The sequence below is a fragment of the Kingella oralis genome (assembly GCF_014054985.1).
GTDB classification, from domain to species: Bacteria; Pseudomonadota; Gammaproteobacteria; order Burkholderiales; family Neisseriaceae; genus Kingella_B; species Kingella_B oralis.
In genome coordinates this window covers 1,171,331-1,225,463 of the sequence record NZ_CP059569.1, presented here as the reverse complement: position 1 = coordinate 1,225,463, position 54,133 = coordinate 1,171,331, and the positions used below count along the sequence as shown (strand labels likewise).

General features: G+C 54.7%; 61 protein-coding genes, 1 tRNA gene and 3 pseudogenes (2 of these 65 cut by a window edge). 35 read left to right on the top strand and 30 right to left on the bottom strand.

Annotated features, from left to right (window positions below; all coding sequences use genetic code 11):
- The 7 genes from cdiI to H3L93_RS06520 form a co-directional block, all read right to left on the bottom strand.
- A protein-coding gene (cdiI, locus tag H3L93_RS06550; RefSeq protein WP_155803038.1) for a ribonuclease toxin immunity protein CdiI crosses the window boundary here: on the bottom strand, positions 1-442 show its 5' portion. It extends 23 nt beyond the left edge of the window; 442 of the gene's 465 nt are visible here — the first part of the coding sequence; its start codon is at positions 440-442; the stop codon falls past the left edge of the window.
- Positions 426-587: a hypothetical protein gene (locus H3L93_RS06545; protein ID WP_003795084.1), complete on the bottom strand. Its 162-nt coding sequence runs from the start codon at positions 585-587 to the stop codon at positions 426-428. The genes cdiI and H3L93_RS06545 overlap by 17 nt, the downstream gene beginning before the upstream one ends.
- A 119-nt stretch (positions 588-706) precedes the next feature.
- On the bottom strand, positions 707-2,251 hold the full coding sequence (locus tag H3L93_RS06540; protein ID WP_003795086.1) for a phospholipase D family protein: 1,545 nt from the start codon (positions 2,249-2,251) through the stop codon (positions 707-709).
- A gap of 139 nt (positions 2,252-2,390) precedes the next feature.
- Positions 2,391-2,852 (bottom strand): hypothetical protein, encoded by a 462-nt coding sequence (locus H3L93_RS06535; protein WP_003795088.1) that lies wholly within the window; start codon positions 2,850-2,852, stop codon positions 2,391-2,393.
- Positions 2,853-2,970: 118 nt separating this feature from the next.
- The gene (locus H3L93_RS06530; RefSeq protein WP_155803041.1) at positions 2,971-3,276 is read right to left on the bottom strand and encodes a hypothetical protein; all 306 of its coding nucleotides are present in this window, start codon (positions 3,274-3,276) and stop codon (positions 2,971-2,973) included.
- Positions 3,277-3,582: 306 nt separating this feature from the next.
- The gene (locus H3L93_RS06525; protein WP_003795093.1) at positions 3,583-4,011 is read right to left on the bottom strand and encodes a hypothetical protein; all 429 of its coding nucleotides are present in this window, start codon (positions 4,009-4,011) and stop codon (positions 3,583-3,585) included.
- 64 nt (positions 4,012-4,075) lie between these two features.
- Positions 4,076-4,858 (bottom strand): class I SAM-dependent methyltransferase, encoded by a 783-nt coding sequence (locus tag H3L93_RS06520; RefSeq protein ID WP_003795095.1) that lies wholly within the window; start codon positions 4,856-4,858, stop codon positions 4,076-4,078.
- A gap of 142 nt (positions 4,859-5,000) precedes the next feature.
- Between H3L93_RS06520 and H3L93_RS06515 the strand changes: the two genes are divergently transcribed.
- The 15 genes and pseudogenes from H3L93_RS06515 to H3L93_RS06450 all read left to right on the top strand — a co-directional run bounded on the left by H3L93_RS06515 (position 5,001) and on the right by H3L93_RS06450 (position 21,660).
- Positions 5,001-5,273, top strand: coding sequence for an ACT domain-containing protein (locus tag H3L93_RS06515; RefSeq protein ID WP_003795097.1), 273 nt, complete (start codon positions 5,001-5,003; stop codon positions 5,271-5,273).
- An 80-nt stretch (positions 5,274-5,353) separates the two neighbouring features.
- Positions 5,354-6,052: a tetratricopeptide repeat protein gene (locus H3L93_RS06510; RefSeq protein ID WP_003795099.1), complete on the top strand. Its 699-nt coding sequence runs from the start codon at positions 5,354-5,356 to the stop codon at positions 6,050-6,052.
- A gap of 131 nt (positions 6,053-6,183) precedes the next feature.
- Complete coding sequence (locus H3L93_RS06505) at positions 6,184-7,542, top strand: PFL family protein (RefSeq protein WP_003795101.1); 1,359 nt, start codon at positions 6,184-6,186, stop codon at positions 7,540-7,542.
- Positions 7,543-7,620: 78 nt separating this feature from the next.
- Complete coding sequence (locus H3L93_RS06500; protein WP_003795103.1) at positions 7,621-8,172, top strand: hypothetical protein; 552 nt, start codon at positions 7,621-7,623, stop codon at positions 8,170-8,172.
- A 368-nt stretch (positions 8,173-8,540) separates the two neighbouring features.
- Positions 8,541-10,760, top strand: coding sequence for a TonB-dependent siderophore receptor (locus H3L93_RS06495; protein ID WP_003795107.1), 2,220 nt, complete (start codon positions 8,541-8,543; stop codon positions 10,758-10,760).
- Positions 10,761-10,894: 134 nt separating this feature from the next.
- Positions 10,895-11,884 (top strand): annotated as a pseudogene (locus H3L93_RS13530) (ABC transporter ATP-binding protein/permease); the annotation flags it as partial.
- A 453-nt stretch (positions 11,885-12,337) separates the two neighbouring features.
- Positions 12,338-12,757 (top strand): annotated as a pseudogene (locus H3L93_RS13525) (ATP-binding cassette domain-containing protein); the annotation flags it as partial.
- Positions 12,758-13,077: 320 nt separating this feature from the next.
- The gene (ppsR, locus tag H3L93_RS06485; RefSeq protein WP_003795112.1) at positions 13,078-13,893 is read left to right on the top strand and encodes a posphoenolpyruvate synthetase regulatory kinase/phosphorylase PpsR; all 816 of its coding nucleotides are present in this window, start codon (positions 13,078-13,080) and stop codon (positions 13,891-13,893) included.
- 388 nt (positions 13,894-14,281) lie between these two features.
- Positions 14,282-14,830: a dihydroneopterin triphosphate diphosphatase gene (gene nudB, locus H3L93_RS06480; RefSeq protein WP_003795118.1), complete on the top strand. Its 549-nt coding sequence runs from the start codon at positions 14,282-14,284 to the stop codon at positions 14,828-14,830.
- A gap of 318 nt (positions 14,831-15,148) precedes the next feature.
- Positions 15,149-16,567 (top strand): UDP-N-acetylmuramate--L-alanine ligase, encoded by a 1,419-nt coding sequence (murC, locus tag H3L93_RS06475; RefSeq protein ID WP_003795122.1) that lies wholly within the window; start codon positions 15,149-15,151, stop codon positions 16,565-16,567.
- A 223-nt stretch (positions 16,568-16,790) separates the two neighbouring features.
- Entirely contained in the window at positions 16,791-17,720 is a 930-nt protein-coding gene (locus H3L93_RS06470; RefSeq protein ID WP_003795124.1) for a D-alanine--D-alanine ligase, read from the top strand.
- Between the two features lie 9 nt (positions 17,721-17,729).
- A complete protein-coding gene (locus tag H3L93_RS06465) occupies positions 17,730-18,569 on the top strand; it encodes a cell division protein FtsQ/DivIB (protein ID WP_003795125.1) in 840 nt (279 codons plus the stop codon).
- Positions 18,570-18,583: 14 nt separating this feature from the next.
- Positions 18,584-19,936: a cell division protein FtsA gene (gene ftsA, locus H3L93_RS06460; RefSeq protein WP_003795127.1), complete on the top strand. Its 1,353-nt coding sequence runs from the start codon at positions 18,584-18,586 to the stop codon at positions 19,934-19,936.
- A 97-nt stretch (positions 19,937-20,033) separates the two neighbouring features.
- The gene (gene ftsZ / locus H3L93_RS06455; RefSeq protein ID WP_003795129.1) at positions 20,034-21,215 is read left to right on the top strand and encodes a cell division protein FtsZ; all 1,182 of its coding nucleotides are present in this window, start codon (positions 20,034-20,036) and stop codon (positions 21,213-21,215) included.
- A 256-nt stretch (positions 21,216-21,471) separates the two neighbouring features.
- Positions 21,472-21,660: a hypothetical protein gene (locus H3L93_RS06450; protein WP_003795133.1), complete on the top strand. Its 189-nt coding sequence runs from the start codon at positions 21,472-21,474 to the stop codon at positions 21,658-21,660.
- Positions 21,661-21,838: 178 nt separating this feature from the next.
- Here H3L93_RS06450 and H3L93_RS06445 read toward each other — a convergent pair whose 3' ends face one another.
- The 8 genes from H3L93_RS06445 to H3L93_RS06410 all read right to left on the bottom strand — a co-directional run bounded on the left by H3L93_RS06445 (position 21,839) and on the right by H3L93_RS06410 (position 28,420).
- Complete coding sequence (locus H3L93_RS06445) at positions 21,839-23,743, bottom strand: ATP-binding cassette domain-containing protein (protein ID WP_003795134.1); 1,905 nt, start codon at positions 23,741-23,743, stop codon at positions 21,839-21,841.
- Positions 23,744-23,771: 28 nt separating this feature from the next.
- A complete protein-coding gene (locus H3L93_RS06440) occupies positions 23,772-24,008 on the bottom strand; it encodes an RNA-binding S4 domain-containing protein (protein WP_003795136.1) in 237 nt (78 codons plus the stop codon).
- A gap of 48 nt (positions 24,009-24,056) precedes the next feature.
- Positions 24,057-24,242 carry a hypothetical protein gene (locus H3L93_RS06435; RefSeq protein WP_182077716.1) on the bottom strand — a complete coding sequence of 62 codons (186 nt, stop codon included), beginning with the start codon at positions 24,240-24,242 and terminating at the stop codon, positions 24,057-24,059.
- Positions 24,239-25,027, bottom strand: a complete 789-nt coding sequence (gene panB, locus H3L93_RS06430; RefSeq protein ID WP_003795138.1) for a 3-methyl-2-oxobutanoate hydroxymethyltransferase — start codon at positions 25,025-25,027, stop codon at positions 24,239-24,241. The genes H3L93_RS06435 and panB overlap by 4 nt, the downstream gene beginning before the upstream one ends.
- A gap of 42 nt (positions 25,028-25,069) precedes the next feature.
- Positions 25,070-25,360: a hypothetical protein gene (locus H3L93_RS06425; protein ID WP_003795140.1), complete on the bottom strand. Its 291-nt coding sequence runs from the start codon at positions 25,358-25,360 to the stop codon at positions 25,070-25,072.
- A 10-nt stretch (positions 25,361-25,370) separates the two neighbouring features.
- The gene (locus H3L93_RS06420; protein WP_003795142.1) at positions 25,371-26,156 is read right to left on the bottom strand and encodes a polyamine aminopropyltransferase; all 786 of its coding nucleotides are present in this window, start codon (positions 26,154-26,156) and stop codon (positions 25,371-25,373) included.
- 101 nt (positions 26,157-26,257) lie between these two features.
- Complete coding sequence (rfbA, locus tag H3L93_RS06415; protein WP_003795146.1) at positions 26,258-27,133, bottom strand: glucose-1-phosphate thymidylyltransferase RfbA; 876 nt, start codon at positions 27,131-27,133, stop codon at positions 26,258-26,260.
- A gap of 438 nt (positions 27,134-27,571) precedes the next feature.
- On the bottom strand, positions 27,572-28,420 hold the full coding sequence (locus H3L93_RS06410; RefSeq protein ID WP_003795153.1) for a class II glutamine amidotransferase: 849 nt from the start codon (positions 28,418-28,420) through the stop codon (positions 27,572-27,574).
- Positions 28,421-28,604: 184 nt separating this feature from the next.
- Here H3L93_RS06410 and H3L93_RS06405 point away from each other — a divergent pair, with 184 nt between their 5' ends.
- Complete coding sequence (locus H3L93_RS06405; RefSeq protein ID WP_040558178.1) at positions 28,605-29,165, top strand: adenine phosphoribosyltransferase; 561 nt, start codon at positions 28,605-28,607, stop codon at positions 29,163-29,165.
- 102 nt (positions 29,166-29,267) lie between these two features.
- Here H3L93_RS06405 and yhbY read toward each other — a convergent pair whose 3' ends face one another.
- Entirely contained in the window at positions 29,268-29,558 is a 291-nt protein-coding gene (yhbY, locus tag H3L93_RS06400) for a ribosome assembly RNA-binding protein YhbY (protein WP_003795156.1), read from the bottom strand.
- A 167-nt stretch (positions 29,559-29,725) separates the two neighbouring features.
- Here yhbY and rpsF point away from each other — a divergent pair, with 167 nt between their 5' ends.
- From rpsF to rplI, 4 genes are read left to right on the top strand one after another with little or no spacing between them, the layout of a single operon-like run.
- On the top strand, positions 29,726-30,100 hold the full coding sequence (rpsF, locus tag H3L93_RS06395; protein ID WP_003795159.1) for a 30S ribosomal protein S6: 375 nt from the start codon (positions 29,726-29,728) through the stop codon (positions 30,098-30,100).
- Entirely contained in the window at positions 30,101-30,397 is a 297-nt protein-coding gene (priB, locus tag H3L93_RS06390; RefSeq protein ID WP_003795161.1) for a primosomal replication protein N, read from the top strand.
- A 5-nt stretch (positions 30,398-30,402) separates the two neighbouring features.
- Complete coding sequence (gene rpsR / locus H3L93_RS06385) at positions 30,403-30,633, top strand: 30S ribosomal protein S18 (protein WP_002641495.1); 231 nt, start codon at positions 30,403-30,405, stop codon at positions 30,631-30,633.
- 15 nt (positions 30,634-30,648) lie between these two features.
- Positions 30,649-31,101, top strand: a complete 453-nt coding sequence (rplI, locus tag H3L93_RS06380) for a 50S ribosomal protein L9 (protein WP_003795163.1) — start codon at positions 30,649-30,651, stop codon at positions 31,099-31,101.
- A gap of 169 nt (positions 31,102-31,270) precedes the next feature.
- On the opposite strand, the gene H3L93_RS06375 is transcribed toward rplI, so the two are convergent.
- The 3 genes from H3L93_RS06375 to H3L93_RS06365 all read right to left on the bottom strand — a co-directional run bounded on the left by H3L93_RS06375 (position 31,271) and on the right by H3L93_RS06365 (position 33,509).
- Positions 31,271-31,702 carry a hypothetical protein gene (locus H3L93_RS06375; protein WP_003795164.1) on the bottom strand — a complete coding sequence of 144 codons (432 nt, stop codon included), beginning with the start codon at positions 31,700-31,702 and terminating at the stop codon, positions 31,271-31,273.
- A 33-nt stretch (positions 31,703-31,735) separates the two neighbouring features.
- Positions 31,736-32,926 carry a RidA family protein gene (locus tag H3L93_RS06370; RefSeq protein WP_003795167.1) on the bottom strand — a complete coding sequence of 397 codons (1,191 nt, stop codon included), beginning with the start codon at positions 32,924-32,926 and terminating at the stop codon, positions 31,736-31,738.
- Positions 32,927-33,023: 97 nt separating this feature from the next.
- Positions 33,024-33,509: a hypothetical protein gene (locus H3L93_RS06365; protein WP_003795168.1), complete on the bottom strand. Its 486-nt coding sequence runs from the start codon at positions 33,507-33,509 to the stop codon at positions 33,024-33,026.
- Positions 33,510-33,763: 254 nt separating this feature from the next.
- On the opposite strand from H3L93_RS06365, the gene H3L93_RS06360 reads away from it, so the two are divergent.
- The 13 genes and pseudogenes from H3L93_RS06360 (at position 33,764) to H3L93_RS06300 (ending at position 44,501) form a co-directional block, all read left to right on the top strand.
- Positions 33,764-35,464, top strand: coding sequence for a hypothetical protein (locus H3L93_RS06360; RefSeq protein ID WP_040558180.1), 1,701 nt, complete (start codon positions 33,764-33,766; stop codon positions 35,462-35,464).
- Positions 35,465-35,898: 434 nt separating this feature from the next.
- Entirely contained in the window at positions 35,899-36,234 is a 336-nt protein-coding gene (locus H3L93_RS06355; protein ID WP_003795175.1) for a YbaB/EbfC family nucleoid-associated protein, read from the top strand.
- A 45-nt stretch (positions 36,235-36,279) separates the two neighbouring features.
- Positions 36,280-36,774 carry a 5-(carboxyamino)imidazole ribonucleotide mutase gene (purE, locus tag H3L93_RS06350; protein ID WP_003795177.1) on the top strand — a complete coding sequence of 165 codons (495 nt, stop codon included), beginning with the start codon at positions 36,280-36,282 and terminating at the stop codon, positions 36,772-36,774.
- Between the two features lie 96 nt (positions 36,775-36,870).
- On the top strand, positions 36,871-37,551 hold the full coding sequence (locus H3L93_RS06345; RefSeq protein WP_040558416.1) for a suppressor of fused domain protein: 681 nt from the start codon (positions 36,871-36,873) through the stop codon (positions 37,549-37,551).
- 92 nt (positions 37,552-37,643) lie between these two features.
- Positions 37,644-38,663 carry a ferrochelatase gene (gene hemH / locus H3L93_RS06340; RefSeq protein ID WP_003795181.1) on the top strand — a complete coding sequence of 340 codons (1,020 nt, stop codon included), beginning with the start codon at positions 37,644-37,646 and terminating at the stop codon, positions 38,661-38,663.
- A gap of 84 nt (positions 38,664-38,747) precedes the next feature.
- Positions 38,748-39,533: a hypothetical protein gene (locus H3L93_RS06335; RefSeq protein ID WP_003795183.1), complete on the top strand. Its 786-nt coding sequence runs from the start codon at positions 38,748-38,750 to the stop codon at positions 39,531-39,533.
- 114 nt (positions 39,534-39,647) lie between these two features.
- Positions 39,648-39,986, top strand: coding sequence for a P-II family nitrogen regulator (locus H3L93_RS06330; RefSeq protein WP_003795185.1), 339 nt, complete (start codon positions 39,648-39,650; stop codon positions 39,984-39,986).
- 58 nt (positions 39,987-40,044) lie between these two features.
- Positions 40,045-40,536 carry a DUF456 domain-containing protein gene (locus tag H3L93_RS06325; RefSeq protein WP_003795187.1) on the top strand — a complete coding sequence of 164 codons (492 nt, stop codon included), beginning with the start codon at positions 40,045-40,047 and terminating at the stop codon, positions 40,534-40,536.
- Positions 40,537-40,566: 30 nt separating this feature from the next.
- A complete protein-coding gene (locus tag H3L93_RS06320) occupies positions 40,567-40,821 on the top strand; it encodes a hypothetical protein (protein WP_003795190.1) in 255 nt (84 codons plus the stop codon).
- 203 nt (positions 40,822-41,024) lie between these two features.
- Positions 41,025-41,426 carry a hypothetical protein gene (locus H3L93_RS06315; protein ID WP_003795192.1) on the top strand — a complete coding sequence of 134 codons (402 nt, stop codon included), beginning with the start codon at positions 41,025-41,027 and terminating at the stop codon, positions 41,424-41,426.
- 97 nt (positions 41,427-41,523) lie between these two features.
- A complete protein-coding gene (gene ygfZ / locus H3L93_RS06310) occupies positions 41,524-42,381 on the top strand; it encodes a CAF17-like 4Fe-4S cluster assembly/insertion protein YgfZ (protein ID WP_003795195.1) in 858 nt (285 codons plus the stop codon).
- A gap of 2 nt (positions 42,382-42,383) precedes the next feature.
- Positions 42,384-42,866, top strand: a complete 483-nt coding sequence (locus H3L93_RS06305) for a DUF4442 domain-containing protein (protein ID WP_003795196.1) — start codon at positions 42,384-42,386, stop codon at positions 42,864-42,866.
- Between the two features lie 60 nt (positions 42,867-42,926).
- Positions 42,927-44,501, top strand: a pseudogene (locus H3L93_RS06300) (phosphoethanolamine transferase).
- 226 nt (positions 44,502-44,727) lie between these two features.
- Here H3L93_RS06300 and H3L93_RS06295 read toward each other — a convergent pair.
- On the bottom strand, positions 44,728-46,353 hold the full coding sequence (locus H3L93_RS06295) for a C69 family dipeptidase (RefSeq protein ID WP_003795202.1): 1,626 nt from the start codon (positions 46,351-46,353) through the stop codon (positions 44,728-44,730).
- 104 nt (positions 46,354-46,457) lie between these two features.
- On the opposite strand from H3L93_RS06295, the gene H3L93_RS06290 reads away from it, so the two are divergent.
- Entirely contained in the window at positions 46,458-46,667 is a 210-nt protein-coding gene (locus tag H3L93_RS06290) for a hypothetical protein (protein ID WP_040558183.1), read from the top strand.
- A 66-nt stretch (positions 46,668-46,733) separates the two neighbouring features.
- Here H3L93_RS06290 and H3L93_RS06285 read toward each other — a convergent pair whose 3' ends face one another.
- Positions 46,734-46,895: a hypothetical protein gene (locus H3L93_RS06285; RefSeq protein WP_003795205.1), complete on the bottom strand. Its 162-nt coding sequence runs from the start codon at positions 46,893-46,895 to the stop codon at positions 46,734-46,736.
- 11 nt (positions 46,896-46,906) lie between these two features.
- On the opposite strand from H3L93_RS06285, the gene H3L93_RS06280 reads away from it, so the two are divergent.
- Positions 46,907-48,256, top strand: coding sequence for a DEAD/DEAH box helicase (locus H3L93_RS06280; RefSeq protein WP_003795207.1), 1,350 nt, complete (start codon positions 46,907-46,909; stop codon positions 48,254-48,256).
- Between the two features lie 390 nt (positions 48,257-48,646).
- On the opposite strand, the gene mnmM is transcribed toward H3L93_RS06280, so the two are convergent.
- The 9 genes from mnmM to H3L93_RS06235 all read right to left on the bottom strand — a co-directional run.
- Complete coding sequence (gene mnmM / locus H3L93_RS06275; protein WP_003795213.1) at positions 48,647-49,222, bottom strand: tRNA 5-(aminomethyl)-2-thiouridylate-methyltransferase MnmM; 576 nt, start codon at positions 49,220-49,222, stop codon at positions 48,647-48,649.
- Between the two features lie 175 nt (positions 49,223-49,397).
- Positions 49,398-50,162 carry a ParA family protein gene (locus tag H3L93_RS06270; RefSeq protein WP_003795215.1) on the bottom strand — a complete coding sequence of 255 codons (765 nt, stop codon included), beginning with the start codon at positions 50,160-50,162 and terminating at the stop codon, positions 49,398-49,400.
- Positions 50,159-50,800, bottom strand: a complete 642-nt coding sequence (gene rsmG / locus H3L93_RS06265) for a 16S rRNA (guanine(527)-N(7))-methyltransferase RsmG (protein ID WP_003795217.1) — start codon at positions 50,798-50,800, stop codon at positions 50,159-50,161. Before rsmG ends, H3L93_RS06270 begins: the two co-directional genes overlap by 4 nt.
- A gap of 241 nt (positions 50,801-51,041) precedes the next feature.
- Entirely contained in the window at positions 51,042-51,386 is a 345-nt protein-coding gene (locus H3L93_RS06260; protein WP_050755551.1) for a hypothetical protein, read from the bottom strand.
- An 86-nt stretch (positions 51,387-51,472) separates the two neighbouring features.
- Positions 51,473-51,958 (bottom strand): dihydrofolate reductase, encoded by a 486-nt coding sequence (locus H3L93_RS06255; protein WP_003795223.1) that lies wholly within the window; start codon positions 51,956-51,958, stop codon positions 51,473-51,475.
- Positions 51,959-52,066: 108 nt separating this feature from the next.
- Positions 52,067-52,139: transfer RNA gene (locus H3L93_RS06250), tRNA-Lys, on the bottom strand.
- A 56-nt stretch (positions 52,140-52,195) separates the two neighbouring features.
- Positions 52,196-52,804, bottom strand: coding sequence for a hypothetical protein (locus H3L93_RS06245; protein WP_003795225.1), 609 nt, complete (start codon positions 52,802-52,804; stop codon positions 52,196-52,198).
- 48 nt (positions 52,805-52,852) lie between these two features.
- Positions 52,853-53,476 (bottom strand): BON domain-containing protein, encoded by a 624-nt coding sequence (locus H3L93_RS06240; protein WP_003795227.1) that lies wholly within the window; start codon positions 53,474-53,476, stop codon positions 52,853-52,855.
- Between the two features lie 185 nt (positions 53,477-53,661).
- On the bottom strand, positions 53,662-54,133 hold the 3' portion of the coding sequence (locus H3L93_RS06235) for a phosphoheptose isomerase (RefSeq protein WP_003795232.1). Its footprint extends 125 nt past the window's final position; only the last 472 of its 597 coding nucleotides appear in the window; the start codon falls outside the window, past its right edge; it ends in the stop codon at positions 53,662-53,664.

Here is a 54,133-nt window from a genome sequence, read left to right as displayed (position 1 = left end):
CTGGAAACTCATCTACCCCAAGCGGTTGCCAATTATCTAAAATCTGATTTAAGAAATCGCGGTATTTTTGCTCAGGATGGAGTTCTAAAAACCGCTCGCAGGCTTTCTTGGCGTAAGCAAAACAAACTTTTTCGGGAACATAAACCGTCCATTCTGGGTCATCAAAGCCACTGGCAAATTCAATACCTAGAAAGTGATCCCTAGGATCTGGGCTATTAAAATCTGGATAGAAACAATAAGTTCCCTCTACAAAAAATGTATCATGCTTTGCTAGAATATAGTAAATTGCTTTTAAAAATACACCATCATTATAAAAGATGCTAAAACATAATTTTATAGTCCTGTCCGGATTATCCATAAAATGGTTTACCGAATAAAAAAAACTAAATGTGTCTGATTTTGTTGGATTGTATGATGGTAAATCTTCATTCTGGATGAACATTTCTAACTACTCCTGTGTTTTTATCTACATAAACTCTAAATTTAATACCATTAAAATATTCGCTGTATCGGTCTTTTCCTTGATTTGTGTATTTGTAATACCCTTTTGCAGCGGCTTTCTGCCCCCATTCCAATATATCTTTCATCCCCGCCTACGCGAGAATGACGGCAGTTGTTGCGTTTCAGGCTGCCGTTGGGGTTTTGCTAAGGTTTCAGGCTGCCTATTATGGCAACCGCTAAGGCAGCCTGAAACCCTAAAACCGCATCACAACAGCCGTTCAATCGGTAGCCATGATAAAAATTTGCTGAGGGCGCGTTTAAATAGGCTGGCTTGTGGTTCGGTGGTGGCGGGGGGCTGCTCGGGGTGGTCGGGGTCTTGCCATTGCACTTTGCCCTTGTCGCTTAGGGTTACGCGGTAGGCTTCGTGTTGGGCTTGTTGGTGCAGCTGCTGTTGCAAGGTTTGGGCAAGTTCGGGGCTTTGGATGACTACGCCCATTTCGGTGTTGAGCCGCGCGCTGCGGGGGTCTAAGTTGAACGAGCCGACGAACACGCGCTGTTTGTCGACGATAAAGGTTTTGGCGTGCAGGCTGGTGCCGGAATTGCCGGTTAGCCCGCGGTCTTTGAGCTTGCGTTTTTTGTCGTTGCTTTCGGCTTTGAGTTCGTAGAGTTCCACGCCTGCGCGTAGCAGGGGTTTGCGGTAGCGCATATAGCCTGAATGCACGGGGGCAACATCGGTGGCGGCGAGGGAGTTGGTGAGTATGGTGGTGTGGATGCCCGATTGGGTGATGGTTTGCATGATGTCTGCGCCTGTGCGCGTGGGCACGAAATAGGGGCTGACGAGATAGAGTTCGCGCTGGGGCGTGCCAAGGGCTTTTTGGATTTCACTCCACACGTTGACGCGCACTTTGCGGTCTAGGGCTTTGGCGGGGTCGTCGCTAACGAGCTGGATTTGGCTGGGGTAGTATTTCAGGCTGCCTTGGGGGGGCGGTTCGGGCGCGGGGTCGCTGCCGTTGGCGCTGAGCTGGACGTTGCCTTGGGCGATGCGGCGGGCGGTGGGCTTGATGATGGTTTCCAGCGGGTAGGCGGAGTCGCTGCGCCAATAGCGGTCAAATTCTTGCGAAATGCGGGTTACGATGCTGCCGCTCACTAAAACGTCCATATCGGCGAAGGTGGTTTTTTGCGCGCTGTCGGTGAGGTATTCGTCGCCGATGTTGCGCCCGCCGATGATGCTGGCGCGGTTGTCGGCGGTGAGGGTTTTGTTGTGCATACGGCGGTTTACGCGGGGGAAGTCGGCAAGGTAGCCCAGCGCGCGCCATTTGCGGATGAGAAAGGGGTTGAACAGGCGGATTTGGATGTTGGGATGGACGTTGAGCGCGGTGAGGATGTCGTCCGTGCCGTTGGTGTTGTTGTCGTCCAGCAAGAGGCGCACGCGCACCCCGCGCTGGGCGGCTTGGAGCAGCTTGCGCAGCAGCTGCTTGCCTGTGGTGTCGTTGTGCCAGATGTAGTATTGCGCGTCGATGGACACGCTGGCGTGGTCAATTAGGCTGGCGCGTAGGGCGTAGGCTTGGTTGGCTTGGTCGATGATGTGGGTGTGGGCGTTGAAAATCGGCTCATCAAGCTGCTGGGGCTTGGGTTCGGGCGGCGAGTTGGCGGGCGCGGGGTCGCTGTTGGGCGGGAGATTTAGCGCGCGTTCTAGCTGGGGGCTGTGAACGGTGGGGATGTAGATGGAGGGCTCGCGCTGGGCGAGGTCGGGGAGGGCTTGGCAGGCGGTAAGCAGGGGGAGCAGGAGGAGGGTGGATGTGGGGCGCATAAAAGGCAGCCTGAAAACGGTTGGCAAAAGTGCGCGTATTGTAGCAAAAGAGCAGCCTAAAATTGGGGTTCAGGCTGCTGAGAGATGCTGGATTTAAGAATGGGGAATTTGAATTTTAGCGTTTTTTGTGTTTTATATTTTATTTGTTGTGATTGTTCTTTAAGTCAGCAGGGTTAAATGAATAGTCATAAAAATAAATTTGCTTCCAAAACGGTAAGTCTATAACCGTAATATATTCCACAAATAAGCATTTATGCTGTTCACGAGCAACGTCTCTATCTCGTATAAATTGTTTTTTCTTTAACTCAATGGGGAAATCGTTTTTTTGGCGATTTAACCAATTGTTAATTGTTACATCTATTGCAAAATAAGATTTTCCATTTATTTTGAAATAGTTTCCTTTTTTTCCTGTACCCAAATAATAATGGGCGCAAGCTATTTCCGTTTTTTTATTTTTCTTATAGATATGGATAGCCATTTCTGGAAGAATATAAGTATCTAAAATTAAGTAAGAAATTTGCAATATAGTGCAAAATATTAAAAAATTTCCTGTTATTTTGGTAAAAGTACCTTCTTCATCTTCATCTGTATTTTTATCCATTGTTTTCTTTCAATGTTTGTTTTTTAAATTGTGTGAGTTAAATGAGTAAATCATATTAACTTATTTGTCAATGCACTAAAAATCTGCTTACCCCCCCCTTTTTTTTTTCAGGCTGCCGCTAGTCAATGAAATCATAAATATAATTAAACTCATTGTGAAGAAAATAAACTTTTACTTTTTTTATTTTGTAACAATACTTCTTTTTAACGCCCCAATCTTTATTTCTATTTAAGCTATTCTTATATTTAAAATAGGCAGGAGATTTGTCAATTATTAAATCTTCAATTCTAGCACTATAATTATCTATTTTGTAAATAGCCCCTCTACGTTGCGAACCTAAAAAATACAAGCATCCTATCTGTATATTTTTTGCTTCTCTGCTTTTCCAATAAGCGATGTCTTTTGGGATGGTTAGCAAAGCCATAAGATAGAGTGTGTATATAAGCAATACAATGCTAATTGCGATAAGTATAGAAGCGCGTATGTTGTCAATTATATCGGGCTTGCTTGTTTTCATAATTAGTAAAATTCATAACGATTGAGGTGTCATCATTTTTCAGGCTGCCTACTCTCGCCTACTGCTTGCGCGGCAAAAACTGCACCAAATACGTATTCTCTGGCAACAATGTTTTGCGTAGCGCGTGCCCTTGGATGATTTCCAGCGTGAGCGTTTTCAGGCTGCCTTGTTGCCATGCTTGTTTTTAAAGTATAGGAAGTAATTATATAAAATTCAGTAAATAAAATCATAAATATAACTAGAATCTTCATTTAAAAAATGAACAGGCACATATTTTACTTTGTAACAATAATTCTTCTCCCATATTTCATTATTACCATATAGGGCAGTGCCTCTATTCCTGTTTTTAAATTTTATAGATGCAGGAGAATCGGTAATCAATAAATCACCAAATAAACTTCCATTATATCCATTTATTCTATGTATAGGTCTATTTTTAAAATCATCTCCTACAAAATATAAGCAGCCTTCTTTTATATTATTAATATTTTTACTTTTAAAGTAGGCGATTTGGGGAGGGATAAGAAATAATGCTGAAAAATAAAACAATAATACTCCATTAATAATAATCGCAATAGCAAATATTCCTATTTGCACATTTTTTCTTATTTTGTTAATTAAATCTTGCTTATTATTTTCCATATTTAATTAAATCCTTGTGGTGTAATTGACTCAATTTTGGTAATTTCAGACTGCATACTATTGCCTACTGCTTGCGCGGCAAAAACTGCACCAAATACGTATTCTCTGGCAACAATGTTTTGCGTAGCGCGTGCCCTTGGATAATTTCCAGCGTGAGCGTTTTCAGGCTGCCTTGTTGCCATGCTTGTTGCACGATTTCTTGCGCGGCGGTTTCGTCGCTAGGGCGCAGGGCTTGCCAGATGCCGAGTTCGGCGATGTCTTGCAGCAGGGCGCTGGGGCTTTGGTAATCGAGCGTGAGGCTGATGGTGTCCACGATGGGGTCATAAAAATGATGTTCCAGCAGGGCATCGCCCAGGTCGTGCATATCTACCAGCGTGGGGGCGGGGCAGGGCAGTTGGTGGTCTTGCAGAATTTGGCGCAGCTCGGGCAGGCTTTGGTTGCCCAGATGGCTGAAAAAGAGCAGCCCGTTATCGTGCAGGGCTTGCGACCAGTTGGCGAGGGTGTCGCCGATGTTGTCGGCATGGTGCAGCATCAGGTTGCTCCACAGCATTTCGGCGCCGTTTTCAGGCAGCCTGAAAGCGGGCGATAGCTGGGTTTGCGGGATTTGCCCTTTGCCTGATATTTTGCCCAGCCAGCCGCTTTGGGCGCGGCGGCTTTGCGCGGCTTGTTGCAGCCATTTTTCGCGGTGGTCGTGTTCGCTGAATGTGGCGTGGGGATAGCGTGCGGCGAGCAGGCGGCGGCTGATGTCGTTGTCGGCGCCATGCAGCAGAATGGTTTTGGGTTCGCGGCGCAGCAGCAAAAGGCGGCTGTCCATTTGTTCGGCGATGTGGGCGTGGATGGGGAGCATGGTGGTTGTGCGGGTAAATAAAAAGCTGTGATTTTAGGCAGCCTGAAATGGAGGGGCAAGCAATGATGCGTTTCAGGCTGCCTGAACGCGGGGTTTGGGCTACAATGCGCCTTTCTGTAAACATCGCATTGAAAGGCGCATCATGTCGCAATCCATTATCAGCGTGATTGGCAAAGACCGCGTGGGCATCGTGTACAACGTATCCAAGCTGCTCGCGGAAAATCAAATCAATATTGTGAATATCAGCCAGCAGCTGATGGGCGAATTTTTCACCATGATTATTCTGGTGGACACCCGCCAATGCAGCAAAACGCCGCCGCAGCTGGCGGAGCTGTTTGCCGCAGAGGGCAAAAAATTATCGCTGGAAATCCGCATTCAAAACGAAGAGATTTTTCACGCCATGCACCGCATTTGAGCCATCGGGCAGCCTGAAACGGCAACCTGTTTTTAGGCTGCCTTATTGCAACCCCATCTTTCCCCAAAGGCAGCCTGAAAATGAAAAAAGCCCTGTTTGCCGCCTTGCTCGCCGCGTTGGGCGCAATCGCCAGCCCAGCCGCCCAAGCCGCGCCCTATCCGCCGCACGACATCATGAGCATCGTCCGGCTCGACCATATTGACATGCCGCTTGCCGACAAAGTGATGAGCGATTTGTATGACCACGCGGGCAACTATCCGCCGCGCTTTGACAACGATGCTGACCGGCAACGCGCCCAAGCCGAAGCCGCGCAGCTCAACCGCCTGTTTGCAGGCATCATCAAAGTGAAAGCCGTTACCCCGCAGCAGCCTGAAAAATACATCAACGTGCTCTACCGCCTCGCGCGGCTGAACGCGATGGCGCACAACATGGACATGCCCAACGCCGCCGCCCAAGCCGACCGCTATTTTCAAGAAATGATTAAGCTGTTGAACAACAAGCCCAAAGAAAAAGCCCGCGCCCAAGGCGAATACGGCGCGTTTTTGGTGGGCAGCAACCGCATCGACCGCGCCATGCCGCTGTTGCAGCAAGCGATTAAAGGCGGCGATACCAACGCCCATCTGCCGCTGGGCATGGCGTATCTGATGAAAGGCAGGCAAGCCGAAGCAGTGAAACATTTGCAAACCCATCAGAAAAATCACCCGCAAGACGAGCGCGCCCGCGTGCTGTTGGAAGCGATTGAAAAAGGCACGTTTAAAGTGCATCGCGTCAATCCCTGATTATTGCGGCAGCCTGAAACGGCGAAACCCACTTTCAGGCTGCCTGTCGCCATCTTTGTTTTATCCCAGCCAAAGGCAGCCTGAAACGGCGTAGCAACGGCTTTCAGGCTGCCTCTTTCACGGAAACTCCTATGAACACCCTACAATCCACCGAAATCCTAGAAACCATCCGCATGGTGTCCGACCAAAACTTCGACGTGCGCACCATCACCATCGGCATCGACCTGCACGACTGCATCTCGCCCGACATCCACACGCTCAACCAAAACATCTACAACAAAATCACCCGCATCGGCAAAGATTTGGTCGCCACCGCGCAGCATCTTTCCGCTAAATACGGCGTGCCGATTGTGAACCAGCGCATCTCGGTAACGCCCATCGCGCAAATCGCCGCCGCCACGGGTGCGGAAAGCTATGTGAGCATCGCGCAAACGCTTGACCGCGCCGCCAAAGCCATCGGCGTGTCGTTTATCGGCGGCTTTTCCGCGCTGGTGCAAAAAGGCATGTCGCCCGCCGACGAAGTGCTGATTCGCTCCATCCCCGAAGCGATGAAAACGACAGACATCGTGTGCAGCTCCATCAACATCGGCTCCACCCGCGCGGGTATCAATATGGATGCGGTGAAGCTGGCTGGCGAAATCATCAAGCAAACCGCCGACATCACGCCCGAAGGCTTCGGCTGCGCCAAAATCGTGGTGTTTTGCAACGCGGTGGAAGACAACCCGTTTATGGCGGGTGCGTTCCACGGCGCGGGCGAGGCAGACGCGGTGATTAACGTGGGCGTGTCGGGGCCGGGCGTGGTTCAGGCTGCCTTAAAAGATTGCGCCAGCCAAAATCTCACCGAAATCGCCGAAATCGTGAAAAAAACCGCGTTCAAAATCACCCGCGTGGGCGAGCTGATTGGGCAAGAAGCGGCGAAAATGCTCGGCATTCCGTTTGGCATTTTGGATTTATCGCTCGCGCCCACGCCTGCCATGGGCGACAGCGTGGCGCGGATTTTGGAAAGCATGGGCTTATCGGTGTGCGGCACGCACGGCACCACCGCCGCGCTGGCGTTGCTCAACGACGCAGTGAAAAAAGGCGGCATGATGGCTTCCAGCGCGGTGGGCGGGCTAAGCGGCGCGTTTATCCCCGTGTCGGAAGACGAAGGCATGATTGCCGCGGCGCAAAGCGGCGTGCTCACGCTGGACAAGCTGGAAGCGATGACCGCAGTTTGCTCGGTGGGCTTGGATATGGTTGCCGTGGCGGGCGATACCCCCGCCAGCACAATCGCAGGCATCATCGCCGACGAAGCCGCCATCGGCATGATTAACAGCAAAACCACCGCCGTGCGGATTATTCCCGTTACAGGCAAAGGCGTGGGCGAGCGCGTGGAATTTGGCGGGCTGCTGGGCTACGCGCCGATTATGCCGACCAAAGCAGGGAGCTGCGAAGCGTTTGTGAACCGAGGCGGGCGCATTCCCGCGCCTGTGCAGAGCATGAAAAACTGATTTGCTGCCAACCATCAGAGGCAGCCTGAAAATAGATTGACCGCGTTTTAGGCTGCCTTTTGACTAGGAGTAACACCGATGATTGTTTTGCCGATCGACACCTGCGAAATGTTCTGGCGCGCGTTTGCAGGCGAAGTGCCGCCCGCCGAGTTAGCGCAATGGATTTACGCGCACGATGCCGAGCTGGAAGCCCTGCTGCCCGATGATGTCTATCTGGATTTGATTTCGCTGGATTTCGCCGACAAATGGGCGTTGCACGAAGTTGAAAAACTGATGGGCGATTATGTGCAGCGCGACAGCCAAGCCTACCAACGCTTTGCAGACGGTGCGCCCATGCGCGAAGTGCTTCACTCTCTGCGGCGGCTTGCGGCGCAGCCCAACGATACCTTGGCGTTTGAACGCCTGCTGGATGGCGCGCAGCATTTCCCTTTTTTGTACGACTTGACGGACGAGATGCAAGACTGGTTTGCCGACGACTACCGCACGCCGCTTTCGCCCGAAAAGCAAGCCAAAATTCGCACCATCGCACAAAGTCTGCTGGACGACATCGCCGCCGAACGGATTGTGTTTGCCTTCACCACCCAAGGCGTGCTGTTTTGCGTGGACGAAAGGCAGCCTGAAAACGGGTAAAGCGGGTTTTCGGGCTGCCTCAAATGCTTATTCAAAAGCTGCTAAAAATAAAATGGCTAAGGCAGCCTGAAAAGGGATTTCCCCGTTTTCAGGCTGCCTTTTATAAATAGACAACGCAATCATTACCCCACCGATAATGCTCCCCGCTCCTCCTTTCGCCGCCCGCTTATACACCAACCCAAAACACACCATTCAGCATTTAGAACGATACCCCCTAACCAAAAAACCGTATCGTTGCCTAGCCGTCAAACCTATCTGCGGATATGGATGATTTTTATATAATCTTACGTTTCTTTACATCACAACACTGCCTGTAACCAGCCTAATAAACAGGGTTCGCAGGCATTTTTTAAAAAGGAACAACATCCATGCGCTCCAAACACCACCACAAAATCCGCACGCTCGCGCTGTGCCTTGCCGCGCTGCCCGCTGCCGCCTTTGCCGAAGATGGCAACACCGCAACCGAATTGGAAAACATTACCGTAACCGCCAAAAAACGCAGCCTGAAAACAGAAAACCGCAACAGCTACGGCGTGGGCGCGCTGCGCTCCACCACAGGCTTGGTGCTTTCACCGCGCGAAGTTCCGCAATCGGTAACCGTGCTGACTAAAAAGCAGCTTGAAGACCAAGGCATCATGCGCCTTGAAGATGCGCTGAAAACCGCCACAGGCATCAATGTATTCAAATCGGGCACGCGCACGCATTTTATGTCGCGCGGCTATTTTATTGAGCAGATTGAAGAAGACGGCATTGCCGCGCAAACTGGCTCACCAGGTGGCTTCGGTCTCGGCGGCCCCTCGGGCGACCCGACCACCGCCACCGACTTGGCGATGTATGACCGCGTAGAAATCGTGCGCGGCGCGGCAGGGCTAACGCAGGCGAACAACGAGCCGGGCGGAACGGTCAATCTCGTGCGTAAAAAACCGACCGTGCAAACGCAGATTTCCGCCGATCTTCTCGCCGACCGCTTCGGCAAAATCAACGGCGTGTTTGATGCTTCGGGCTCGCTCTCACCAGAAAACGGCCTGCGCGGACGCTTCGTTGGCTCGGTAACACGCAACAAAACTTTCCAAGAAGGCTCGCACGGCCGCGACTATATGCTGTACGGCATTTTGGAAAAAGACTTCGGCGACACAGGCAAGCTCACGTTAAGCGCAAGCCACCTTGACCAGATGAGCCGCCCCGACCCCGACGGCCTGCCGCTGTTTGCCGATGGCAGTGGCTTTGAGCGCAAACGCTATTTGGGCGCAGATTGGAACACCGAACGTCAGAAAAAAGACACGCTGTTTGCCGAATACGAACACTATTTCAACGACAACTGGAAACTGGACAGCAAACTAGACTGGCGCAAAACACGCGGTTATAAAGAGTATTACACGCTGGGCGGCGGCAACCGTGGCATCGGCGCAGACAACCTTGCTGGGAACAACAGCTTTGACCGCTACGACAGCAGCAGCCGTCTGTTCACCTTTCAAAACAACCTTACTGGTCGCTTCCAAGCCTTTGGTCGCAGCCACGACATCTTTTTCGCCCACACTTTCGCGCAAGAAAAAGACACCTCGCTTAACCGCTGGCCTGCAAGCGATCGCCGCAAATTTAATGTAAACACATTCAACGGCAGCGAAATCGCCAAACCCGATTGGGACGCAGCGGGAAACAGCGCACGCGGCGGCGAAGGCCGTTACAAAACCCATTCTTTCGGCGCAGGTTTCCGTATCAACCCGCTAGACAATCTGCACATTATTGTAGGCGGTCGTTATACCCGCTGGTATCGCGCCCTTGACTGGGACAGAAACCTCAAAGACCGCACTCCCGCCACCACGCAGGAGCTCAAACGCAACCGCTTTGTGCCCTACGCAGGCATCACGTTTGACCTGACACCTAACCAAAGCCTGTATGCCGCCTACACCTCCATTTTCAAACAAACCATGAACCGCCGCGCTGACGACAGCCTGCTGCCGCCGATTATGGGCAAAAACTACGAAATCGGCTGGAAAGGCACATGGAACGGAGGCCGCCTGAACACATCACTCGCCGCCTACCTCACCGACAAAGACAACAACAACCAGCGCGTCAACCCGCCTGCAGGCAGCGGTCGCCAAGCCTATTGGACTTCGCTTGACCAGCGCAGCAAAGGTGTGGAAGCTGAAATTTCAGGCAGCATCACCGACCGCTGGAACATCTTTGCTGGCTACACCTTCAATCGCAGCACCAACCGCAACACCATTCAGGAAAACATCGCCAGCAGGCAGGCGGGCTACAATTTCAGCAGCCACACGCCCAAGCATATGTTCCGCCTTTACACCAGCTACACGCTGCCCTTTGACAGCGACAAATGGACAGTTGGTCTCGGCATCAACAGCAGCAGCAAATCCAGCACCAGCGGCGGCACCATCCGCCAAGGCGGCTACACCGTGTGGAACGCCAATCTGCAATACCGCCCCACCAAGCAGATACAGTTGAGCCTTGCTGTGAACAACCTCACCGATAAACGCTACTATGCCAACCAATACAGCCGCAGCTTTAATAGCGGCAATTTCTACGGCGAACCGCGCAACGTGCTGCTTGGTTTTAAATGGAAAATGTAAGGTGGTTTGATTTAAACCCGATAAGGCAGCCTGAAAACGCTTTTCAGGCTGCCTTTGGTGTGTCAGAAAGATTTGGCAACCGCTAAATCCGCCCAAACATCGTCATTCCTGTACAGGCGGAAATGACGATATAGATGATTTCAGCCTACCGAAAGGAAAAAATGGCATTACTCAAACAATTCCTCCACCTCGCCCGCCCGTTTTGGGGTGGCAAAACCCAATGGCGCGAGTGGCTGCTGCTTGCGTCTATCATCGGCTTCACGCTGTTTTCCATTTTCATGAGCGTGAAAATCGCCGCGTGGGACAAGCGTTTTTATGACGCGCTCGCCACGTTCAACGGCAAAGCCATGCCCGCGCTGATTGTGGAATACTGCGGCTATATGGGGCTAATTATCGGCTGCATCGTCTGCGGCGACTGGCTGCAAAAACGGCTGGTTTTCCGCTGGCGCACCCACCTCACCGAACGCTTCCAGCAAAACTGGCTCGGCGGCCACAAACACTACCGCCTGCAACTGGCCGGCGAGCCCGACAACCCCGACCAGCGCATCGCCGACGACATCTACCAGCTTGCCGACAAAAGCATCGTGCTGTTTCGTTCGTTTATCAACAACATCGCCAAATTCAGCGCGTTTGTCGGCGTATTGTGGGGCTTGTCGGGCGTGCAGCATTTCACGCTTTGGGAGCACGGCTTTACCGTGCGTGGCTATCTGGTGTGGGTGGCGCTGGCGTATTCCGCCGCCAGCACGCTACTTGCCCATCTGGTCGGGCGCAAACTCAAAGACCTCAACATCGACCGCCAGCACCGCGAAGCCGACTACCGCGCCGCCCTGTTGCGCGTGCGCGACCATGCCGAGCAGGTGGCGTTTTATCAGGGCGCAGATGCCGAACAAGGCCGCCTGCAACAGCGCTACCGCCGCATTCTCGACAACTGGCGCAGGCTCACCAACTGCGAATTCCGCCAAGAAACCTTTTGGGCGGCGTATGTGCGCATCAGCATTTTCATCCCCATCATCGCCACCCTGCCGATGTATCTCGCCAAAACGCTCACCTTCGGCGACATGATGCAGACGCGCACCTCCTTCGCCCGCGTGCAGGACAGCTTCGGCTGGTTCACCGACTCCTACCGCCGCCTCGTCGAATGGGCGGCGGTGGTGGAACGCCTAGGCGGCTTTCAGGCTGCCTTGGACAGGGCGGACGGGCAGCCTGAAAACGCCCACCCCAACAGTCCGTCCGTCCCCTCTCACGCTTACGGGGGAGGGCTGGGGTGGGGGCAGACACCTGAAACCTCCGCCCATTCCGTTTCTACCGAACCCGCACCCCCTCCCGAATCTTCCTCCACGCAGGAGCAGGTTTCAGACGCCTCCAAAGGCAGCCTGAAAGCCGCCGTAGGTCGGATTCTTGAATCCGACGCAACCCAAAGGCAGCCTGAAACCGCCCATCCCATCAGCCCATCTGCTCCCTCTTCCGCTTGCGGGGGAGGGCTGGGGTGGGGGCAACCTGCCGAGCCGCAGCCGTCCGAACCCCGCCCCGCCCTTATCCTCGCCCAAACCACCGTCCACACCCCCGCAGGACGCGCCATGCTGCGCCCCGTCAGCCTCACCGCCGCCGCGCCCGAATGGCTGCTGCTCGAAGGCAAAAGCGGCATCGGCAAGTCCACGCTCCTGCGCGTGCTCGCCGGCTTGTGGCCGTATTACGGCGGGCAGTACCGCATCGAAGGCAGCCGCCTGTTCCTGCCGCAACGCCCCTACCTGCCCTACGGCAGCCTGCGCGACACCGTCAGCTATCCGCACCCTTGCCGCCTTGCCGACAGCGTTTTGCACGACATTTTGCAACAGGTCGGCTTAGGCAGCCTGAAAAACCGTTTGGACGAAGCGTCCGAATGGCACAGCCGCCTCTCCGGCGGCGAACAGCAACGTCTCAGCCTCGCCCGCGCCCTCGCCGCCCGCCCGTCCATCCTGTTTCTCGACGAAGCCACCAACCAGCTCGACGACCAAGCCTCGCTGGCCCTGATGCAGATGCTGAAAACCGCGCTGCCCGACACGCTGGTGGTCGGCATCAGCCACCAAAGCGGCGTGAAGGCGCTGTTTGACCGCAGCATTCGGCTGCAACAGGCAGAGGCAGGCTGAAACGCCGTTCAATTTCAAAACCTGCAAACTCGTTTTGTCTTCGCAAAAGCCTGTACACTCGTTTTGGCTTCGCCGAAACTCACTTCGTTCGTTTTCAGGCTGCCTCAAACGCCCATTCAAACTATAATTCGCCTATCCCGCGCATTTGCCGCAGCCGTTTATCCCATCCACAGTCCACAAAGGAAACCGCCATGTCCGCCCCCCGCTCCGTCTTCTTCGTCTCCGACCGCACCGGTCTCACCTCCGAAAACATGGGCAACGCCCTGCTGGAACAATTTAGCGAACTTGCGTTCAAGCGCAGCACCCATCCCTTTATTGACAGCCCCGAAAAAGCCCACGCCCTTGTTGCGCAAATCAACGCCACCGCCGAGCGCGAGAACATTCATCCGCTGGTGTTTTCCAGCGTGGTCAACAACGAAATCCGCGCCATCGTCAAAACCGCCACCGCTGCCCATTTCAGCTTTTTTGATGCTTTTTTGGGGCAGCTAGAACAAGAGCTAGACAAACCCGCCCGCCACACCGTGCGCAGCCGCGCCGACGACGTAGTCCGCTACGATGCCCGCATGGAAGCCGTCAATTTCGCCCTAAACCACGACGACGGCGTGTCCGACCGCGAGCTGCAAGAAGCCGATGTGATTCTGCTGGGCGTATCGCGCAGCGGCAAAACCCCCACCTGCCTGTATCTCGCCCTGCAATACGGCATCCGCGCCGCCAACTACCCGCTCACGCCAGACGACCTAGACAGCGACGACCTACCGCGCATGGTCAAACCCTATCGCAGCAAACTATTCGGGCTCACCATAGAACCCAGCCGCCTGCACCACATCCGCCAAGAACGCCGCCCCAATTCCACCTACGCCCACCTCAACACCTGCAAACAAGAAATCGCCGACGCGCAAGCCATCTACCGCCGCCACGCCATCCCATTTGCCAACACCACGCATAAATCCGTGGAAGAACTTGCCGTGGAAATTCTGCAAGCGTGCAAACTGAAACGGCGGTTTTAACCCAGCCAGCCTTGTAAACAGAGGCAGCCTGAAAATGAGTACAACCTTGCCTGATGGATTTTCAGGCTGCCTCTATGGCAACCAAGGCAGCTTGAAAATGTAATACAACGTTGCTCCAACTATTACCATCTCCACATCAGTTTGCTTTGGACTACGCCAAACCATGTTTCAGGCTGCCTCCAATAGTTTGCAAACCCCCCATCCTCAAAACTATAGTCGCTCCAATTAAGTCTTATACAAGGCGGCGAGCCGCAGATAGTACAAGTAGTACAGCAAGGCGAGCCAACGCTGTATAAGGCTTAATTGGAGCGACTATAAGCAAATTCAGTAACCCAATGGAGCAACAACGGCTCGTCGCCAAATCAAACCCAAGCCAAATAAACCACGCTTGCCCACCAAGCCCATAGACCGCCAACCACAAAATAGGCAGCCTGAAAACACGCCCAGCCTCACTAACCCCACTTTCAGGCTGCCTCAACCCCACCACCCCACCATGTCCAAAAAAATCCCCATCTCCGTGCTTATCCTGCTGCACGACAACGCAGGCAACGTACTTCTGTTTAACCGCCTCAACCCCGACGGCTTTTGGCAATCCATCACAGGCAGCCTGAACACGCCCAACGAACCCCCGTTTCAGGCTGCCTTGCGCGAAGTCGCCGAAGAAACAGGTTTCAGGCTGCATCCGAACCAACTGCGCGACTGGCATCGCAGCGTAGAATACGAAATCTACCCCCATTGGCGACACCGCTACCCCGCAGGCATCACCCGCAACACCGAGCATTGGTTCTCCGCCCAAATCCCCGCAGGCAGCGCGCCCATATTAAGCGAACATTCCGCCTACGCATGGCTGCCCGCGCGGGAAGCCGCCGACAAAGTGTTCTCGCCGTCCAACCGCGAAATCATCCTTGAATGGCTCGCCCAATTTGAGGCAGCCTGAAAAAGCAAAATCGCTTGGCGTTTTACCCAATGATTTTTGCTGAATAGATTGTTTTTCAGGCTGCCTAATCGTGCGAACAAAGGCAGCCTGAAATTTAAAATGGAGCGAGCGACGGCTCGCCGACATCTTGGCAATCCACCCCACCCAATTCAACACACGCTTGGCGACAAGCCATTGCCACGCCCACTTTCAGACTGCCTTAATCGTGTAAACAAAGGCAGCCTGAAAAAATATGCAAAGCGCATAGCACAATTTCTTAACACACTTTAAAATACGCCCTTTTTTGCGCCCCAAACTCCCACACGAAAGCCCATCAACATGAAAAACAGAGTCAAAAATATCCACTTCGTCGGCATCGGCGGTTCAGGCATGTGCGGCATCGCCGAAGTGCTACACAATCTAGGCTTTAACGTGTCGGGGTCAGACCAAGCGCAAAGCGCCACCACGCGCCATCTCAGCAGCCTCGGCGTGCGCGTATTCCCTGGGCACACCGCCGAGCACATTGACGGCGCAGAAGTGGTGGTCGCCTCCACCGCCATCAAGCAAGACAATCCCGAAATTCAGGCTGCCATCGCCCGCCATATTCCCGTTATCCCCCGCGCCATGATGTTGGCAGAAATCATGCGCTTTCGCGAAAGCATCGCCATCGCAGGCACGCACGGCAAAACCACCACCACCAGTCTCACCGCATCCATTTTGGGCGCAGCAGGGCTAGACCCCACCTTCATCATCGGCGGCAAACTCACCGCCGCAGGCACCAACGCCAAGCTGGGCAAAGGCACATGGATGGTTGCCGAAGCCGACGAAAGCGATGCATCGTTTTTATATCTATCGCCCGTGTTCACCGTCATCACCAATATCGACGAAGACCACATGGACACCTACAACCACGATGCCGACAAACTGCGCCAAGCGTTTATTGACTTCGTGCACCGCATGCCGTTTTACGGCAAAGCCTTTTTGTGCATAGATAGCGCCAATGTTCGCGCCATCCTGCCCAAAATCCAAAAACCCTTCGCCACCTACGCCATCGACGACGAAACCGCCGACCTCTGGGCAAGCAACGTGCGCACCCACGACGCGCAAATGCAGTTCACTGTAAACCGCAAACACGCCGATAACAGCGTGCAAACATTTGATGTAACGCTCAACTGCGCAGGGCGACACAACGTGCTCAACGCGCTCGCCAGCATCGGCGTGGCACTAGAATGCAAAGCTCCTGTTGAAGCCATCCAACAAGGCTTGGCAACCTTTGGCGGAGTAGGGCGCCGCTTCCAAAGCTACGGCGAAATCAACCTACCCCAAGGCGGCAAAGCGCTCGTTATCGACGATTACGGGCATCACCCCGTGGAAATGCAAGCCACGTTGTCCGCCGCGCGCGGCGCGTTCCCCAATAACCGCCTAGTGCTTGCCTTCCAGCCGCATCGCTACACCCGCACCCGCGATTTGTTTGAAGATTTTGTTACCATTCTCAACAGCGTGGACGCGCTTGTTTTAACCGATGTTTACGCCGCAGGCGAAGAGCCGATTGTCGCCGCCGATAGCCGCGCGCTCACCCGCGCCGTGCGCGTGCATGGCAAGCTGGAACCCATCTACTGCGCCGATGTGAACGCCGTGCCCGAAACCCTGTTGCACAACGTGTTGCAAGACGGCGATGTGGTGCTCACCATGGGCGCGGGCAGCATCAACCGCGTGGCGCAAGGCTTGGTGGATTTGGCGCAGCAAAAGGCAGCCTGAAATAAAATATATGGAACGGCGACGGCTCGTCGCCAAAATAGCCAAAACATAAAGGCAGCCTGAAACATCGTTTAGCAAGTAGGGTATGTGGCTTCGCCACGCACCACCGCAAACACTCCACCATCACCATCGTTACAAACACTCAAGGCAGCCTGAAAACAAATAAACCCCACCCCAAAGGCAGCCTGAAACTCACCCCCGCAGCAAGAAAGCCCCATCCATCATGCAATCACCCCAATCCTTCGGCAAAATCGCCGTCCTAATGGGCGGCTTCTCATCAGAACGCGAAATCTCCCTTGCCAGCGGCAAAGCCATCCTCGCCGCCCTGCAAAGCAAAGGCATTGATGCCCACCCGTTTGACCCCGCCGAAACCAACCTCGCCGAACTTAAAACCCAAGGTTTTCAAGCTGCCTTTAACATCCTACACGGCACCTACGGCGAAGACGGCACCGTGCAAGGCGCGCTCGAAGCGCTCGGCATCCCCTACACAGGCTGCGGCGTGCTCGCCTCCGCGCTCGGCATGGATAAATACCGCTGCAAACTCATCTGGCAGGCACTCGGCTTGCCCATCCCCGCCTTTGCCGTATTGCACGACGATAGCGACTTCACCGCCGTAGAACAACAACTTGGCTTACCCCTGTTTATCAAACCCGCCGCCGAAGGCAGCAGCGTAGGCGTGCACAAAGTCTGCCAAGCAGGCGAACTCGCCCAAATCTACCGCCAACTGCGCCGCGAAAACCTACACGGCGAAATCCTTGCCGAACAATTTATGTCGGGCGGCGAATACACCTGCGGCGTGCTCAACCAACAAGCCCTGCCCAGCATCCGCATCATCCCGCAAAACGATTTTTACGACTGGGAAGCCAAATACCAACGCAACGACACCGTTTACCTTTGCCCCTCCGATTTAAGCGCAGAGGATGAGCAGCTTATGCAAAGCCTCGCCCGGCAAGCCTTTGCCGCCATCGGCGGCGGCAACACCTGCGGGCGCGTGGATTTTCTGAAAGACGCAGCGGGCAAAATCTATATCTTAGAAGTCAACACCCTCCCCGGCATGACCGGCCACAGCCTCATCCCCAAAGCCGCGCAACAAAAAGGCATCGGATTTGCCGATTTATGCGTTGCCATTTTGCAAACCGCGTTCAGCAAATAGGAAGCCGCCGTGAGATTTTTGCTTTACCTGACGCTCCTATTCCTGCTGATGACAGGCGGCATTTGGCTCTCACGCCAGCCCTATTTTCAAATCGCCGAAATCACCATCGTTACTCCCGATGGTTCAGAAAAACTGCACCATGCCGATAAAAAACGGCTGTTTGAAACCATGCGCCCCTATTTAACAGGCAGCTTTTTCAACGTAAACCTACACGAAGCCCAACGCGCCGCCAGCAAATTAGACTGGGTGCGCAGCGTGAAAATTGACCGCATTCCCCCCGCCCAAATCAAAGTAACCATAGACGAATACGAACCCGCCGCCCGCTGGATACGCAACGGCGAGCAAGCGGGGCTGGTCTCCACCAAAGGCGAGGTGTTTCAGGCTGCCTATGCCGAAGAATTGCCCGAGTTTGACGGCGATGTGAACGAACAAAAAGTGATGTTTGAACAATACGAAAATTTTAATAATCAACTCAAACCTTTGCGATTAAGGATTATCCGTTTACAATATAGCCCGCGCGGTGCATGGTCGATGATGCTCAACAACGGCATAGAAGTTCGCCTCGGCAAAGACGAAACCAGCACACGCATGGCGCGGTTTGTGCAATCGTTTCCCCGCTATTTGCAAGCCAGAGCGCAATATATTGATTATGTGGATATGCGCTATCAAGACGCATTTGCCACACGGCTGCGCTCCGATGCCCCGCCGCCCGAGCCCAATATTGAAGACATGATGCTGGATGATGAACTTATCACTGCCCCCAGCAATCAATCTTCCCCCAAACAAAGCGATAAACCCAAGAAAAACATCGCCAAAATTCAAGCAAAAACCAAACCCAAAAAACAATAAACTGGAACAAAAATATGGCTGAAAATAAGCAATACGTTAGCGCACTAGATGTCGGTACATCAAAAGTCATCGCCTTAATTGGCGAAGTGGTGGCGGATGAAATCAACATCGTAGGTATGGGATTAGCCGAATCTCGCGGCTTAAAAGCAGGCATGGTTACCAACATTGATGCCACTGCCCAAGCCATCCATCAAGCAATGAGTGAAGCCGAGCGCATGGCGGAATGCAAAATTACCAGTGTGGTAACAGGCATATCAGGCAACCACATTCGCAGCCTTAATTCGCAAGGCGTGGTCAAAATCAAAGACGGCGAAGTAACCAAAGCCGACATTGAACGCGCCAAAGACACCGCCAAAGCGGTGAACATCCCCCCCGACCACCAAATTTTGCACACCGTGGTGCAAGAATACATCATCGACAACCAACCGGGCGTGCGCGAGCCCATTGGCATGAGTGGCGTGCGCTTGGATACGCGCGTGCACATCATCACAGGCGCAGTAACTGCCTTGCAAAACGTGCAAAAATGCATTGAGCGCTGTGGCTTGAAAGTAGACGAAATCATGCTGCAACCGCTGGTTTCCGCCGATGCGGTGCTCACCGAAGACGAAAAAGAACTGGGCGTTTGCGTGATTGACATCGGCGGTGGCACAACCGACATCGCCGTTTACACCAACGGCGCGATTCGCCACACCGCCGTTATCCCGATTGCGGGCGATTTGATTACCCGCGATTTGGCGCAAGCCCTGCGCACGCCTTACACCGCTGCCGAGCGCATCAAAATTTTCCACGGCGTGGCTTTGGAAAACTTGGAAGGCTTGGATGAAATGGTGGAAGTGCCCAGCGTGGGCGACCGTTTGCCACGCCAAATCTCGCGCCGCACGCTCGCCAGCGTGATTGGACCGCGCGTGGAAGAAATTTTGGAGCTCACGTTAAACGAACTGCGCCGTGCGGGCTTCCCCGAAGAAGTTTTAACTTCGGGCATCGTGCTGACAGGCGGCGCATCTTTGCTGCGTGGTGTGGTGGAACTGGCAGAAGATGTGTTCAACTTGCCCGCGCGCATTGGCGTGCCGCAAGAAGTGGGCACCTTATCCGACCGCATCCGCAATCCGCGCTATGCCACGGTAATCGGCTTGCTGCACGCCGCGAAAAAACGCGCCCAGCAAAACGGCATCAGCGCGGGTAAACCCAATCGCCGCACCAGCAACACCGTTGCCGAGAAGCCCGTTATCAGCAAAAACGAAAAACGCCCCACGCCCTCGCCACGCGAAGACAACGAACCCAATGATTTGCTGCTGCCGCCCGAGCCGATACCGCGCAAGCCAAGCTGGATAAGCAGAACGATTAATTGGATGAAAAACAATCTCTAATCTTTTTTCAGGCTGCCTATCCCCGTTTGAAACCGCATGAGGCAGCCTGAAAATCCATTTTCACAATAACGACAAGCGCATTTTGGAGCTTAACTCTATGAACAACCATTCTGTTTACAACTTAGCCGAAGGCAACACCGGACCCGCCGTGATTAAAGTCATCGGGGTGGGCGGCGGCGGTTGCAATGCCATCAACAACATGATTGACAACCCGATTCAGGGCGTGGAATACATCAGCGCGAACACCGATGCCCAATCATTGGCAAACAACAACGCCGCCAACAAAATCCAGCTCGGTGCCAGTTTGACGCGCGGCTTGGGCGCGGGCGCAAACCCCGATGTGGGGCGCGATGCCGCGTTGGAAGACCGCGAGGCGATTTCCGCAGCCATCAGCGGCGCGAACATGTTGTTCATCACCACAGGCATGGGCGGCGGCACAGGCACAGGTGCAGCCCCTGTGATTGCCGAAATCGCCAAAGAAATGGGCATTTTGACCGTTGCCGTGGTAACGCGCCCGTTCAAACACGAAGGCAAACGCGGCATTGTGGCGCAGCAAGGCATTGATTTGTTGAAACAACATGTGGATTCTTTAATTGTTGTGCCCAATGATAAATTGCTCACCGCGTTGGGCAAGGGCGTTACCGTGCGCGAGGCGTTCCGCGCGGCAAACAACGTGCTGCGCAACGGCGTGGCGGGCATTTCCGAGATGATTACCAGCCCAGGTTTGATTAACTTGGACTTTGCCGATGTGAAAAACATGATGAGCATCACAGGCATGGCGATGATGGGCATCGGCGAATCCAAAGGCACAGACCGCGCCCGCATCGCCGTGGAGCAAGCCATTTCCAGCCCCTTGCTGGACGATGTGAGCCTGAGCGGCGCGCGCGGCGTGTTGGTGAACATTACCACCGCGCCCGATGCGTTTATTTTGGACGAATACGAAGAAATCATGGCGGTGGTGAACGAATACGCTTCGCCCGATGCCGAGCTGAAATTCGGTACTGCCGAAGATGAATCCATGGCAGAAGATGTGATTCGCATCACCATTATCGCCACGGGTTTGAAAGAGAAAAACGAATCCAGCTTAACCACGCACCGCCATGCGGCTGCGCCCGTTGAGCCTGATTACAGTCACAAAATGAACAGCATTTTCCGTTCGGCGCGCGATGTGCACAGCGCGAATTTGGTGGCGGCGGATTTTGCCAGCCAATCGGTGATTGATGATTTTGAAACGCCTGCGGTGCTGCGCCGTCGCGGCGGGGGCAACAAGCCCGAATAATCATTAGGGCGTGTTGACAATCAACATTTTGGCGGCTTTTTCGCCCTAAAACGGCATCTGCTGCGTTAAAAATACTCGCCTATGGACAACGTAGGCTCGCATTTTTGCCTTGCATCTGCCATTTTATGATGCAAAATCCGCTGCAAAAGTTGAATGCCGACACGCCCTGGGGCAGCCTGAAAACGTGTTTTCCGTTTTCAGGCTGCCTATGAGAGTAGTGAATACAGGTTCGAACGTGCAATGAAAGGACGTTACCATGCAAGACACGCAATATTTGGATAAATTCCAAGCCATGCAGTTGGCGGCGATTTTGATTTCCGCCAAATCCAGCGCACAAGACGACGCGGAATTAACCCACCGCCTGTTTACGCTGGCGGAGCAAATTCGCAAAAAAGACCAAGAAGCCGTGCGCGCTTTGATTGGCAATCCGAAATTGGGTTGTTGATTAAATGACAACGCGAACAAGAAAAGGCAGCCTGAAACGGGATTTTCAGGCTGCCTTTGGTTTTGTGAAGTTTTGGCAAACAACGGCTGTATCCACCTCCGTCATTCCCGCCTGAGCTGGAATGGCGGCATCTATGTCTTTCAGGCTGCCTCGGGGCTTGGCAAAGGTTTCTATTTTGTTATGCGCTGCCGCTTTGCTTCGCTTCCAGCATTTCCCAGCGTTCCAATTTCTCCAACAACGCCAGCTCGATTTCTTCCGCGCGCGCTTGCAATGCGCCTGCTTGTTCGTAGTCCTTAAAGATGTCGGGATGGGAAAGCGCGGCGTTGATTTCGGCCTGCTCGGCTTCCAGCGCGGCGATTTCGTCGGGCAGTGCGTCCAGTTCGCGCTGTTCTTTGTACGATAGTTTCACCGTGCGGTTGGCTTTGGGTTTTTCTTTTTCAGGCTGCTTTTCCTGCGCGGCGGCGGGGGCAGCCTGAATTTTGCTTTCGCGCGCTTTGGCGTCCACATAATCCTGATAGCCGCCGATGTATTCTTTCAGGCTGCCGTTGCCCTCGAACACTATGCTTTGCGTGATGACGTTGTCTAGAAACATACGGTCGTGGCTGACGAGGAACACCGTGCCCGTGTAGTCGCGCAGCAGGTCTTCCAGCAATTCTTGCGTGTCGATGTCCAAGTCGTTGGTGGGCTCGTCTAGCACCAAAATATTGGCGGTGCGGGTGAACAGCTTGGCAAGCAGCAGGCGGTTGCGCTCGCCGCCTGATAGCGAGGACACGGGCGATTGGGCGCGGGCGGGGTGGAATAAAAAGTCTTCCAAGTAGCTCATCACATGGCGTTTTTTGCCGCCGATTTCCACAAAATCGTTGCCTTGCCCGATGGTGTAGAACACGGTGTCTTGCTCGTTTAACGCGCTGCGAAATTGGTCAAAATAGGCGACTTCTTGCTTGCTGCCGATGCGGATTTTGCCACGCGTAGGCTGCAATTCGCCGAGGATGAGTTTGAGAAAGGTGGTTTTGCCGATGCCGTTGGCGCCGATTAAGCCGATTTTGTCGCCGCGTTGGATGATAGCGGAAAAGTCGTTCATAATCAGTTTGTTGTCGTATTGGAACGAGGCGTGTTCCAGCTCGACGACGATTTTGCCGCTTTTTTCGCCCGCGTTAAGCTGGAACGACACTTGCCCTTGCCGCTCGCGGCGGGCGGCGCGTTGTTTTCGCAATTCTTCCAAGCGTTTAACGCGCCCTTCGTTGCGGGTGCGGCGCGCTTCTATGCCTTTGCGTATCCATGCTTCTTCTTGCGCGTGAAATTTGTCAAACAGGCGGTTGTGTTCGGCTTCTACGGCGAGTTCTTGCGCTTTTTTCTCGCTGTATTTGGCGAAGCTGCCGTCATACGAGCGCAGCGTGCCGCGGTCCAGTTCGACGATGCGGGTGGCGATGTTGTCCAAAAAGCGGCGGTCGTGGGTGATGACGATGAGGCTGCCTGAAAAGCCGCGCAGCAGGTTTTCCAGCCAGATAATCGCGTCGATGTCTAGGTGGTTGGTGGGTTCGTCCAGCAGCAATACGTCGGGTTTTTGCACCCATGCTTGGGCGAGGGCGACGCGCTTTTTTTGCCCGCCTGATAGGTTGCCGATGCGCTCGTTTTCAGGCAGCCCAAGCTCGCTAATAGTTTGGCGGATGGCGGCATCAAATTGCCAGCCGTTTTGCGCTTCAATTTGGTTTTGCAGAGTGTTGAGTTCTTTGATTAAGTCGTTGTTTTGGCTGTGTTCTAGTTCGTGGCTGATTTGGTGGTAGCGGCGCAGCACGTCGCGCATGGTGCCCAAGCCTTCGGATACGATGTCAAACACGCTTGCGTCGGGCGCGAATTGGCTTTCTTGCGGCACATAGACGATTTTCAGGCTGCTTTGGATGATGAGTTGCCCGTCGTCGAGCTTTTGCACGCCTGCAAGGATTTTGAGCAGGGTGGATTTGCCTGCGCCGTTGCGCCCGATGAGCCCGATTTTTTCGCCTTGCGCGAGTTGGAAGGCGGTGTGGTCTAGCAGGGGGACGTGTCCGACTGCGAAGCTGGCGTTTTCTAGGGTGAGGAGGGTCATGATGTTGATTTTAAAGTGAATATAGATTTCAGGCTGCCTCTGGGTCGTAGCCTGCTTGGATTTCTAGCTCGTTGCCGTGGAGAGTGATGATTTCGCCTGCGCGGATTTTGGCGGTTTTGCGGGTTTCGGTTGCGCCGTTGCGCTGCACTTGCCCTGCGGCGATGAGGGCTTTGGCTTGCCCGCCGCTTTCGGCGAGCCCCGCCAGTTTGAGCAGGTCGCACAGGGCGATGTGGTCTTGGTCTTCTAGGTAAACGGTGGCTTGCATGGGGTGTCCTTTTTTGGTAGGCAGCCTGAAAGCGGGGGGTACTCGTTTTCAGGCTGCCTTTGGGGTTGCGCGGTAGTTGCTCGGCATCCGATTGGTTTTCAGGCTGCTTTGTAAACGTGTGCCGTATGGGCAGCTTGAAACGCGGTTTGGTGCAGCCAAGTTCAAACGTTCGTTTTCAGGCTGCCTTGAACGGATGCGGTATACGGCAGCCTGAAAAGGGTGGAGCCGTGTCATTCAAATGTGTGTTCCGCGCCGGGGAAGGTGCCTGCTTTGACTTCGCGCACATAGGCTTCCACGGCGGCTTGGATGCTGTTTTGCCCGTCCATAAAGTTTTTGACGAATTTGGCGGTTTTGCCGTGGTACACGCCGAGCATATCGTGCATCACCAGCACTTGCCCGTCGGTGTCTTTGCCCGCGCCGATGCCGATGGTGGGGCAGGCGACGGCTTGGGTGATGGCTTTGCCCAGCGCGGCGGGCACGCATTCCATCAGTATCATGCCGGCGCCTGCTGCGTCGTGCGCTTGGGCATCGGCGAGCACGGCGGCTGCGGCATCGCCGCGCCCTTGCACTTTGTAGCCGCCGAAAATGTTTACATATTGCGGAGTAAGCCCGATGTGGGCGCACACGGGGATGCCGCGTGCTTGCAAAAATTGCGTGGTTTCGGCGAGCACCGCGCCGCCTTCCAGTTTTACCATGTGTGCGCCCGCTGCCATCAGCGCGGCGGCTGCGGCGAAGGCTTGTTCTTTGCTTTGCTGGTAGCTACCGAAGGGCAGGTCGGCGAGGATGAGGCTGTTGCTGTTGCCACGGGCGACGTTTTCGGTGTGGTAAACCATGTGGTCTAGGCTAACGGGCAGGGTGCTGCTTTGCCCTTGCACGGTCATGCCCAGCGAGTCGCCAACCAGCAGGATGTCAATGCCTGCGCGGTTCATCAGGGCGGCGAAGCTGGCTTCGTAGCAAGTGAGCATGGTGATTTTGTCGCCGTTGGCTTTCATGGCGCGGAGGGTGTTGAGGGTAATCATGGGGGGGTCCTTGGGTTGAGGTGTGTGGATAGAAATGGGTTTTCAGGCTGCCTTATACCATGTGGCAAACAGGGTTTGCGCCAGTTGTTCGGCGGCGGCTTGGTCTTGCGGCTGGGTGAAGCGGATGTCTAAGCCTTCCGCGCTGTCGTTGCAGACGGTTAAGTCGGCGTTTTGAAAGCGAAACTGCCAGATGTCGGCATTGGGGGCGGGTAGATAGTTTAGACATTCTACTGCGTTGGTTTGCTCCAATAGCTGCTGGATGGTGCGGCTGTCGGCTTGGTTGGCAATGGGCAGCAGGAATAGGTTGGGGCGGAGTTGGATGGTTTGCGGCATGGCGAGGGACTTAAAACTGAAACGCTTTGCCGTTATGCGCGTTGCGGGCTTTGGCATCGGCGAGCATGCGCGGGAAGTTCAGCCCGAAGCGGTCGGTAAGGCTGTGGGCGCGTTTTTTCAGCTTGTCCAAGTTCAGCTCGGGCGTGCGGTTGAACGCGAGCACGGCGATGTTGCCATGCGTTTCGGCGGGGATTTCCAGCACGCGGTTGTGAAAAATGGTGCGCAGGCGTTGGATAAACAGCGGATAGCGTTTGTCGCCGCTCCACCAGTTGGTCGCAAAAATGCCGTGTTCGCTGAGCGCTTGCTGGCTGTCGTGGAAAAAAGGTTCGCCCACCAGTTCATCAATAATTTGCACGCCGTCAAAGCCGTCCACCAAAATCAGGTCGGTGCTGCGATTCAGAATTTGGACGTATTCCGCGCCGTCCGCTTCTATGATTTGAAACTGCTCACCTTCGGGCGGCAGGCAAAACGAAGCGCGGGCGATTTTGATCACTTGCGGATTGATTTCAATGCAGATTTGCTTGGCTTCGGGCAAATATTCCGCCAGCCAGCGGGCAAACGAGCCGCCGCCCAAGCCGATTTGTAGGATGTTTTGCGGCACATCGTCGGCAAACAGCATCCAGCTCATCATCGCGCGGCTGTATGACAGCACCAGCTCGCTGGGGTTGTGGATGTTCATAGAGCTTTGGATGGTGGGCGTGCCCAGATGCAGGGAACGGATGTTGCCCAGCTCAGAGATGTTGGCATCGGGCAGCGTGTGGCGAAAGAAGCGGGAACGGCGGAATGGGTGGGTCATGTTTAATCTGGCGCGAATAAAAAGGGTTGAGGCAGCCTGAAAATGGGATGCAAAATGGAAAAAAGGGCGGATGGGAAATCCGCCTTGCTTTTTCAGGCTGCCTATTGGTTTTCTTTGTTGATGAGACGCAGCAGGTGTTGCCCGTATTCGTTTTTCTTCATCGGCTCGGCAAACTGGCGCAGCTGCTCGGAAGTGAGCCAGCCGTTGCGCCAAGCGATTTCTTCCAAGCAGGCAACTTGCAGGTTTTGGATGTTTTGAATGGTGCGCACAAAGGCGGCGGCATCGTGCAGGCTTTCGTGTGTGCCTGTATCCAGCCATGCGAAGCCGCGCCCCAACAGTTGCACGTTCAGGCTGCCGTCGTTCAGATACATTTCGTTTAGGCTGGTGATTTCCAGCTCGCCGCGAGCGGAGGGTTTAACTTGCTTGGCAAAATCCACCACGCGGTTGTCGTAAAAATATAAGCCTGTTACCGCCCAATCGGATTTGGGCTGCTTGGGTTTTTCTTCAATGGAGAGCACTTTTTTATTGTCGTCAAACGCCACCACGCCAAAGCGTTCGGGGTCTTTGACTTGGTAGGCAAACACGGTTGCGCCGTGTTGTTGCTCGGCTGCGGCTTTAAGCGTTTGGCTGAAATGTTGCCCGTAGAAAATATTGTCGCCCAACACCAAGCAAACGTTGTCGTCGCCAATAAATTCTTCGCCGATGATAAAGGCTTGGGCAAGCCCATCGGGGCTGGGCTGCTCGGCGTATTGAATGCTGATGCCAAAGCAGCTGCCATCGCCTAATAAGCGGCGAAAGGCGTGGTTGTCTTCGGGCGTGGTGATGACCAAAATTTCGCGAATGCCTGCCAGCATCAGCACCGACAGGGGGTAGTAAATCATCGGTTTGTCGTAGATGGGCAAAAGCTGCTTGGATACACCGCGAGTGATGGGGGAAAGACGGGTACCGCTGCCGCCAGCTAGGATGATGCCTTTCATGTGATTTCTCCTTATTTTGCGATTGTGGATGGGGTTTGGCTGGGCTGAAATGCGCTTTGCTCGGTTTCAGGCTGCCAAAAAAAGGCACTATTTTACTGTGTTTAAGGTTGAGTGCCTATTTTTCAGGCTGCATGGGTTGCGGCAGCCTGAAAACGGTTGGGCGTGAGACGCAATAAACGCATGGAAAACAATGGGATGTTGCTGCTAGATGTTTTCAGGCTGCATCAATGGTGGGCGCGATGGCAATAAAAGGCAGCCTGAAAACGATTTTAGGCAACCTTTTTTCAGGCTGCCTAAATGGGTTATTTTTTGCCATTTTAAAAATTGCCAAGCAATGTGTGAACTTTTAAAGCGTGGGTATGGTGGCAAGACGCCATGAAAACGCTCAAACCCAAGCAACGCCCAAGGCAGCCTGAAAATGGGTTGTGAACAAGAATTTTACACGCTCACGCCTGCTTTGCGCGCGATTTCCAAGCCTTCTTCTTGGGTTAAGTAAACAGGGTTTTCGGGGCGGTGGCGGCGCACAAGTTTGCCGTGATCAAACATCATCAGCTCATCGCAGGCGAATTGTTGCCAGGTTTCGTTGTCGGTTAAGGGCAGGGTGGTGATAACGGTTACGCGGTCGTTGGGCGTGGTTACTTTGGCGAAGTCTATTGCCATGTCTTCATCAATCAGATGGGCTTGCCCAAAGGGTGGCTGGCGGGTGATGTAGTAGAGCAGAGTGCTGGCGTGGGCATACATCACGCGCCCGTCCGATAGGATGAAGTTGAACATGCCATGCTGGCGGATTTCGGCGCACAGCTCGGCAAGCGCGTCAAACAGCGTGTTGGGGCAGGGTCGGTCGGGGAATTGGGCGCGCAGGCGGTTGAGCAGGTAGCAGAAGGCTTGCTCGGAATCGGTGCAGCCAACGGGGCGATAGGCTTTGCCGTTGAAATCGGGCGCGAAGCTGGGGCGCAGTTGCCCGTTGTGGGCAAACAGCCAATAGCCGCCCCACATTTCGCGCTGAAAGGGGTGGGTGTTTTCCAGCGAGTTGATGCCTTGCGATGCTTTGCGGATGTGGGCGATGACGTTTTCTGATTTGATGTGGTAATTGCGAACCAGCTCGGCAACGGGCGATTGCGCGCTGGGCTTGTCGTCTAAAAACAGGCGCAAGCCGCGCCCTTCAAAAAAGCCGATGCCAAAGCCATCGGTGTGGTGGTCGGTGAGCCCGCCGCGTTTGGAAAAGCCTGCGAACGAGAAGCCGATGTCGGTGGGGGTGTTGCAATTCATGCCGAGTAGTTGGCACATGGGGTGTTCCTTGTTGGGGGTGGTTGTGGTTGGGTGATTGGTTGTTTTAGCTTCGCTGAAATTCGCTTTGCTCATTTTAGCTTCGCAACTCCGCTTCGCTACGCAGGCTGCCTATTATTTTCAGGCTGCCCGAAATGTAAAATGTGATTATAATGCGATTTTTACTTATGGAAATCAACAAAAAATGCGTTTTCACCCAGATGTGATGGGCGTGGATAATCTCGCCGCACAAATCCGCAAAATCCCCAATTTTCCCAAAGACGGCATTCTGTTTCACGACATCACCACCGTATTGCAAAGCCCCGAATATTTCCGCTTGCTGGTGGATTTGTTCACCTATCACTACATGGGGCAAAACATCGACGTGGTGGCAGGCTTGGAAGCGCGCGGATTCATTATCGGCGCGGCGTTGGCGTATCAATTAAACGTTGGCTTTGTGCCGATTCGCAAAAAAGGCAAGCTGCCGTTTGACACCATTTCGCAAACCTACGCGCTGGAATACGGCGAAGCCACCGTAGAAATCCACAAAGATGCCATTCGCGAAGGCAGCCGCGTGTTGCTGATTGACGACTTGGTCGCCACAGGCGGCACCATGCTGGCAGGCGTGGAGCTGATTCGCAGGCTAGGCGGTGAAGTGGTGGAAGCCTGCGCCATTTTGGAATTCACCGATTTGGACGGCGGCAAAAAAATCCGCGAAAAAAACGTGCCCTTGTTTTCATTGCTGAAAAACGACGGGTCGATGTAACGCCATCCCGAAATATAAAAACAGCTCAATCTGCGCGATTTGAGCTGTTTTGGTTTTTAGCTTTGCAGAAGCTCGTAAACCCGCTTTCAGGCTGCCTTAGGGTTATTCGTCATCCGGGCGTTCGCGGTATAACACCAACAGTTTGCCGATATGCTGCACCAACTGCGCCCCTGTTGCCGCGCACAAAGCTTCGCCAATTAGCAAACGTTCATCGCGCTCATCGCCCAACACGCGCACTTTAATCAATTCATGTGCACGCAATGCCGTTTCCGTTTCGCGGATGACCGCCTCGGTTAAACCATGCTGGCCCACCATCACCACAGGGTTCAAATGATGCGCCCGAGCGCGCAACGCCAAAATTTCTTGTTTGCTTAAAACGGGTTTCTTTTCCATTCGCTTCTCGTTGTTGATTGTTCATAAAATTAAAGCGCAATTATACGCGAAAATCAGAAAAACTTGCGCTTGCATGGCAAACATTATTATAATCCGCCGTTTTGCAACCTTGCTGCCCGCAATCGCATGGCGGGCGGCTGTTTTTTAACCAACCGTAAGGAGATAACATGCGTCATTACGAAATCGTGTTTATCGTTCATCCAGACCAAAGCGAGCAAGTGCCCGCTATGGTTGAACGCTATAAATCCATGATTACTGAAGCAGGTGGTAAAATCCACCGCTTGGAAGACTGGGGCCGCCGCCAATTGGCTTACCAAATCAACAAATTGCATAAAGCGCATTATGTGTTGATGAACATTGAAGCCACTCCCGCAATCATCGAAGAATTGGAAACAGGTTTCCGCTTCAACGATGCGGTATTGCGTCATCTGACCATTCAAAAGAAAGCAGCCGTAACCGAGCCGTCTGTGATGATGCAAGGCGAAAAATCTAAAAATCTGCTTAACGGCGAAGCTGCTGGCGAAGCAACTGCTGAAGCCTAATTGAACAATCAGTTTCAGCTCACCGCTCTGTTGCACAAAGTGGATGTTTTGCGCTACACGCCGGCAGGTGTTCCTGTGTTGGATGTGGTGTTGCAACACGAAAGCGTGCAAGAAGAAAACGGTTTGCAGCATCAAGTCAAATTTGAACTGCCCGCAAAGATTATCGGTGAGCAAGCCAAAGCATGGCAACACAAAATCGGCACAATGGTTGAGGTGAGCGGCTTTTTAGCCCAACGCAGCCAAAGAATTTTCCGCCCTGTGTTGCGAATTCAAAATATTCAAGAATATAAAGGTTAAACGACATGGCTCGTCAAACATTTAAACGTCGCAAATTCTGCCGTTTTACGGCTGAAAAAATCCAAGAAGTGGATTACAAACAAGTTGATTTGCTTAAAGATTTCATTACTGAAAACGGCAAAATCATTCCCGCTCGCATCACTGGCACAAAAGCGCACTACCAACGCCAATTGGCTGTTGCTGTGAAACGCGCTCGTTTCTTGGCTTTGTTGCCTTACACTGACCAACATAAATAATTAGGAGTTCACATTATGCAAATTATCTTGTTGGAACGCGTTGCTGGTTTGGGCAACTTGGGTGATGTGGTACCCGTAAAAAACGGTTACGCACGCAATTTTTTGATTCCTACTGCCAAAGCCAAACGCGCTACCGAAGCAAACTTAAAAGAGTTTGAAGCACGCCGCGCTGAATTGGAAGCGAAACAAGCGGCAATTTTGGCTGATGCGCAAGCGCGTCAAGCTAAATTGCACGGTCAAACCATTACCATCGCGCAAAAAGCGGGTGTGGACGGTCGCTTGTTCGGTTCTGTTACCAATGCGGATATTGCTGCGGCGATTGTGGCTACTGGTGTGGAAGCGTTGAAATCTAACGTTCGTTTGCCAGAAGGTCCGTTCAAAGCGGTTGGCGAATACGAAATTGAAGTGGCTTTGCACGCTGATGCAGTAGCAACAATTACTGTGGCTGTGGTTGCTGCGGCTGAGTAATTTTGCTGATTAAAGGGCAGCCTGAAAACGATAAATAGTCGTTTCAGGCTGCCTTTTTGCGTGTGCGCGGTTTATTTACGCGATAGGAGCGGACAAAAAAGGGCGGATGGGAAATCCGCCTTTTTGCATTGCCGGTTGTTTGATTGCGCAAACGCGTTTTCAGGCTGCCTTAGTGTTGCATCAGCCCCAAATAGGTTTCCGCGCATTTGAAACCGAAGCCTACATAGGCGCGGTTGAGCGCTTCGTATTTCACATCGGCTTCGGTGCGCCCGCCGCGGCTGAGTGCGGTGTTGAGGTGCCCCAAGTGGGCGGCGGCGTGTCCGATTTCGGCTAGGGCGAGAATGTAGGCGGTTTGGCTGTTGTCCATGTCGGCGACTTCTTCCACCAGGTGCGACATCACGCGAAACCAGCGTTTGGTGCCAAGGTCAATGTCTAATTCGCCTGCGCCGAATTTGCGAAAATCGCGCAGGGCGGATTCTACGTGGAATAGGGTGCGCGGATGGGCTTGGTCTTTCAGGCTTTCGGCTTGGGCGATGGTGCGCTCGTAGTAGTCGTAGAGTTGGTCTAGCGAGTAGTCGGTGATGTCGTAGAGTGTGGTCATGGTTTTGTCCTTTGCGGGGGGGTAAACTTTGTTTCAGGCTGCCTTTTGGATATGGGCGACGGCTTCCAGCTCCACCAGCAAATCATCGCGGCACACATCGCCGATGGTGTAAACCACGGGCACGCCTTGCAGCTGCCGTTCGCATACGGCGCGGACGGTTTCGTAATCGGCGGCGTGTTTCACATAGGCGCGGACGACGGCTAAATCTTGCAGCGTTGCGCCGTAGCCTGCGAAGCCTGATGCGGCGAAGTTTTCGGGGGCGATGAGCGCGGCGATGTTGAGCAGCGTTTCTTCGGTTTGCTTGGCGGTGTTGCCGATGTGTTGGGTTTCGGATGCGGTGATGGAGGCGGTGCCTGATACATACACGGCGGCTTGGTTGTCGTATACCACCGCCATGGCGCGGGCGAATTTGGGCGTTTCGGGGCTGTAATGCCGCGCGTATTCAAAGGCGGGGGTTTGGCGGGGGTTTTCCAGCGGCAGGGTAAACACGTCGGCACGGCTGGTGATGAGCGCGGTGCTGCCAAGGGCAACGTCTTCGCCGCCCATGCCGATGCCTGTGGATGCGGGGTACACGTCAAAATTGGGTTGGCTTTTCAGGCTGCCTTTTAGGAATGCGGTGTCGCCAAAAGCATCGGTGCGGGCGCGGTTGAGTTCTTTGTAGCGTTGTTCTTGGTTGGCAACGCGGTTATCGGGGGCGACGATGCTGCCCATGTAGAACCATGTGCGGAACACTTGGTCTAGCCTTGCGCCGCCTTGTTTGAGTAGCGCGATGTTGTCGTTTAACACGGCGAGGGTATCGGCGTAGGCATTTTCGCGCGGGGCTTTGCCGCCGAGGTAGGCATCGGCTTGGATGTGAACAAAGGTGATGCCGTTATGCTGCACTTTGGTTAATCCGTTGTTTACGCGGGTAACTTCTGCGCCCGACACGGCAACGATTTCGGCGGCGAGCAGGTTGCCGTCGGCAGGGGCTTGGCTCACAAACGCGGTCAGCGGCTGCGCTGCGCCTTGTTGCGCGGCAAAGAGCTGCGCGGTTTCGTCTAGGCGGTCGGCATCGCGCAGGAACACGGTTTGGCGGACGATTTGTTTGCCGGCAAAGTGCTGCTGGATTTGCGCGATGATGTCGGCGGCTTGCTCGGCGTAGCTTGCGCCGCCTTGGGGGACGATGACGGCGTAGGCGTAGTTTGAGAAGCGGTCGGCTTTGAACTGGGTTTGCTGCGGGGTCATGGGTGGCTCCGTTGGGGGGATTGAGGTGAGTGAAAAGTTTTTATGTTTTCAGGCTGCCTTGGGCGCGCCGATAAAGGCAGCCTGAAACCGCTCTTGCTTACGCCGCAACGGCTTCATCGTTAAAGGCGAAATAGGGCTGGATTTTGCCGTCTACCAGCGCGAGAAATTCGTCCACGCCTTTAAACGCGAAGTTCACATAGGCGGTTTGCAGTTTCACATATTCGGCATCGGCTTCGGTGCGTCCGCCGCGGCTCAGGGCCATGTTCACATGCCCCATGTGCGATGCGGCGTGCCCCACTTCGGCGGCGGCCAAAACATAGGCGGATTGCTCGGGGGTCATGTCGCCCACTTCTTCGGCGAGCTTGGTGAGCTTTTTGAACCACAGTTTCGCGCCTTCGTCGGTACCCAGCTCGCCCGACACAAAGCGGCGCATGTGGTCAATCGCTTGTTTTACCGTGGGCAGGGCGCGTTTGTGAGCGTAGCCGATGTGTTGTTCCAATAGGTCGATGGCTTGCACCAAGCGGCGGTATAGCTCGGGCAGGGGCGTGCTGTCGGATACGGTGAAAAGCAGTTTTTTTGACATGATTGTGTTCCTTTTGGCGGGTTGTCGGTTGGCAATGCGGCGCAATCATAGTCTTTTGAAATTTTGTTTTCCAAGAATGGTTTTGAATATTCGTTATGCCAAGCGGCGTTCTAAAAGATATGAAAGAAAGGCATAAAGGCAGCCTGAAAAGCAGGTTGGCACAGCGAAAGCGGATAAAGCCCACCATCCGTTGTAAAATTCGCCTTTCCCTTTCTATCCATCCAAGCCGTTTTCAGGCTGCCTCAACATCCACCATGAACCGCCGCCAATTCCTGCAATCCACCGCCACCCTCGCCACCGCCGCCTCCGCATCATGGCTGGGCTACCGCTATCTTGCGCGCCCTCCCGGCATCAGTGTAAACAAAGTCGGCTTGCCGCTTGCCCACCTGCTGCGCGACCAGCAACTCAACGCCGCCCCAAGCCGCGAACATGTTTGCGAAACGCTGATACTCGGCAGCGGCGCCGCCGCGCTTTCCGCCGCGTGGCACTTCACCCGCAATGGCTACACCAATTTCTGCCTCGCCGAAGGCTTTGAACGCAACGGCAACAACGCCGCCTACGCCTATTCAGGCAGCCTGAAAATGAGCAAAGCGAATTTCAGCGAAGCTAAAACGTCTCAAACCAGCGAACCGCCGCTCATCGCCCCCAGCGGCGCGCACTACCTCGCCCAGCCCTCCGCCGAAAGCAGCCACATCCGCCAAATGCTTGCCGATTTGGGCATCATCGAAGGCTACGACAGCGCAGGCAAACCCATCTACCGCGATACCGACCTCGTCAACGCCCCCGACGAACGCCTGCTGATTAACGGCGCATGGCAGGAAGGCATCATCCCCCAGCCGCACGACCCCGACATCCGCCGCTTCTTCGCCCTCGTTGCCCAGCTTTTGCACGCACGCGGCAGCGACGGGCGCAAACTCTTCGCCATCCCCATCGCCCTGTCATCGCAAGATGCCCAATGGCGCGAACTAGACCGCTACACCTTCGCCCAATGGCTCGCCGCCCAAGGCTACCAATCCCCCAGCCTGCTTTGGTATCTGGATTACTGCTGCCGCGACGACTACGGGCAAGGCATAGACCAAGTGTCCGCCTACGCAGGGCTGCACTACTTCACCGCCCGCGGCAACGAACACGCCCCCGTGCTCACATGGGCAGACGGCCTCAACCACCTATCCGAAGCCCTGCGCCGCCACGCCCAAATCCAAAGCCGCCCGCAACTGCCCAACGCCCGCGAACTCACATTCAGGCAGCCTGAAAGCTACCCCTACATCGCCACCCAAATCGCCGAGCAAAACGACCACGTGCGCGTTACCCTGCGCCACATCCGCACAGGCGACACCCGCCTTATCCGCGCCCAAAATGTCATCTGCGCCATGCCGCTCAACATCGCCCAGCGCATCATCCAAAGCCCCCAACGCTACGGCTTCGCCGCCGATTTCAGGCTGCCCCCCTCCGCCCCGTGGCTGATTAGCAATTTCGTACTCCACAGCTTCCCCGCCGAGCCCAAGCGTAGCGAACTGGCATGGGACAACATCGTGTACGGCAGCCGCGGGCTGGGCTACGTTGTCGCCAGCCACCAACACATCCACGTCGCCCGCCCCAGCCACACCATCTTCACCGCCTACACCGCCCTCAACCACAGCAGCCCCGCCAACGTCCGCCGCCAACTGCTCACCGCCGAGCCCAGCGACCTACTAGACATCGCCGCCCAAGACCTGCTCACCGCATACGGCGGCAAACGCTTCTGGCAACACGTCGCCCACATCGGCATCACCATCCGCGCCCACGCCATGAGCGTCCCGAGCGCAGGCTACCTTACCCAGCCCACCCTGCTCGCCCTGCGCCGGCACCAATCGCGCCTGCACTTCGCCCACAGCGATTTGAGCGGCTACTCCGTGTTTGAAGAAGCCGCATGGTGGGGCGTAGAAGCCGCCAAACGCATACTCACCCAACGGTAAAGGCAGCCTGAAAACGCTACCACCCATTTTTCAGGCTGCCTTATCGTGTCAACAAAAGGCAGCCTGCGTAGCGAAGCGGATTGCGAAGCTAAAACCCAACCCAATGGAGCGTCGGCGGCTCGCCGACATAACTGTTTACCCCTCCCATCATTGTTTACACCAACCACGTAGGGTGTGCAGCTCCGCTGCGCACGCCGCTTGCCCAATCTTTGCCGCCCCAAAGGCAGCCTGAAAAAACAAAATCGTTTGATGTTGAGCCAAACGATTTTTGCTGAATAGACCGATTTTCAGGCTGCCTCATCCCCCAACCCATCCCAAACCACCCCCTATTAAATAATGCTATAATCGCGCCCATTTCATGCAGCCTGAAAACAGCTAGACCCCTTTTCAGGCTGCCTTATTCATTCCCATCACACCATCCACAGGAGCACCCCATGTTCGGCAAAGCAGGACTCGGCGGCTTGATGCAACAAGCCCAAAAAATGCAAGAAAACATGAAAAAAGCGCAAGCGGAACTCGCGCAAACCGAAGTAGAAGGGCAAGCAGGCAACGGCTTGGTCAAAGTAACCGCCACATGCAGCCACGTCGTGCGCAAAATCAGCATCAGCCCCGATTTAATCAGCGAAGCCGCAGACGACCCCGAAATGCTGGAAGACCTCATCCTCGCCGCCATCAACGACGCGCACGAAAAAGGCGAAGCCGCCACTTCCGCCAAAATGGCGCAGTTCACCCAAGGCCTGCCCGCAGGCATGGGCGATTTCTTCAAATAAGGCAGCCTGAAACCCCGTTCAGCGTAGCGAAAAGGATAATCCGCCATGGCAAAAATAGGCATCATCATGGGCAGCAACAGCGATTGGCACATCATGGAACACGCCGCCAAAATGCTGCAACAATTCGGCGTGGACTACGAAACCCAAGTCGTTTCCGCCCATCGCACCCCCGATTTAATGTTTGACTACGCCAAAACCGCCCGCGAGCGCGGTTTGCAAGCCATCATCGCAGGCGCAGGCGGCGCAGCGCATCTACCTGGCATGGTTGCCGCGCAAACCACCTTGCCCGTGCTCGGCGTGCCCGTGCCCAGCAAATACTTGCGCGGCGAAGATTCGCTGCTTTCTATCGTGCAAATGCCCAAGGGCGTGCCTGTTGCCACCTTTGCCATCGGCGAAGCAGGCGCAGCCAATGCCGCCTTGTTTGCCGTGTCGCTGTTGGCAAATCAGGATAACGGGCTGGCGCAAAAGCTGGCGGATTTTCGCGCGCGCCAAACACAAAGCGTGCTGGAAATGAGCCTGCCGCCTGTTGGCGCAGATTAGTGCCGAATAAACAAAGGCAGCCTGAAAATGAGCGCGAAGCCAAAACTGGAACGCGCCCCATCAGCATCCCAGCCCCATCCCCACAAGGAGCAAGACATGACCGAAGCAGAATACCGCGCCCAATTCAGCGAAGACGAAGCCGTAGGCTGGAACGCCATAGATGTCGCCATTGACGCCCTTTATCCCAACCAAGAGCCGCGCCACTACGGCACCATCGTCAAATACATGATAGGTGGCGAAGACCCACTAGACGGCGTAAGCATCTACGATTGCGAAGAGCAGCAGTTCCACCGCCATCTGATTTCCTACGGCATGAGCGAGTTGTATTTTGACCCCGAAAGCGCCGAAGCCGATTTCAGCAAATGGGGTTTTGAATTTACCTGCCGCATTGCCCCTGTTGTAGACGACAAAAACCAAAACGGCGCAAACCATGAGCCTATATGGGTGATTAATGTGATGAACAACCTTGCTCGCTATGTGTTTGACAGCGGCAAATGGTTTGAACCCTATCACTTTATCCCTGCCAACGGTCCCGTGCGGCTGGACACCGACACCGCCATTGTGGGCATCGCCTTTGCGCCCGACCCCAAACTGCCCGAAATAGACACGCCCAACGGAAAGGTGCAATTTCTGCAAATGGTGGGGCTCACCCAAGCCGAGTTAGACTGGCTGTGGCAAGAACCCAAAACCTACCGTTGCCAAGAGTTAATTGACAAAATGCGCGAAGATAATCCCTTGCTGATTATGGATTTAACCCGCAGCAAAAGCTATGTGTAATTCATAGCAGAGGCAGCCTGAAACGAAGTTCAGCGTAGCTAAAACCGCCTCACACTCCCCATCAACAACGCCGCCTTGCGCGGTTTTAAACCATGAATTTTCACCCCGAATTTTCCATCCCCCTTGCCGAGCAAAACCAAGTCGGCGTTTTACTCGTTAATCTTGGCACGCCCGAAGCGCCCACGCCCGAAGCCGTTCGCCCCTTTTTGCGCGATTTTTTATCCGACCCGCGCGTGATAGAGCTTTCCCCTTGGCTGTGGCAGCCGCTGCTGCGCGGCATCATCCTGCCGCTGCGCAGCCGCCATGCCGCCCGCTTATACGAAAAAATCTGGCTCAAAGAAGGCTCGCCGCTCAAAGTGTTCACCCACCGCCAGCTGGAAGGCCTGCGCGAAAGGCTGCCTGAAAACATCCATTGCGCCTACGCCATGAGCTACGGCAAACCCAGCATCCACGAAGCCATGAGCACGCTCAAAAGCAAAGGCGTGGGGCGGGTGATTGTGTTGCCGCTATATCCGCAATACGCAGGCAGCAGCACTGGCGCCGCGCTGGATAAAGTGTTAGACGAATTGGAACACGAGCGCAACCAAATGTCGGCGCGCACCATCGCCCGCTTTTATTACCACGCAGGCTACATCCGCGCCCTTGCCCAACAAATCACCGCCTATCGCAAACAATACGGCGCAGGCGAAAAACTGATGTTTAGCTTCCACAGCATCCCGCAAAAACACAGCGATTTGGGCGACCCCTATGCGCAAGAATGCCGCGAAACCGCCCGCCTTGTTGCGCTGGAATTAGGCTTAAGCGAGCAAGACTACATTGTTTCCTTCCAAAGCCGTTTTGGCGGAGGCAAATGGCTAGAACCCAGCACGCAAACCCTGTTTAAAGAATTGCCACGCAAACACAAAATCACCAAGCTAGATGTTATCTGCCCTGGTTTTGTGAGCGATTGCTTGGAAACCATGGAAGAAATCGCCATCCGTGGGCGCGAGCAATTCCACGCCGCAGGCGGCACGCAATTCCAATACATCCCCTGCTTAAACGACAACCCCGCATGGCTAGACGCATTAAGCGATATTGTGAAAGAAAGCGGTGCAGGCTGGATTAAAGCGTAACTCCATTTTCAGGCTGCCTGAACGCAATAGGCAGCCTGAAAACGTAACCATGCTGCCCATTCATTGCAACCCAGCGAATTCATCATGAAAAAACCATTGCTTGCCCTTGCGCTATGCGCCAGTTTAACCACCACCGCCCAAGCCGCCGAGCCATTTGTTGGGCACTACCACAGCGGCGGCGTGGATTGGGCGCAAAATCTTATGCTGATGGACAACAATCGCTTTTGCTTCGCGCTCATCGCAGGTAGTTTAGACCTGATAACAGGAGGCACATGGCAAGCGCACAAAAAAGGCAACATCAGCACCATAGAGCTTACAGAAACGCGCCTCAAACTGCCCGATTTGTTGCTGGCAGCCACCAGTAGTGGTAGACAAGCCAAAATCGGCAAAAAACGCGCCATGATGTTCTCGGCTTATGAACTGGATTCTGTTTTGTCAGCTCATCAAATCCGCTACGCATTCAGCCACAGCGACACGCCTCCCCAAGCCAAGAATTACGCTCCATTGCCCGATACCGACAAAATGGCATCCTATGTTGTCGTTCCAGACAACGCCCAATATGTTTTTATCCGCACCGATTCCGATAGTCCTGTTTATCGTTTTCACATGGGCAAAAACCGAAATGTCGCGCTGATGCCCAATTCCCAAGCGCGCCACGACCCTTTTAATCTCACTCTTGTTTACAACCATCAAACCCATTTTTTAGGCAATACGCGTTCCCCAACAGAATGGGGGCAGCCTGAAAAAGTTTCGTCAGAAACGCAAGAGCAAGCATGGCAACAATGCCAGCCCAAAGCAATTGAAACCGTGCGCCAAGTAACCAGCAGCGAGCCTACTCTTGTGGAACCCGACATCCTCCCAGCACACTGATTTTCAGGCTGCTTCTTGAAAACGCATCGCCATACCGCCATGCTGGGAGGCAGCCTGAAAACGAGCAAAGCAAGTTTCAGCAAAACCAAAACCCTTTAACCCCAAGGATGCTCCATGAAAAAAATTGAAGCCATCATCAAACCCTTTAAGCTCGACGACGTGCGCGAAGCCCTTACCGAAATCGGCATCACAGGCATGACCGTAACCGAAGTCAAAGGCTTCGGGCGACAAAAAGGGCACACCGAAATCTATCGCGGCGCAGAATACGCCGTTGATTTTTTGCCCAAAGTGAAGCTGGAACTCGTGTTGCCCGACGACATGGTGGAACGCGCGATAGAAACCATCGTAGAAACCGCCCGCTCGGGCAAAATTGGCGACGGCAAAATCTTTGTTTACCCCGTTGAGCAAGTTATCCGCATCCGCACAGGCGAAACCGACCACGCCGCGATATAGGCAGCCTGAAACGCAATTTCAGCCAAGCCCAAACTTACCCCAGCCATTTCACCCGCCCATGACCCTGCTACTCATCACCCTCGCCATTATTCTGCTTGCCCTCGGCGCAATCGGCACAATTTACCCCGCCCTCCCCAGCTTGCCGCTGATGTTCGGCGGCGCGTGGCTGATGGGCTACGCGCAGGACTACGAAGTCATCGGCACAACCACCTTGCTGGTGTTGTTTATCGTCTCCGCCTTTGGCTTGGCGATGGATTTTGTGGCGGGGATGCTCGGCGCAAAATACACGGGCGCAAGCAAAGAAGCCTTGTGGGGCGCGTTTATCGGCGGCGTTGTGGGCGCGTTTTTTGTGCCAGCGGGTTTGATTCTCGGGCCGTTGCTCGGCGCGGCGATTGGCGAATTTGCCGACAAGCGCAATCTGTGGCTGGCAGGCAAAGTGGGCATCGGCGCGTTGGCAGGCTTTATTGTCGGCACCGTTGCCAAAGTAGGCGCGGCGTTGGGCATCGTGTTGATTATATTGGCACAATATATTGTGTACTGGCTTAGTTAGGCAGCCTGAACCTTTTTTATCGTTAAAGCCATGCCCACCTACCGCCTATCCATCAACGATTTGCTCCGCGCCTATGCCGATTTAGACCAAGCCGCCGAAGAAATCGCCTATTTCGCGCAAGTCCGCAGGCAGCCTGAACCCGCATTTGATTTAGATACGCAGCACAGCAACCCGTGGTATCACGCGCTTGTGGTTCAGTTTCCCGCGCTGGATACGGCGCAGCAAAGGCTGTGGCAGCAATATTTCGACGAGCGCAATATTGAGATTTTTGCCCCCGCAGAATAGTTTTCAGGCTGCCTCAAACAGTCCAACACGATAACCCTTTTCATGGCGTTGCGTCGCCATACCCACGCCGTGTAGCCCAAACATCCGCAGATTAAACCCGCCTTTCAGGCTGCCTCAAACACCTGATGCAGCCTGAAAACGGTTAATCCCCAAACACAACCCCTTTTTCAGGCTGTCTAACCTCCTTTCAACTCCCACCTACCATGACCACACTCCACATCCTAGCCCAACGCCACATCCCCCAAATCACCCACCTCCCCGACGACACCGAAGAAACCCTAGAAGCCGAATGCACCCTGTGGGCAGCCGACAGCACTCTGCTGATTGACAGCGACACCACCCCCAGCATCGCCGCGCTGCAAGCCGTCTCCGCCCAGCTCGCATGGCTAGACCAACACCAAAACGCCATCTTGCAACTCATCGCCGAAAACAGCCGCCTAGCCGCGCCGCATCATCCCCAAATCGCCTACACCGCCTTTTGGCTGGAAGACAACGCCAGCTTTTGCGACTTCGCCGTGAGCGCCGAAAACTGGGGCGAGCAGCTTGCCGAATGCAGCCTAGAAGACAACGGCGAATTATCGTTCAGCCAAATCAGCCAAAATTAACCCCCAAGGCAGCCTGAAAGCCATAAGACCTCAACGGAGTTAAAACGACTTCACCCGCCTTGCAACCCACTCAAACATCTACACAAAGGAAATCATCATGCACACAACGCAACTCCCCTTCTTCGCCGTTATCCGCGCCACAGGCGACGATGCCGCCGATTTTCTGCACAACCAGTTCTCCAACGACATCAAAAATCTGCCCGCCAACCAAGCCTGTTACGCCACCTACAACACCCCCAAAGGGCGCGTGATTGCCAACCTGATTGCGCAAAACACAGGCAACGAAATCCTGCTCGCGCTTGCCGCCGATTTAGTCGAAGCCGTGGTCAAACGGCTAAAAATGTATGTGCTGCGCGCCAAAGTGCAATTTGAAATCCTGCCCGATTGGGGCGTTGCAGGCAGCCTGAAAAGCAACACGCCGCCCCAGCATCCCAGCGAACCGCAACTCTCGTTCCCCGTAAACGCGCAAGGCGAAATCCAACTGCCACACACAGGCAGCCTGAAAATCGCCCCATGCGCCGAGCTGCCCGCCTACGATGCCGCCGCCGAAGCCGCATGGCAGCAACACGAAATCCTAAGTGGTTATCCGTGGATTTGCGCCGCCACTAGCGAAAGCTGCGTTGCCCAAATGCTCAACCAACACACCATCGGCGGCGTGCATTTCCGCAAAGGTTGTTACCCTGGGCAAGAAGTTATCGCCCGCGCCCAATATCGCGGACAAGTGAAACGCGGGCTCGCCATTGCCACCAGCCCCGCCGCCCAAAGCGCAGGCGCAATCGTGCAATACGAAGCAGGCGCAGAAGCCGGCATCGTCATCAACACATCAGGCAGCCTGAATTTGCTGGTGATCAAACACAGCGCCGCCCATAGCCCCTTGCGCGATGCGGCAGGCAACGCCTTTGCCGTGCAACATCTGTTCTTTGCCGCTGAAAATTCCAGCGAAGATAAGGAGTAACCATGGCCGCGCTTCCCCGCAAACTGCCCAAATCCGCCGCCACCCTGCGCCGCCGCATGAACCTATGGGCACCGCTGCGCTATTCAGGCATCGTGGTTACGCATATTTCGCCTGATTTCACCCACCTGCGCGCCAAACTGCGCAACCTGCCCTACACGCGCAACATGAACGGCAGCCAATTTGGCGGCAGCCTGCTTTCCATCACCGACCCCATCTATTCCGTAATGCTGCTGGGCGCGCTGGGCGACAACTATTATGTGTGGGACAAATCCGCCGCCATCGATTTCATCAAACCAGGCTTCGGCGAAGTGTATCTGGACTGCAAACTCAACTACGACGACGTAGAACGCATCCGCGCCGCCACCGCAGGCGGCGACAAATACCTGCCCGAGTTCACCGTGCGCCTGTTTGATAAAAACGACGAAACCATCGCCCTCGCCACCCGCGTGATTTACATCCGTTTGAAAAAAGAACTTCGCCCCTAAGCGTTTTCAGGCTGCCTTTGGCGCAATAGCAAAGGCAGCCTGAAAATGCGTCTTACCATTATGAAAAAATCGCTCTTAGTTTTACTGGTTTACAGCACACTGCTTACATTAAGCGAAGTTGCCTACCGCGCCGTCTTTCATATTCCCCAGCTCAACGTTCGTCAAACGGCGGAAGCATTCGTGCTGATTGCCGTCGTCGCTGCGCTTTATCTGTTTGCACGACACCGCGTTAGCCGTGTTGCCATTTTCATCTTCTTTGCCGCCAGCATGATTGCTAACAATGTTCACTACGCGGTTTATCAAAGCTGGATAACGGGCATCAACTATTGGCTGATGTTTAAAGAAATCACCGAAGTGGGCAACGCAGGCGCATCCATGTTGTAACTGGTGTGGCTGCCTGCGTTGTGGGGGTTAGCGGAAAGCGCGTTGTTTTTCAGCCTGAGCAAATTTCGCCGCCAAACGCATCGCGCCGCCGATTGGGTGTTTTTCCTTGCCATCGCCTTAATCATTGGGCGCTCGTTCAAAACCACCCAAGAGCACGGCATTTCGCCCAAACCCACATACAGCCGCATCAAAGCCAATTATTTCAGCTTCGGCTATTTCGCTGGCAGAATCTTGCCCTACCAAATCTTCCATTTGAGCAAAGTGCCCGTTTACAGCCACCCCGCGCCCGCCAAAACCGCCAGTGCCGACAGCCCGCAAAACATCATCTTGATTATGGGCGAAAGCGAAAGCGCGGCGCATCTTAAAATGTTTGGCTACGAGCGCGACACCTCGCCGTTTGTCGGCAGCCTGAAAAACCAGCCCTCTGCTATCGTGTTGCCCGCCTATTCGGCAGGGATGATGACGGCGGTGTCGCTCCCCAGCTTTTTCAACGCCATCGCCCATGCCAACGGCTTTGAGCAAATCAGCAGCGGCAAAACCAATATGTTCCGTCTCGCCAAAGAGCAGGGCTATCAAACCTATTTTTACAGCGCGCAGGCGAGCAACGAAATGGCGATTTTCAACCTGATTGGGCAGCGCTGGATAGACCATCTGGTTCAGCCCACGCAAATGGGCTACAGCGGCAGCCAAAACATGCCCGACGACAAGCTCATCCCCCTGTTTGAGCAAATTGATTTAACGCAGGGCAAACACTTCATCGTGTTGCACCAGCGCGCATCGCACATCCCTTACGGCGCGCTGCTCGCCCCGCAAGACAATGTGTTCGGCACGAATACGGCGGTGGACAAATACGACAACACCATCCGCAAAACCGACCAATTCATCCAATCCGTTTTAACGCGCTTGCAGCGGCAGCCTGAAAATAACTGGCTGTTTGCCTACACATCCGACCACGGGCAATATGTTCACCACGATGCCTACAACCAAGGCACCAACCATCCCGACAACTATACCGTTCCGCTGGTGTTGTACAGCCCGCACCCGCCCACGCAGCAGCTGGCGCAACGCACGTTTGCGCTCTGCGCCACCGCGTATCACCAGCAGCTTGCCACCCTGCTGGTTCACAGTATGGGCTACGATATGCCGGTTTCAGGCTGCACCGAAGGCTATGTAACTGGCAACCTGCTCACGGGCGATGTCGGCAGCCTGAAAATCGAGCGCGGCAAAGTGCAGTTTGTCGCGCCCAAATAAAGCGGCGCGAACGTTGCGGGCAAGCCGCCGTCCTGTTTTCAGGCTGCCTAGGGCGTATCCCGTTCGGCAGCCTGAAAACCATAAAGCAGGCATTGGTGAACATAGTGGCAGCCTGAAAACGCAATGGATGCTCCATTAACTGTTTTCAGCAACCGTTTTCAGGCTGCCTATCACCAAAAAAGCCCGACCATTGCCGGTCGGGCTTTATTTATCTCCATCGCGCCGATTATTTGGCGGTAACGCCTTCCGATGCGTTTTCTGTTTTCACAGTGTCCGCTTTTTGCTTGTCAAACTTCTGTTGCAACACGGCAATGGAATCGTCTTTGCCGCCTTTGGCTTTAATCGTTTGCATCATTTGTTTTTCCACGGCTTTCATTTCTTGGAACAGTTTTTCCGAACGCGCAATCGCGTCGCGGGTTACTTCGCCGCTCAACGCTGCCGCTTGGGCATCGGTTTTGCCGCGGTATTTGGCATCGCGCGCGCGTTGCTCGGCTTCTTCGCGTTTTTCCAGCGCCATCCATTTTTGCTTGATGCTGCTGCCGAACAGGTTTTGGTTTTGCATCACCATTTGGTCAATATGCCATGCCACCCAGTAGAACGAATCGGGGTTGTAGGTGAAATCTTGCGGTTTGAACGATGGGTGCGTGTCGGTTACTGTGCCGTAGAACGGGATATACGGCGTGTTGCGCGAGGGCGCGTTGCTCAACCACAAGATTGATGCCATAGACGCAGGCAAATCGGGCTTGATTTGGTAAATATGCGCGTCAATCACGTTTTCATTGCCGGGGGCGAATTTGTAGGTGTCGCCGTCATACGCCGCTTTCACTTCGGGGCGACCGTCCGCGCCGCGCTTGTCGTATTGGTCGTCGGGGATAAAGCCTTCTTTCAGCGTTTCAAAGCGGTTGCGCTGAATGGCGATGGCATCGGCAAGCGAGTATTTTTGGTTGGGATTGCTGGGGCTTTGCAGCAATTCAAAGTGGTGGTCAAAATAGCCAATTTTGGATTGCGGATCAAGCAGCTTCAAGCCAGCGTAAGCGCGGGAGCGGTTGCGGGCGGCGTAGTGGTCGAGGTTATACGAATTGGCAACGTGAAACTTGCCGTTTACTTCGCGGTAATGGTTGGCTTTGCGCGCCACGGTTTCCAAATCTTTGGAAACGATGTAATTGCCTTTGCCCAGCTCATAGGGGTTGCCCATAAAGAAGGTGTTGGGGTAGATGGAATATTTGTCGTCGGGGTATTTAATTGCGGCGTATTGATGTCCAGATAGGATTTCCATGTACCACAGCTCGTTTTTATCGGCGATAACGATAATATTGCCTTCGGCTGAACCTTTTTCGTCCAACACTTTGGCAACCAGTTCAATGCCTTCGCGGGCGGATTTCACGCGCGGCAGCACCAAATCCACCAGCGCGGCTTCGGCTAAACCGTTTTTCACCAGCGGGTCAATTGCTAGGATTTTGTCGTGGGGCGTGGCGGAGGTGGTGGCGGTCATGGTTACGCCGTATTCGTTTTGCCCGTGTGCGCCATACACGCCTTCATCGGTGTCGCGGCTGGCATCGGGCACGGAGGTGTATTTGAACTCGTGCGCCAGATGCGGGTAGGTGAAGCCTGTGGAGCGGTCTTTAAGCTCGCTGCCTGCGGGGTAGTTTTTGGCGGGGGTAACGATGTAGTTTTTATTGTGCGCGCCCGGTTGCGGCAGGAAAGGGTAGTCTTCGGTGCGCCCATACAATACCGAGCCGTCGGTGGTCAGTTTTTTGCCGATGATAAACGAAGAGCAGGCTTCGGCAGCAGGCGCGGCAAGCAGCGATAAAACCAAAGCGGATAAAACGGTTTTTTTGAATGCGGATTGCATGATTGAATCTCCTTGTGATGATTATTTGTTTGACGTGGAGATTTTGTTATAGACCTTTGTGTAAATAAATGCAAACAAAATGGGCGATTTCCGCAAGGTTTTTGATGGAGCGCAAAAAGGCGGCGAGGCAGCCTGAAAACGGCAAACCCGCTCTGCGCCTGTCGGATAAGGGCGCAACCCGGCCGCAAAATGGGCAGCCGAAGATGCAAAGGCAGCCTGAAACGGCGGCCAAGCGTTTTCAGGCTGCCTTGACCGGGCGCATGAAACCCCCTACAATCCGCGCTCTTTTTGTGAAGCCATCGTCTTCAACTTAAATCTTCTTGTTATTCAATTTAATGCCCGCGCGGCATTTTTATTTTGCAAGTTGTCGCCGATGAAACCTACCAGCGCACGCTGGCGACAACCTGCTGTTCATTCTTTTTGCCCTCTCCCGTTTTCAGGCTGCCTGAAAACGCCGCAATCAAAATAATCCGCACCCCCGCTTCAAGGCTGCCTGAAAACCGCTTGTTGATTGGTTTTGGCAGAATGTTGTTGTTTTTCAACAGGAAAACCTATGACTATCAAATTCGCCGATTTAAACCTCGACAAAAATATTCTCTCTGCGCTCAAAAGCGCGGGCTACGAAGAACCCACGCCCATCCAAGCCCAATCCATCCCCGCCGCTTTGGCAAATCAAGACATCATGGCTTCGGCGCAAACAGGCTCGGGCAAAACTGCCGCCTTTTTGTTGCCCAGCTTGCAAAAAATCATCAAACGCAGCGAGCAACCGGGCAAAGGCCCGCGCGTGTTGGTGCTCACGCCCACGCGCGAGCTTGCCCAGCAGGTGGAAAAAAACGCCCAGCTTTACGCGCAAAACATGAAATGGGTGCGCACGGTAACGCTGGTGGGCGGTTCGTCTTTCGGGCAACAAATCAAAGCCTTGTCGCGTCCGATTGATATTGTGGTCGCCACCCCCGGCCGCCTGATGGATCACATGCGCAGCGGGCGCATCGATTTTGACCGCTTGGAAGTGCTGGTGTTGGACGAAGCCGACCGCATGCTGGACATGGGCTTTATCGACGACATTGAAACCATCGTTGCCGCCATGCCCGAATCGCGCCAAACGCTGCTGTTTTCGGCAACTTGGGACGGCGCTGTGGGCAAGCTGGCGCGCAAATTGACCAAAAACCCCGAAGTGATTGAAATTGAACGTGCCGAAGCGCAGGGCAAAATTGAAGAGCAGCTTTTGTATTGCGACGACCGAAACCACAAAAACCGCTTGCTGGACCACATTTTGCGCGATGCCAACATCGACCAATGCGTGATTTTCACCGCCACCAAAGCGATGACCGAAACGCTGGCAGACGAGCTATACGAAAAAGGTTTTGCCGCCAACTGCTTGCACGGCGATATGCCGCAGGGTTGGCGCAATCGCACGCTGATGGATGTACGCAAGGGGCGCTGCAAAATCTTGGTGGCGACGGATGTTGCCGCGCGGGGCATTGATGTGCCTACGATTACTCATGTTATCAATTATGATTTGCCCAAGCAGGCGGAGGATTATGTGCATCGCATCGGGCGCACGGGGCGGGCAGGGCGCACGGGCATTGCGGTGAGCTTTGCCGATGCCAAAGAATACATGATGGTGCACAAGATTGAGCGGTACATTAACCGCAAGCTGCCTGAAATAGTGATTGAGGGCATGGAGCCCACGCGCAAACGCAATAAAAACGCCGAGCGCAAGCCCAAAGGCAAAGGCGGCTGGGGCGGCAAACGCGGCGAGGGCGAGCGTTGGGGCATCCGTGATAAAAAGCCGTTTGGCGAGAAAAAATTTGGTGGTAAACGCGAGGGCGGGTTTAAGAAAGAGGGTTTTAAAAAGGATGGATTTAAAGCGAAGCCCAAGGGCGGGAAGTTTCGTGATTGATTGATGCGGTTGGCAAGAGGCAGCCTGAAAACGATGGAATGGTCGTTTTCAGGCTGCCTTTTTGTGCAAAAAATGTTGGCGAGCGACTGGTGTTTTATTTTCAGGCTGCCTTTCATTTTCGGCTGAAACCTTTGCAAAACCAAGTAGGTCGGGCATTTATGCCCGACGTTTTTAGTTGTGGCGTATTAAGATAAATAGGTCAGCGTTTGTCGGGCATAAATGCCCGACCTACAAATTGGTTGAAAACCGTTGCAAAATCTGCAACTGATGGCGCGTCGGTGACTCGCCGACATTTTTTCAATCGGTACAGCCCTGTTGAACAAAGCATTTGGCGACGAGCCGTCGCCGCTCCATTTTAAATTTCAGGCTGCCTTTGGTGCATGAACGCGCTTATTTGCCTGCGGTGGCGAGTTTTTCAATCGCCAACACAATCGGCGGGCAGTTTTGCTGGTTGATGAATTCGTAGCGCAGGGCGCGGTATTGGGTTTGCGGCAGGGCTTGGGCGAACGATAGGATGGCGGCGGTTTCGGGTTTGCCTTGTTCGTGCCCGTGATACAGCACGGCAATCAGGATGCCGCGCGGTTGCAGCAGGGCAAGCGCGGCTTGGAGCGCGGCGATGCTGGTTTCGGCTTGGGTGGTGATGTTGTGGTCGCCGCGCGGCAGGTAACCCATGTTGAAAATGGCGGCGGCGATGGGCTGTTTGACGTGTCGGGCGAGATGTTGGTGCCCCGCGTGGATAAGCTGCACGCGCTCGATGAGCTGGTGCTGTTGCAGGCGGTCGGCGGTGGCGGCGAGGGCGCTGTCTTGAATGTCAAACGCGTAGACTTTGCCTGCGCTGCCGACAAGTTGGGCGAGCAGCAGGGTGTCGTGTCCGTTGCCTGCTGTGCCGTCGAGTACGGTGTCGCCTGCGTGGATGTGTTGGCGCAGTAGGTCGTGGGCGAAGGGGAGTTGGGCGGTGAGGGACATTTTCAGGCTGCCTTTCTGGGGTGGGGGAAGGGGTGGCGGCTTTACTTCAAATGATGTTCGCATCATGATTTTCAGGCTGCCTATTGTTGCTATTGGATAGGCAGCCTGAAAGTTTGCAAAGGCAAGATGGGGATGTGGGTTTCAGGCTGCCTTGGGCGGTGCAACGCGGAGGGGATTATTTTCGCGCCAACACTTCGTCGGCGAGTTCCAAATAAGCCAGCGTGCCTTTTGCCTTGGCATCGTAGGCAAGGGCGGGCAGGCCGTGGCTGGGGGCTTCGGCAAGGCGCACGTTGCGCGGGATGGTGGTGGCAAACAATTGCGCGCCGAAATGTTCTTGCAGCTGCGCGCTCACGTCTTGGGCAAGGCGGTTTTGGTTGTTGTAGAGCGTGCGCACGATGCCGAAGATGCCGAGTTTGGCGTTGATGGCGGTGCGGATTTTGCGCACGGTGGCAACCAAATCGCTGATGCCCTCGAGCGCGTAGTATTCGCACACCATCGGCACGAGCACGCCGTTGGCGGCGACCAGCCCGTTGAGTGTGAGCAGCGTGAGCGTGGGCGGGCAGTCAATCAGAATATAGTCGTAATCATCGGCAACGAGGGCGAGGGCGTTTTTCAGGCGCATTTCGCGGGCGATTTCCTGCACCAGCTCCACTTCTGCGCCCGCCAGCTCGCGGTTGGCGGCGAGCAAGTCGTAGCCGCCCGCTTGGCTGTGGATTTTGGCAGCCTGAATGTCGGCTTCGCCAAGGAGAACGTGGTACACGCCTGCGGCGATGGCGGTTTTGTCCACGCCGCTGCCGGTGGTGGCGTTGCCTTGCGGGTCTAGGTCTATCAGCAGCACGCGCTGTTTTTTGTGGGCAAGGCTGGCGGCGAGATTGACGGCGGTGGTGGTTTTGCCCACGCCGCCTTTTTGGTTGGCGATGGCGATGATGTTCGCGCTCATGGCTGGGTTCCTTGTGTGGGGCGCAGCAGGACGATGTGGCGCTCTGCGTTGAGTGTGGGAACGTGGATTTTGTCGGTTTGATAGGCTTGGATGTCCGGCGGCAGCCTGAAAATCTCATCGGCGGGATACACGCCTTTCATCGCCGCCCAATGCCCGTTGTCGTTCAGCAGATGGCGGGTGAGGCGCACGAAATCCGCCAGCTCGGCAAAGGCGCGGCTGGTAACGATGTCGGCGCGCTGCCCGCCCAGCTCTTCCACGCGGCTGCTGTTCACGGCGACGTTTTCCAGCCCCAGCTCGATGGCGGCTTGGCGCAGAAACGTGGTTTTTTTGCTGTTGGCATCCACCATCGTTATCTGCAAATCGGGGCGGCAAATGGCGGCGGGAATCGCGGGCATGCCGCCGCCGCTGCCCACGTCAATCATGCTTTCCGCCTGCGCCAGATACGGCAGCAGCGTTAAGCTGTCCAGCAGATGATGGCTGACCATTTGCGCGGGGTCGCGCAGCGCGGTGAGATTGTAGGTTTTGTTCCATTTTTGCAGTAGGGCAAGATAGGCAAGCAGCTTTTGCTGCTGCGCGGGAGAGATATTGAGCCGCATTTGGGCGATGCCGGCGGCGAGCGAATCGGAAAACGGGGTCATGGCGCGGAGAGAATCGGGAAATAACAGGCGCGGATTATAGCATTTTGCGGCGCGGTTTCAGGCTGCCTATGCGGGGGCAGCCTGAAAAGCGGTCAGGCGTTGCTCCGCTCCGTTTAATTGTTTTCAGGCAGCCTGAAAACGCTATTGCCCCGCGCAATGATGTTGCCGGGGCACGGCTTGCCCGCAAGCCGTAGGGGGCGCAGGTTGGCGTTTCAGGCTGCCGCCATGGTTGCGCCCGTGTTTAGGCTGCCTGCTTTTCGCGCCACATCAAATAATCGCGCAAAGGCGGGGCGGGCGGGTTGATGCAATGCGGGCAAATGCCCACGTTGTCTTCGTCGTCGTCCAAATCCGCCCAATGCCCTGCGTTGGGGTCAAAGCGGCTTTGTTGCAGCACGGCTTGGACAAGGGCTTGCTCTTGGATGGGGTCAAATTCGAAGCGGTTGAGGATTTCGCCCAGCAGCTCGGCTTCGGCGGGGGAAAACGCCGCGGCGTGCTGTTCAATCATGCGGCGGTAATCGGGGTGGCAGATTTTGCTGAACATGGGATTCCTAAGTGTGGGGCAGCCTGAAAAACGGTTGCTTGGCATCGCCTGTTTTCATTTTATTGCGGTTTTCGGTTTTCAGGCTGCCTTTGGGTGGGTGTGATGGTTTGGCGCGAGGGCTTGCGATTGCATTATGCCTGCCGTTGGTAATGCACCAAATCATACGCGACTCCCTTTGCCGAAACATGGGCTTCGCGTGAGATTTCGCGCCAGATGTTGCGGGCAAATTCGGGGAAATGCGCGTCGCCGGCGGGGTTGAGCGCGATTTCGGTTAAGCGCAAATCGGTGGCAAACGGCAGCGCGGCGGCGTAAATTTGCGCCCCGCCGATGATAACGGCTTCCTGTTCGCCCGCGCAGGCTTGCAAGGCAGCCTGAAAATCGTGTGCTGCTTCCGCGCCCGCTGCCTGCCAAGGGTTTTGACGCGTAACCACGATGTTGCGGCGGTTGGGCAGGGGCTTGCGCGGCAGGCTGTCCCACGTTTTGCGCCCCATGATGATGGGTTTGCCTGTGGTGTAGCGTTTGAAAAAGGTGAAGTCTTCGGGGATGTGCCATGGGATTTGGTTGGCGTTGCCGATGACGCGGTTTTGTGCGAGGGCGGCGATAAGGGTGATTTGCATAGGCGTGTCGGGGGATGGGAATAAGAATAGGCGGCTGAAAACAATAGGCAGCCGAAAACGGATTGTCGGCAGTCAGTAAAAAAGCCAAGTTCCGAAAAACTTGGCTTATGGGTCGTGAGCGATTCGAACGCTCGACCAACGGATTAAAAGTCCGCTGCTCTACCGACTGAGCTAACGACCCGAAAGACGCGCATTATAGGGATGTTGCATGATTAGGTCAAGAAAAAATGTGTCTGTTCAGTCAAACAAGGCGTTGGTGGCATCGGAATTGTCGCGCTTGGCGGGTCGCGGCGCGGGGGCAAGAGGGCGTTCGCCTGTGGTGTCGATGTCGGCATTGCGTGGTTTTTTGGCAGGGCGGGGGGCTAGGTCGTTGGCAACGGGGCGGGTTTGCCGTTCTTCTTGGGCGATGAGGGGTGTGCCGTCGTCGCTGTTTTGCGGGATGAGTTCACGCTCGGCGTTTTTTGGGGTGAGTTTTTTGGGTTTTTTGGGGGCTTCGCCACGGGTGAGTGCTAAACCTGCTTCGGATGCGGCTTGGTTTTGGGCTTCAATTTGGTAAGCAACGGCGGAGGCGGCGCTTTTTTGTTGTGGGGTTAGACCATTTGCTTGGGCGGCGGGGGTGCTTGCGCCGCAGTCGCGCCCTGATTTGTTGGTGGGCGACCAGCATTCGATTTGGGCTTGGTTTTCTTGTTCGCGTTTGTAGTTGGCGGCGGTTTGCTCGGGGGTTTTGGTGAGGGTAACGTACAGCGTGCCGATAAGCCCGATGACAACAAACAAGCCGAGCACCAAGAGGGTGAGCATGATGTTGCCGAAGGTGATTTTTCCTTTGTTTTTGCGGTTTGTGAACATGGTGTTTCCGTGTTTTAGGCAGCCTGAAAAGCTGCCTTTTGGGGTTGATTATTGCGCGGGCGCGGGTTGCACGCTGGCGGGGGTGTAGGTTTCGTAGAGCGTTACGACTTGTTGCACGCCTGATACGCTGCTGACGGTGTTGCTAACGAGGGTTTGTTGCTCGGGGGTGAGCAAACCGAATACATAGACGACGCTGTTGAAGGAGACGACTTTGACGTGCCCCGGGTACACGCCTGCGGTGGCGAGGGTGAGCAGTTTGCTGCGCAGTTTGGAGGTGAGCCATGTGTCGTAGTTGATGTTGGCGATGGTGCGGGGTTCGCTGGATACGTTGATGTAGTTGTAAACGTTTTGCACTTGGGGTTCGTTGCGGACGGCTTGTTCGGCGAGTTGTTTGTCGGTTTCGGTGGGGACTTGCCCAAGCAGCAGCACTTTGCGGTTGTAGCTGATAACGGATAGGGTGGCGGTGCTGTTGGCGTTGTTTTGTTTGATGAGGGCGTAGGCGTTGGTGCGGATGTGGATTTCGGTGGTTTCGTCGTCAAATTGTGTGCCGATGGTGCGGCGGTTGGCAACGGAGTTTGCGCCTGCTGCTGCGCCGCCGATGATGGCTGTGGCGCAACCGCTGAGTGTGCTGGCGATGAGACCGGCGATGATGAGCTGTTTGATTGGGTTCATGGGGTGTCTCCTGTGGTGGTGTGGATTTCGCTGGGGCTTTCGGTTTTCAGGTTGCCTTTGGCTTGCTTGAACGGGGTGGCGGGGGCGGATTATAGCGTAAATGGTTGATGCTGCGTAATGATGGGATGGCAGCCTGAAATGGGGGCGGAGGGGGTTCAGGCTGCCTTTGGGCATCGGGCGGGGTGTCAGGCGATACCTTCGGTGAGCATGGTGTCGATGCAGTCGCACATGGCGTGGATAAGCAGGATGTGCACTTCCTGGATGCGGGCGGTGCGGGGGTAGGGGACGTTGAGCAATACGTCGCCTTCTTTGAGCAGGTGGGCGATTTTGCCGCCGTCGCGTCCTGTTAGGGCGATGACTTTCATGCCGTTTTCGTGGGCGGCTTTGATGGCTTCGATGACATTGCCTGAGTTGCCTGATGTGGAGATGCCGACGAGTACGTCGCCTGTGCGCCCGAGTGCGCGCACTTGTTTGCTGAATATGTGGTCAAAGCCGTAGTCGTTGCCGATGGCGGTGAGCGCGGAGGTGTCGGTGGTGAGGGCGATGGCGGCAAGTTCCATGCGTTCTTTTTCAAAGCGCCCTGTCATTTCGGCGGCGAAGTGTTGGGCATCGGCTGCGGAACCGCCGTTGCCGCAGATAAGAAATTTGCCGTCGTTG

What these genes read in the sequence shown, in the direction of transcription:
- H3L93_RS06545 (WP_003795084.1), bottom strand. Translation starts at nt 587, where the DNA reads ATGAAAGATATATTGGAATGGGGGCAGAAAGCCGCTGCAAAAGGGTAT.
- H3L93_RS06540 (WP_003795086.1), bottom strand. Translation starts at nt 2,251, where the DNA reads ATGCGCCCCACATCCACCCTCCTCCTGCTCCCCCTGCTTACCGCCTGC.
- H3L93_RS06535 (WP_003795088.1), bottom strand. Translation starts at nt 2,852, where the DNA reads ATGGATAAAAATACAGATGAAGATGAAGAAGGTACTTTTACCAAAATA.
- H3L93_RS06530 (WP_155803041.1), bottom strand. Translation starts at nt 3,276, where the DNA reads ATGGCTTTGCTAACCATCCCAAAAGACATCGCTTATTGGAAAAGCAGA.
- H3L93_RS06525 (WP_003795093.1), bottom strand. Translation starts at nt 4,011, where the DNA reads ATGGAAAATAATAAGCAAGATTTAATTAACAAAATAAGAAAAAATGTG.
- H3L93_RS06520 (WP_003795095.1), bottom strand. Translation starts at nt 4,858, where the DNA reads ATGCTCCCCATCCACGCCCACATCGCCGAACAAATGGACAGCCGCCTT.
- H3L93_RS06515 (WP_003795097.1), top strand. Translation starts at nt 5,001, where the DNA reads ATGTCGCAATCCATTATCAGCGTGATTGGCAAAGACCGCGTGGGCATC.
- H3L93_RS06510 (WP_003795099.1), top strand. Translation starts at nt 5,354, where the DNA reads ATGAAAAAAGCCCTGTTTGCCGCCTTGCTCGCCGCGTTGGGCGCAATC.
- H3L93_RS06505 (WP_003795101.1), top strand. Translation starts at nt 6,184, where the DNA reads ATGAACACCCTACAATCCACCGAAATCCTAGAAACCATCCGCATGGTG.
- H3L93_RS06500 (WP_003795103.1), top strand. Translation starts at nt 7,621, where the DNA reads ATGATTGTTTTGCCGATCGACACCTGCGAAATGTTCTGGCGCGCGTTT.
- H3L93_RS06495 (WP_003795107.1), top strand. Translation starts at nt 8,541, where the DNA reads ATGCGCTCCAAACACCACCACAAAATCCGCACGCTCGCGCTGTGCCTT.
- ppsR (WP_003795112.1), top strand. Translation starts at nt 13,078, where the DNA reads ATGTCCGCCCCCCGCTCCGTCTTCTTCGTCTCCGACCGCACCGGTCTC.
- murC (WP_003795122.1), top strand. Translation starts at nt 15,149, where the DNA reads ATGAAAAACAGAGTCAAAAATATCCACTTCGTCGGCATCGGCGGTTCA.
- H3L93_RS06470 (WP_003795124.1), top strand. Translation starts at nt 16,791, where the DNA reads ATGCAATCACCCCAATCCTTCGGCAAAATCGCCGTCCTAATGGGCGGC.
- ftsA (WP_003795127.1), top strand. Translation starts at nt 18,584, where the DNA reads ATGGCTGAAAATAAGCAATACGTTAGCGCACTAGATGTCGGTACATCA.
- ftsZ (WP_003795129.1), top strand. Translation starts at nt 20,034, where the DNA reads ATGAACAACCATTCTGTTTACAACTTAGCCGAAGGCAACACCGGACCC.
- H3L93_RS06450 (WP_003795133.1), top strand. Translation starts at nt 21,472, where the DNA reads ATGCAAGACACGCAATATTTGGATAAATTCCAAGCCATGCAGTTGGCG.
- H3L93_RS06445 (WP_003795134.1), bottom strand. Translation starts at nt 23,743, where the DNA reads ATGACCCTCCTCACCCTAGAAAACGCCAGCTTCGCAGTCGGACACGTC.
- H3L93_RS06440 (WP_003795136.1), bottom strand. Translation starts at nt 24,008, where the DNA reads ATGCAAGCCACCGTTTACCTAGAAGACCAAGACCACATCGCCCTGTGC.
- H3L93_RS06435 (WP_182077716.1), bottom strand. Translation starts at nt 24,242, where the DNA reads ATGACACGGCTCCACCCTTTTCAGGCTGCCGTATACCGCATCCGTTCA.
- panB (WP_003795138.1), bottom strand. Translation starts at nt 25,027, where the DNA reads ATGATTACCCTCAACACCCTCCGCGCCATGAAAGCCAACGGCGACAAA.
- H3L93_RS06425 (WP_003795140.1), bottom strand. Translation starts at nt 25,360, where the DNA reads ATGCCGCAAACCATCCAACTCCGCCCCAACCTATTCCTGCTGCCCATT.
- H3L93_RS06420 (WP_003795142.1), bottom strand. Translation starts at nt 26,156, where the DNA reads ATGACCCACCCATTCCGCCGTTCCCGCTTCTTTCGCCACACGCTGCCC.
- rfbA (WP_003795146.1), bottom strand. Translation starts at nt 27,133, where the DNA reads ATGAAAGGCATCATCCTAGCTGGCGGCAGCGGTACCCGTCTTTCCCCC.
- H3L93_RS06410 (WP_003795153.1), bottom strand. Translation starts at nt 28,420, where the DNA reads ATGTGCCAACTACTCGGCATGAATTGCAACACCCCCACCGACATCGGC.
- H3L93_RS06405 (WP_040558178.1), top strand. Translation starts at nt 28,605, where the DNA reads ATGCGTTTTCACCCAGATGTGATGGGCGTGGATAATCTCGCCGCACAA.
- yhbY (WP_003795156.1), bottom strand. Translation starts at nt 29,558, where the DNA reads ATGGAAAAGAAACCCGTTTTAAGCAAACAAGAAATTTTGGCGTTGCGC.
- rpsF (WP_003795159.1), top strand. Translation starts at nt 29,726, where the DNA reads ATGCGTCATTACGAAATCGTGTTTATCGTTCATCCAGACCAAAGCGAG.
- rpsR (WP_002641495.1), top strand. Translation starts at nt 30,403, where the DNA reads ATGGCTCGTCAAACATTTAAACGTCGCAAATTCTGCCGTTTTACGGCT.
- rplI (WP_003795163.1), top strand. Translation starts at nt 30,649, where the DNA reads ATGCAAATTATCTTGTTGGAACGCGTTGCTGGTTTGGGCAACTTGGGT.
- H3L93_RS06375 (WP_003795164.1), bottom strand. Translation starts at nt 31,702, where the DNA reads ATGACCACACTCTACGACATCACCGACTACTCGCTAGACCAACTCTAC.
- H3L93_RS06370 (WP_003795167.1), bottom strand. Translation starts at nt 32,926, where the DNA reads ATGACCCCGCAGCAAACCCAGTTCAAAGCCGACCGCTTCTCAAACTAC.
- H3L93_RS06365 (WP_003795168.1), bottom strand. Translation starts at nt 33,509, where the DNA reads ATGTCAAAAAAACTGCTTTTCACCGTATCCGACAGCACGCCCCTGCCC.
- H3L93_RS06360 (WP_040558180.1), top strand. Translation starts at nt 33,764, where the DNA reads ATGAACCGCCGCCAATTCCTGCAATCCACCGCCACCCTCGCCACCGCC.
- H3L93_RS06355 (WP_003795175.1), top strand. Translation starts at nt 35,899, where the DNA reads ATGTTCGGCAAAGCAGGACTCGGCGGCTTGATGCAACAAGCCCAAAAA.
- purE (WP_003795177.1), top strand. Translation starts at nt 36,280, where the DNA reads ATGGCAAAAATAGGCATCATCATGGGCAGCAACAGCGATTGGCACATC.
- H3L93_RS06345 (WP_040558416.1), top strand. Translation starts at nt 36,871, where the DNA reads ATGACCGAAGCAGAATACCGCGCCCAATTCAGCGAAGACGAAGCCGTA.
- hemH (WP_003795181.1), top strand. Translation starts at nt 37,644, where the DNA reads ATGAATTTTCACCCCGAATTTTCCATCCCCCTTGCCGAGCAAAACCAA.
- H3L93_RS06335 (WP_003795183.1), top strand. Translation starts at nt 38,748, where the DNA reads ATGAAAAAACCATTGCTTGCCCTTGCGCTATGCGCCAGTTTAACCACC.
- H3L93_RS06330 (WP_003795185.1), top strand. Translation starts at nt 39,648, where the DNA reads ATGAAAAAAATTGAAGCCATCATCAAACCCTTTAAGCTCGACGACGTG.
- H3L93_RS06325 (WP_003795187.1), top strand. Translation starts at nt 40,045, where the DNA reads ATGACCCTGCTACTCATCACCCTCGCCATTATTCTGCTTGCCCTCGGC.
- H3L93_RS06320 (WP_003795190.1), top strand. Translation starts at nt 40,567, where the DNA reads ATGCCCACCTACCGCCTATCCATCAACGATTTGCTCCGCGCCTATGCC.
- H3L93_RS06315 (WP_003795192.1), top strand. Translation starts at nt 41,025, where the DNA reads ATGACCACACTCCACATCCTAGCCCAACGCCACATCCCCCAAATCACC.
- ygfZ (WP_003795195.1), top strand. Translation starts at nt 41,524, where the DNA reads ATGCACACAACGCAACTCCCCTTCTTCGCCGTTATCCGCGCCACAGGC.
- H3L93_RS06305 (WP_003795196.1), top strand. Translation starts at nt 42,384, where the DNA reads ATGGCCGCGCTTCCCCGCAAACTGCCCAAATCCGCCGCCACCCTGCGC.
- H3L93_RS06295 (WP_003795202.1), bottom strand. Translation starts at nt 46,353, where the DNA reads ATGCAATCCGCATTCAAAAAAACCGTTTTATCCGCTTTGGTTTTATCG.
- H3L93_RS06290 (WP_040558183.1), top strand. Translation starts at nt 46,458, where the DNA reads ATGGAGCGCAAAAAGGCGGCGAGGCAGCCTGAAAACGGCAAACCCGCT.
- H3L93_RS06280 (WP_003795207.1), top strand. Translation starts at nt 46,907, where the DNA reads ATGACTATCAAATTCGCCGATTTAAACCTCGACAAAAATATTCTCTCT.
- mnmM (WP_003795213.1), bottom strand. Translation starts at nt 49,222, where the DNA reads ATGTCCCTCACCGCCCAACTCCCCTTCGCCCACGACCTACTGCGCCAA.
- H3L93_RS06270 (WP_003795215.1), bottom strand. Translation starts at nt 50,162, where the DNA reads ATGAGCGCGAACATCATCGCCATCGCCAACCAAAAAGGCGGCGTGGGC.
- rsmG (WP_003795217.1), bottom strand. Translation starts at nt 50,800, where the DNA reads ATGACCCCGTTTTCCGATTCGCTCGCCGCCGGCATCGCCCAAATGCGG.
- H3L93_RS06260 (WP_050755551.1), bottom strand. Translation starts at nt 51,386, where the DNA reads ATGCCAAGCAACCGTTTTTCAGGCTGCCCCACACTTAGGAATCCCATG.
- H3L93_RS06255 (WP_003795223.1), bottom strand. Translation starts at nt 51,958, where the DNA reads ATGCAAATCACCCTTATCGCCGCCCTCGCACAAAACCGCGTCATCGGC.
- H3L93_RS06245 (WP_003795225.1), bottom strand. Translation starts at nt 52,804, where the DNA reads ATGTTCACAAACCGCAAAAACAAAGGAAAAATCACCTTCGGCAACATC.
- H3L93_RS06240 (WP_003795227.1), bottom strand. Translation starts at nt 53,476, where the DNA reads ATGAACCCAATCAAACAGCTCATCATCGCCGGTCTCATCGCCAGCACA.